The sequence below is a fragment of the Vibrio sp. HS-50-1 genome (genome assembly GCF_024747315.1).
GTDB classification, from domain to species: Bacteria; Pseudomonadota; Gammaproteobacteria; order Enterobacterales; family Vibrionaceae; genus Vibrio; species Vibrio diabolicus.
This window is the reverse complement of record NZ_JAMPZF010000004.1, coordinates 401,417-441,934: the sequence shown is the minus strand read 5'-3', so window position 1 is coordinate 441,934 and position 40,518 is coordinate 401,417. Positions and strand designations below refer to the sequence as shown.

Below are 40,518 nucleotides of genomic sequence, written 5' to 3'. Positions count from 1 at the left end.
GCCTTGGTGAGCCCTTACCTCACCAACTAGCTAATCCCACCTAGGCATATCCTGACGCGAGAGGCCCGAAGGTCCCCCTCTTTGGCCCGTAGGCATCATGCGGTATTAGCCATCGTTTCCAATGGTTATCCCCCACACCAGGGCAATTTCCTAGGCATTACTCACCCGTCCGCCGCTCGACGCCGTTATCGTTCCCCGAAGGTTCAGATAACTCGTTTCCGCTCGACTTGCATGTGTTAGGCCTGCCGCCAGCGTTCAATCTGAGCCATGATCAAACTCTTCAATTTAAGATTTTGTTCGGCTCAATGAATACTGAACATTACATAAGTAATGTTTGAATTGACTGTGCTGAATCTTTCGATTCAATGGTCACTTCGTTTCATTGAAACCTAATTTGATACCTAAGTATCTAATTGGATTATCATCAACGAGTGCCCACACAGATTGATAGGTCTATATTGTTAAAGAGCTTGCTTCGTAAGCTTTGCTATCGAAGCGGAGGCGTATTCTAAGGAATTAATTCTTAGTGTCAAACACTTTTTAAAATTAATTTTTAGAAGCTTTCTTTCGCCTTATTGCCAATTGCTTTTGCGTTTCCGCTTTGCCCTGACAACGGAGGCGCATTATAGGGAGATGATTTTTCTTGGCAACCCCTTTTTAGAAAAAAAACTAAAAAAAAGCGTCGAGTGATTAAATCTCACTCAAACGCTTATTTTTAGCACTCAGTTGTTAACTTCAAGTAGCAAATAGGCAATCAGTATGTGTCTACCCAGCTCTCTTTAAAGCTGGTGATATCAAGATCCAGTGATTGCGCCGCTTCGATTTGCTCAATTGCCTCTAATTCTTTATTTACACTATTCATCGTCAATGTGTTGTTGTCTAACTCAAACACTTGTTGTTGCGTTGTGTAATAGAACTTAAGCGTAGTGAGCGCTTTTACATCGTCATTGCTCGCGGCTGCTTTAATGCTTTTTAGTTTACGAAATATTTTGTTGTGCAGTTGCTTGAGCTTCCAAACGTACAGCACCTCTTCCATGTATGGTCGAGTTTTAATTTGATTCAATAAAGAGAGGGAAGTTGCGACTGCGAGAACGACACCAATCAAATTCCAATGAAAGTTTCCCGTTGATTGTTCAGGTACGACTTCAGTGTTGCCAAACAAAACAATAAGCAAGGTACTAAAGGCAAGAGATGAGATAGCGAGCAACGCAACAAAACCGCCAATCACTAGGTTTACTTTCTTTTTATAAATGTCTTTATTTATCTTTTTGATTTCCATATACCGCTCCTAACAGGGTTGCCTCCTATTCTAACCAGCACACTCCGCACGACAATCGAAGCTTTGTAAGTAAGTTCACATTTACTATTAAACTCGCATCCGTTCCCTGCTTGGGTATATACTTCCGCGCATTCACTCTTCCTATATAGAGGCTAAATTCATGCGCTCTTTTGTTTTACGAGCTCGCGCGGCGCCAACCACCAGCAAAGCACTATTAGAAGGTGTTGGTAACGAGGCGCATACCGAGATCCTTGCTCATACCATGATGAACACCATGTTCGTTGCACAATCTCACCGTGAAGATGTGGTTGTCCACTTAGTATTAGAGAGCACGAAGGATTACTCGCGCACGATTACCATTCGTTCAAACGACATTACCAATATTGGCGGTTTTCACGAGTCAACGTTGATTGCAGCAGTGGCTCGCGCTTTGGATGCTTCGGTTGGTATGGGTAAAGAGCAACTTCGTGAAGTCGAACCTGGTATTACCGTTCGTACAGTGAGCTTTGAACGCCTAGTACAAGAGCTGGCAGAAGATCACCAACTATATATGCTGGATAAGAAAGGCGAATTTGTTCGTGATGCAGAAATTGGTGAAAATCCATGTTTCTTGCTAACTGACCATATACCGATGCCGAAAAAGTCTTTTAACAGCTTAAAGCGCCTTGGCACAGAGAAGATCAGCTTAGGTCCTAAGATGCTTTTCGCTTCTCAGTGTGTAGTATTGATCCACAATGAGTTGGACATCCGCGAATTTTAGTTATTCGCGTACACGTTGCTAGATGATGAAAGAGGACTCGATTGAGTCCTCTTTTTTTGTTTCTGACTTTCTATGCAACGCTTATTTACCACCAATGCTCAAACGAGCAAAGCGAACGTCTGGCGAGAAGAAAGTGCGGCTATCGTTGATTAGCTGAGTATCACCTACTGCCTCAACTTCTTGCAGCATCTTGTAGAAGTTACCCGCTACCGTGATCCCACGAACTGGTTGAACGCGCTCTCCATCACGGCACAAGAAACCACTCGCACCAAATGAGAAATCACCACTGACAGCATCTGCACCAGAGTGAACCCCTTGCAGTTCCACTAATTCTAGGTATTCACCTGCATTGACTTCTGACGCATTGCTGTTGCCTGTCGCAATCACTTTGTGATTCGCTGACACGTCTAAGCTCGATTTTGCACCGCGAGCAGCACTTGCCGTCGACACTGCACCCAAATAACTCGCTGTTTGGCTATTGTGCAATAGCGTATTCAGTTGGCCATTGGCGATCAACACATTGTCTTGGGTGGCAAAACCTTCACTATCAAACCCTGCGATAGCCATACCATTCGGCATGTATGCCGCATCGGTAAAGGTAATCAAGTCACTCGCAACACGTTGACCAAGCTTATCACCCAGTGGCGTAATGCCTTTCATCGCGCTTACACCAGAGAAAGCACTGCCGAAAGCACCGAATAAACTTGCCAGCGCATTGATGTGGAAAATAGCGGGGTAGTTACCCGTCGCAACCGGTACACCTTCAAGAAGATCACGAGCAAGGTTGTAACCGCCTTCTATACAATAAGCTGGATCCAACTCATCAAAACGGCGACCTAGCGACATTCTTCCCGCCATCGACTGTTTGCCGTCTTTTTCAAACAGGGTATACGCGTAACAAGTGAACGATCGCTCGAAATGTTGACATAACGTACCTTGAGTATTCGCGATGATGAGCTGAGTTTCACCGTCACTGTAACCATTGTATGGTGAGCTTGAAGCGTGAGGCAGAGCCACAACACCTTGCTCAAGCGCAAGGGACAGTTCAATTTTCTCATCGACCGATGTGGTATCGTCTTGCGCAATTTCTGCAATATCAGTGGTTATTTTACTGTTTACGCAGCTGATGGTTTGATGTTCATCTTGCTTGGAAAAGCGAGCACTTTGCAGCGCGTTTGTGAGCATCAAATCTAAACTTGGTTGCTCTAGTGATTCAGAATAACTGGTCGCGACACGGGCATCTTTAATGACTCGAACACCCAGCACTTGGCTTGAGCTAACTTTGTACTCATCCAGCTTGCCTTGGTTTGCTTTCAGAGAAAAGCTGCTGTTGCGGTTTACAATGACGTCCGCTTCTGCGCCTTGACGCTTTGCTTCTGATAGGACGTAATCAACCGCATTAAGAAGTTGTTGTTCTTGGCTCATTAGTTACCGCCTCCTACCAGAATGTTATCGACTTTCAGCGTTGGCTGACCGACTGTTGTTGGTACTGAACCACTTACTGAACCACACATGCCCGGCGCAAGCGCCATGTCTTTGCCGACCATGCTGATTTCTTTCAACACTTTTGGACCCGTGCTGATCAGCGTTGCTGTTTTCAGAGGTTTGGTGATTTTGCCATTTTCAATGAGGTAAGCTTCACGAACGGCAAAGTTAAACTCACCTGTTCCCGGTTGAACCGAGCCACCACCCATCTTCTTCGCATAGATACCACGTTCGATACCTGCCAGCATGTCATCAAGTGAATGCTCGCCTTCTTCAATAAAGGTGTTACGCATTCGCGAGGTTGGTGCGAACTTGTAGTTCTGACGACGACCAGAACCCGTAGGCTCATAACCTGTCTTCATACCACCCATTTTATCGACCATAAAGCTGGTTAGCTTACCGTCTTTGATCAATTGAGTGCGCTGAGTCTTCATGCCTTCGTCATCAACATGAATCGAGCCCCATTCGTTGGTCATGGTGCCATCATCAACTGCATTCACTGCGGTGTGAGCAACCATTTCGCCCATCTTGTCGTGGAATACGGACGCTTTCTTCGCAACCGAAGTGGTTTCGAGTAAGTGGCCACACGCTTCATGGAAGATAACGCCGCCAAAGCCGTTACCAATCACCACTGGCATTTCACCTGATGGACAAGCATCAGCGCCAAGTTTCACTAACGCTTGCTGCGCGATAGTTTGACCCAGCTCTTTCGCATCAAGCTGTTCGCTGAACTCCCAACCAGCAAGAGCGCCAGGACCTTCCATACCAGAAGACTGCTCATTACCTTTTTGAGCAACGGTATTACCAGCAACTCGGATGTAGTGACGAGTATCGTCAACGTGTAGACCTTCTGAGTTGAAGATAGACACTTGCTGCTCGCGCTGAAGCACACTACCAATGAACTGGCTGATGTACTCACTTTCTGCACGCGCAGCTTGGTCAACTTTCAATAGAAACGCGATTTTTGAATCTAAGTTGGCATCCTGACTTAACGGCATGCGGCAACCGTGTTGGATTGGGTAGCGGTTCAAATTCAAAGAACCTGCTGACGCGATTTGTTCACGCTTGTCTTTTGCCGCAAGCAATGACGTTACGCGTTTTAGCTCGGCTTCGTCCGTGCTATTGGTGTATCCATAAAGCACTTTGTGACCGAAGAAGAGGCGAATGCCGATACCAAAATCAATCCCCGAATTGATCTTGTCCACCTCACCAGATGCGATCTGGACGGTGTTAGTTTGATGATGTTCAACGAATAGTTCAGCGAAATCAGCCCCCAAAAAGAGTGCATGATCGATCACTGACTTCGCTGTTGCAGAATTAAGCATGAAGTCTCCTTGCTCGATGATCGTCTTAGCCTTCCTAATTAACTGTCGAAAAGTTCAACAAAGTTAAATTGGCAACGCGTTAAATTTTAACAGTTTTTTAACCTTGTTTTGTGCTAATCCTTGCTTAACGAGACCACGATTATTTATTAAATATTCCAGGTTCAGCTCTTTCACCAGAGCGTTGCACTAGTAAATTCCACACGACGAACCATTTAGATGCTTACTCTATCACTCACCTCGCATAATTGAATACTCAATAATAATTACTCTCAAAAAACGTATCCCTTCTACAAGGGTCCTGCTATCATCCGAGCGAAATAGTCGGGGGGCCACGCGATAAGCGTTGGCTGAGATCGAGATTCGAGACCCGTTGAACCTGATTCAGTTAGCACTGACGTAGGGAACTATGCACACTTTGCCTTTCGCCGCTCCTCTTCGGCGAGCGAAACGATCGAACAATCGATCTATCCACAACGGTCAAAGTCAGTTCCTATACGTCTTGTAGTAGGAGCGACCATGACGCAGCAATCACAGCCATCTTTACACCAGGCACAATCACCTATAACCACCCCAGTTGTCTTAACCATCGCAGGCTCCGACAGCGGCGGCGGCGCAGGCATCCAAGCCGATATCAAAGCGATGTCCGCCACTGGCAGCTTTGCCTGCTCAGTGATTACCGCCATCACGTCACAAAACACGCAAGGCGTTTCTGCGATTTTCCCTATTCCTCTTGATCACGTTGAAAGCCAACTCGATGCAGTGTTTACCGATCTCAATATTGTGGCGGTAAAAGTCGGCATGCTGGCGGATTCGAACATCATTAAAGTCGTTGCTAACAAGATTAAGCAATACCAACCTAAACATCTTGTGATTGATCCCGTCATGGTCGCCACCAGCGGCGATTTGCTACTTGAGCAATCAGCAATCAGCACATTAAAAGAAGAACTAATTCCACTGGCAGACATCATCACTCCTAACCTGCCAGAAGGTGCAGCATTGACGGGTAAGCCAGTGCCTCAATCAGAATCTGAAATGAACGATATGATTACCGACCTTCGTGCACTTGGTGCCAAAGCTATTCTGCTCAAAGGCGGTCATCTTGAAGAAAATGAAAACAGCAACGATCTGCTGATCATGCAAAACAGTGCGGAGTCAATCAGCGCCAAGCGTTTTCCGACCAAAAACACCCACGGTACGGGCTGTACACTGTCTTCCGCCATTGCGTCTTACCTTAGTCAAGGCAACAACCTGCACAAAGCGGTGCACCTTGGTAAGCAGTACATCAGCCAAGCTATCGCACACGCGGATGAATTGGAAGTGGGGAAAGGTCACGGACCAGTACATCACTTCTTTGCGGGTCATACCTATGTTCGCTAACGCGATTGGCATTCAGCTTTCCGACGCCAGTCTGCAATACAAAGACAGCCAAACACCGACTTTAGCGAAAGTGAACATGACCATTCCTATCGGTCAATGGACGGTATTACTTGGGCGAAGTGGCTGCGGAAAAACCACGATATTGCGTTACTTAGCTGGCCTACTGGATGACCAAGTTGACTGGCATGGCGAACTCATCACAACCGATGGCGCCGCACTGCATGACCGTATCGCTTACATGGCTCAGCAGGATTTATTGCTACCGTGGCTTAACGTGCTGGATAACGTCTGCCTCAGCTCGCGCTTTTCTCACGCCAATTCAAATCCAGCGGATGAGAAACAACGCGCTCTCAACTTATTAGAGCACGTTGGGTTGGCAGATTACGCTTACGCCAAACCCGCTCAACTCTCCGGAGGTATGCGACAGCGCGTAGCCCTTGCTCGTACTCTGATGCAAGACAAACCTTTGGTTTTGATGGATGAACCTTTCTCGGCATTAGACGCCGTGACTCGCCACAAATTGCAAACTCTCTCTGCCGAGCTACTAAAGGACAAAACCGTTGTCTTGATTACGCACGATCCGCAAGAAGCGGTGCGATTGGCGCACCAACTCTATGTGTTGCAAGGCATGCCTGCTCAAGCACAGCACCTTGATGTACCTTATTCGCCACCACCTCGCCTACTTGATGGAGAATGCGCAACATTGCAGCAAGCGATTTTGGGTCAATTGGAGAAAGACTATGAGTGAGATGACTCAGTACAACTCCGTTTCGGCGCGTATTAGTGAAAAGGAACGCGTGACTCATCCGGCGTTGCGTCTGCTGATCAGCGCAGCCGTGATCTTAGGTTTGTGGCAACTCATTGTAGTGGTGTTTGACATGCCAAGCTTCATCTTGCCTTCGCCGATTGAAGTATTGGATAGATTAGTCACTCGATACGACGTGCTACTCAAACACACTTGGGTAACGGCACAAGAGATCCTACTTGGCCTCGCACTCGGCTTATCGATGGGTTTGCTATTCGCTTTGCAAATGCTGATGTTCGAGCCGCTCAAACGCTGGCTATTGCCGATTCTTATCGCTAGCCAAGCAATTCCAGTATTTGCTATCGCGCCCGTGTTGATGCTTTGGCTGGGTTACGGCATTGCATCGAAAGTAGTTATGGCGGCCATCATCATCTTTTTCCCTGTAACAACTTGTTGTTACGACGGACTGCGCAACACCCCCACCGGCTATCTCGATCTTGCCAAAACCATGGGCGCATCGAAATGGCAATTACTGCGCCATATTCAACTACCTGCCGCCCTACCAACGTTAGCGTCTGGTATTCGTGTTGCCGTGGTTATTGCGCCGATTGGTGCTGTGATAGGTGAATGGGTCGGCTCAAGTGAGGGCCTAGGCTATCTGATGCTGCAAGCCAATGCACGCATGATCATCGATGAGATGTTCGCGGCGCTATTTATTCTCGCCGCGCTGTCTATCGCACTCTATTTCACCACTGACAAATTACTGAAAAAAGCTATTCCCTGGGAAAACAAATAGGGAAAGAAAAAGGAAGAACCCCGTGAATAAAAACAAACTCATGAGCGCTGCTGCTCTGCTCGCATCAATGGTTTCAACTAACGTACTTGCTGCCGAAAAAGAGATGACACTGATGTTGGATTGGTTCGTCAATCCAAATCATGGTCCTATCGTGATTGCCAAAGAGCGTGGTTACTTTAAACAGCAAGGTTTGAAGGTAAACATTCAAGAGCCGGCAGATCCAAGCACACCACCTAAGTTGGTCGCTGCTGGCAAGGTCGACATGGCGATTTCTTACCAACCAAGCCTAACTATCGATGTCGCGGCTGGTTTGCCACTAATCCGCTCTGCGACTTTGATTGCTACGCCACTCAACACGTTGATGGTGTTGGACAACGGTAAGAATGAAAACCTTGGCGACTTGAAAGGCAAGAAAATTGGTATTGCGATCGCCGGTAACGAAGAAGCGACAATCGGCACTATGCTTGCGCAAGAGAACGTGAAGTTTTCTGACGTACAAATCATCAACGTAGGTTGGGCGCTGTCTTCCTCTCTTGCTTCTGGCAAGGTGGATGCGATTTGGGGCGGCCTACGTAACTTCGAAACCAACCAACTTGTGCTAGAAGGCTACAAAGCCAAAGCCTTCTTCCCAGAAGAACACGGCGTACCAGCGTATGACGAACTGGTGTTTGTGGCGAATGCAAAAACCTACGACAAAGCGGCTATTAAAGCGTTCAACAAAGCGCTGGAGCAAGCGACCACTTACATCGTCAACCATCCTAAAGAGTCTTGGAAAGAGTTTGTCACTTACTCGCCAGACACGCTAAACAACGAGCTCAACCAACGCGCTTGGAATGACACGTTAACTCGTTTCGCGCTTCGCCCATCAGCAGTCGATCTAAAACGCTACGACGATTACGCAGAGTTCATGTACTCACAACAAATCATCGAAACGCTACCAAAAGCGAAAGATTACGTACCGAGCTTTGACTAATTACGAGGCAGCCCCATTATGAAATACCAAGATTTGATCGACGCTTGCCGCCAAGATTGGCAAGAATACACTGAGCATGCCTTCGTGCAGCAATTAGCCAAAGGCACACTGGCTCAACCTTGTTTTCTGCATTACTTGAAACAAGATTTCTTATTCCTAAAACAGTACGCGCGAGCTTATGCGCTGGCAATCTACAAAGCGCGTACGTTAGACGACATGCGCCGCGCACTACCAAGCGTACATGCACTTTTAGATTCAGAGATTGCCCACCATGTTACCTACTGCGGGCAGTGGGGATTGACGGAATCTGATCTCGAAAACGAGCCGGAAGATTTTGGCACGGTGGCTTACACGCGCTACGTATTGGATGCGGGAATGACGGGCGACTTAGTTGACTTGTATGCCGCGCTCGCCCCTTGCTCCATCGGCTACGCCGTCATTGGTAAAATGCTGATTGAAGATGAAAACACGGTATTCGAAGGCAATCCTTATGCAAGTTGGATTAACTTGTACGGCGGTGAAGAGTTCCAATCAGGCGTGGCAAGTGGGGCCGAACACTTTAACCAGTTGCTGGCTGAAATCGACATCCACAGCCAGCGCGGTCAAAACCTCATTCAGGTCTTCAAAACCGCAACGCGTATGGAAGTGGCGTTTTGGCAACAAGGTCTAAACGCGCAATAAGGTTAATTGGAGAATCTCATGTTAATAGAACAAATCACTCAAGCATTAACCGTAGTGCGTCAGCAAAAGCCTTTAGTCGTGAACATTACCAACTACGTAGTGATGAACAACACGGCGAACGCTTTGTTGGCTATCGGTGCTTCGCCTATCATGGCGCATTCAAAGCAAGAAATGGCAGAAATGATGTCGTTTGCTGGCGCTTTGGTGATCAACATCGGCACCCTAGACAGCGTTTGGACGCCACGCATGAGCTATGCCGTCGAGCAAGCCAACTCGAACGGTAAAATCGTTGTGCTCGACCCTGTCGGTTGCGGTGCAAGTTCACTGCGCACAGAAACCTCGCGCGAAATCGCCCGCCTTGCAAACAAGTTAATCATTCGTGGTAATGCGTCCGAAATCATTGCTCTCGCTGCTGAGCAAGCGCAAAGCAAAGGTGTAGATGCACTCGACAGTAGTGATGCAGCCCTTGGGGCGGCTCACTTCTTAGTTGAAGAATACGGAGCGAGCGTGGTGATCTCCGGCGAAACTGACTACATCGTGACAAAAGAGCAAACCGTCCAGCTGAATAATGGTCACGAGATGATGCCATACGTAACGGGCATGGGCTGCACACTGACGGCACTGACTGGCGCTTTCGCAGCAATCGGCGACGAAACAGGCCTTGCTGCGGCAGCGGTGCTTGGCGTTGTGGGTGAAATTGCGGCTGAGCAAGCGCTAGGGCCAGGTAGCTTGCAAATGCATCTTTTGGATGAGCTTTACCAACTGGATGAAGAAACACTGGCAACACGTCTTAAATTACAAGTGAGATAAATCGCTTCTCAATGCTTTAAACGCCTCTCACTCCTAGGTGAGTGAGAGGTAAAAGGAAACACAATGAACGCCTATCGTTTGTATTTGGTCACCGACGACCAACAAGATTTATCCACTCTCAAACACGTTGTAAGAAAGGCGGTAGAAGGTGGGGTCACCATGGTGCAGGTGCGTGAAAAACATGGTGACGTTCGTGCATTTATTGAACGTGCTCAAGCCGTCAAGACGATCCTTGAAGGCACTGGCGTCCCTTTAATCATCAATGATCGTGTTGATGTTGCCCTTGCTGTTGATGCTGATGGTGTCCACTTGGGGCAATCAGATATTCCCGCAACTATCGCTCGCGAGTTGATTGGACCAAACAAACTTCTCGGTTTATCCATCGAAAATGAAGAGCAGCTTGCAGAAGCGGACTCTCTTCCGATTGATTACATCGGTTTGAGTGCTATCTTCGCTACACCAACCAAAACCAACACCAAAAAACACTGGGGTATTGAAGGTTTGAAAATGGCGCTGAACACCACATCCTTACCAATCGTCGCTATTGGTGGCATCAACGAAACCAACATTCCTGCCCTGAGTGCGACAGGTGTGCATGGTTTGGCTTTGGTTTCTGCCATTTGTCATGCAGAAAACCCAACCAAAGCAGCAGAATACTTACGTTCTCTGATGGATTAAGACCCCAACGCTTAAGGATGAGCGCCTTTACCCTCCGGATAAATGTCATCAATTCATCACTCAGCCTTCATTCTCTCGTCAAATTGACAAAGCGTTGATAAGTTTTTCACGCCAGATAACGTAAGATAAGCCCCTTATTTTCACGTGGTTGAATAACCCTCAATAAAAACAAAACGCTCTCAATGAAAACCAAAAAATATGGATTGATGATGCTCGCCTTGTTTGTTCTTGGCATCATCCCAATGTCGCTGTTTGGCTCTTATCACTATCTCACCTCACAGGTGCCAGAAAGTCTGGGTATTACTTTTACTTTGCTCACAGATTCTGCTGGCAGCAAAGGCTTTTTAATTACCTTAACGCTGCTACTGCTTTCTTTATTTCGCTTTAAACCAAGTCGCACTGAGTGGATGCAAAAACTCTCAATGTTAGGGCTGTTACTTGTGATTGGCTTTGCCAGCAAAACGGGGCTAAAACTGATGACAGAAAGCCCGCGCCCATACACGGAATTGCTCGCAGCAGAACAATTGATTGAAACACCAGAAACTTTTTATCAGTTAGATACGAAGCAACAAGTCAACGTAATTAACCAGGTTACTGAACAAGTCAGTGATTGGCGAACACGCCATTGGCAAGGCGAGAAAGACTATTCTTTCCCATCCGGCCATACGATTTTCGTTTCGATTTGTTTGGCTTTCTTTGGTGGGTTGTTCTTACAGAACAAGTGCTATATCTCTGCACTGTCATTATGGATGTGGGGAATGAGCGTCGCATATAGCCGCTTATGGCTGGGCATGCATCGCCCTGAAGATTTAATAGGTTCGGTCTTGTTTGTCGCGATTGTATTTACTTTACTCCCGACATTTCAAATTAAGAAACAGATGCCGTTTGTTTCTCTTGCTTCGCACTAATGTGAACGATTACTAGATAAAAAAGAAGCCAGCGATTCGCTGGCTTCTTGCTTTCAAGCGCTACTTTTTTTAGCCATTTTTTGGTGGTTCAAAGGCTGTTAGTTCTAATTCTGGGCCAGTGTATTTTTCAATACGAACCAGTGCCGAGTTCGCCGCACAGCCGTTTGCAAGTCGAGAGGTCGGAATATCCAACGTTAACACGTTACAACCGCCGTTCTTACAAATGCCGGTTTTCGGATCCAAATCCGGCCAACCGCCTTCATGAATACACACTGAACCTTGCTTGATTCGGTCAGTCACTTCTGCACCAACCAATACTTGGCCACGGTTGTTAAACGCACGAACTAGATCGCCCGTTTTAATACCACGCGCTTTCGCATCTTCAGGGTGAATCCAAATAGGTTCACGGTTTGCAATTGCGTACTCTTCGCGAATCTTCGCGTAGTTAAACTGGCTGTGTAGACGATGCGCTGCGTGCGCGGTCATTAGCTGCAACTCGCCATCTTTTGCATTGCCGGTGTACTCGGTTGGTGCCATCCACGTTGGGTGTGGAGGACAGTCTTCCAACTGGTAACCTTCAATGGTTTTCGAGAAGATTTCGATCTTACCACTTGGTGTACCGAGTGGATTCATGATCGGGTCTTCACGGAAATCTGCGTAACGAACAAACTGTGCGTTCTTCTCGTTCCACTTCATCTCGATCAGTTGGTTATCTTCCCAGAACTTGCTGAAGTTCGGCATTGCTACGCGAGAGCCACGGCCACCTTGTTGCGCCGCCTTGTAGAAGCCGTACAGCCATTCCATTTCAGTCTTGCCTTCGGTGTACACATCACGTCCACCCGGAGCTAGCATCTCTGCCATGTCCGCGAATACATCGAAGTCATTACGCGCTTCACCTTGCGGCTCAACCACTTTCTTCATTGGCACCAAGTGTTGGTTACTGTAGTCACCCGTCATCGTTAAGTCGTTACGCTCGAACGATGTGGTGATTGGCAGAACGATGTCCGCGTGCTTCGCAGCCGCCGTCCAGTAAGGCTCTGAAATCACGATCAGCTCAGGCTTTTGCCATGCTTTAATCAAGCGGTTGGTGTCTTGGTGGTGAGTAAAGTTCGCACCACCTGCCCACCAAATCATCTTGATATCTGGGAACGTCAGTTCATGACCGTTGTGATGGTAGGATTGACCTGGGTTTTCCAACGCCTCGACAATACGCGCCACAGGGAAGCTTTGCACCGCGCCAGACACCGCCCAGTCGTTACCCGCAGAAGAGCCACCACCCAGTGATGCCGAAATCGCAGGAAGTACACCAGCATCACGAGCAGGGTTACCACCGTTTGAGTAGTGGTAAGAGAAACCAAAACCACCGCCCGGTAAACCGATTTGACCCAACATCGTTGCCAGTGTAACCAGCATCCAGTGACGCTGCTCACCGTATTGTTGGCGCTGCATACCCCAACCCGCCATCAACATGGTGCGGTTTTTACTGAAGATGTCCGCCAGTAGCTCAAGTTGCTTCGCAGGTACGCCACAGATTTGTGATGCCCATTCTGCTGATTTTTCTACGCCGTCTTCTTCGCCCATCAGGTACGCTTCAAACTTATCGTAGCCTGCGGTGTATTTATCGAGGAAGGCTTTATCGTGCTTACCTTGTTTCACCAAGGTGTGTGCGATACCCATCATCATTGCTACGTCGGTCATTGGGTGAGGAGCAATCCACTCCGCATTCTCACCAAAGAACTCGATGGTTTCAGAACGAATAGGGTCAATCGCAATAACCGTCTTGCCTGATTTTTTCAATTGATGGAAGAATTCAAGACCAGCACAGTCTGTTGAGCTCCACGCGATTTTTAGAGTGTTGATTGGGTTTAAGCCCCAAAGCACAACCACATCGCTGTGCTCTAGTACCACTGGGTATGTAGTTTGTTGCTCGTACACTTCGATAGAGCCCACAACGTGCGGCATGATGATCTGCGCAGCACCCGTTGAGTAGTCACCCAAGTGGCCTGAATAGCCGCCCGCCATGCTCATGTAACGTTGCAGCAAGGTTTGTGCTTTGTGCAGCACGCCACTTGAACGCCAGCCGTAAGAGCCAGCAAACACAGAAGCCGGGCCATATTCTTTACGAATGCGCATGTGCTGTTCGTGGATCAGCTTGTAAGCCTCATCCCAAGACACACGCACAAACTCATCACTACCGCGCACACCTTCTGGCGACGATGGGTTTGCCAAGTAGCCTTTACGTACCATTGGGTACTTCACACGCGCCTTGGTATGCACTTGGTCAGGCCCAGTAGTTTGTAGACTATTTGGTACAGTTTGTGGAAGAGCATTAGTAGTCGATACTAGCTTGCCATCTTTCACTTTACATAACATTGGGCCCATGCGGCCCGCTGTCAAAATGCCCTTGCCACGCTGGTTTGAAGACGCAACAGACATAGGTGCAAAAGAAGTAAATGCCATGGCGCCAGCCGCCATACCTGTGCCTTTTAGAAATCCACGACGGGTTAAATTAGTCATAATCTTATCCTTCTATTTATCGTTAGTGACCAACCACATCTTTCGCGTGGTGCTGGAAGAACTTAGTAAGAATTTCTAGGTTTTCGGCAGTGATGTCTGTTCGATCACCCATACTCTTCGCCACTGGTCCCCATGCGTTCACCGTGAAGTGATTTGAAGGAATTTTCGCGTGACAAGTTGCACAATAAACGTTGTCTAGCTCTTCTGCGTATGACCAAACTGGGTCAAGCGTATCCACAACAGGAGAATCGATCGTGCCTGTTAGTGACACTGCGCGCCATTCGTTGCCGTAAACGTCGGCCTTAAACTCACCGCCCTCAAGAGCTTGCTGACCTTGCTCGGTTAGCGTTGCTACGATGGCACGTTGACCTTCACCCATGTACAGCACTTGCTCTGCGCCTTTCATTTGGAATGCGTCCAACTTAACAGTACGCTCATCACCTTCAGAGCTGATTACTTCTAACTTCGTCGTTGGGTTAATTTTACCCATCTCACCCATTGCGATTTCAGTCACAGGGTAAACGACTTTGGCACTAGGTGATGTTTTTGTGGTGAAGCTCATCAACGTTTCAAATGCCTTGCTGTCTAGCTCAGCTTCTGGTGCAAAGTGAGCAACGCCTTTGTGACAATCGATACACGTTTGATCGTTCGCTTTTGCGTACTCGTGCATTTTCGCTGCATCGCGAGATTGCTCAAATTCTTCCATCGCGTCAAAGTCGTGGCAAGAACGGCACGTTGCAGAGTCGTTTTCACGGAACTGCTCCCACACCATCTCCGCAAGCTCTTTGCGGTGCGCTTCGTATTTTTCTGGCGTGTCGATCTTGCCAGTCACGAACTCATGGTAGATGTCTTTCGATGCACGAATCTTCGTGATCAGGTAGTCCATCGGTTCTTGTGGGATGTGGCAATCAGAACACTCGGCACGAATGCCTTTCGCATTACTGAAGTGCACTGAGCCTTGGTACTCTTTGTAAGGGATTTCCATAGAGTGGCACGAGAGACAGAACTCAGTATCAGAGGTGTAATGCATCACCGCTGCAGTACCACCTAATGTTAACCAGCCCACACCAATGCCGGCAGCAACCAGCAGTGCAACATATCGTTTTTTTATTGACATAATTAGCAACACTTCCAAATAAAATGTAATTATAGATCGCAAAATACTACTTTATGGGTAGCTCTCTCTTGATCCACATCATTTCCGTGTTGCTCTATGTGTCTCAAGTATGAAATTTCGTTATTTTCATCCCACAAATGAATATTCAGTAAGAATTCATTCCCCAACTAGACATTCACCACACAAATCACTTTTGCAAGTGCAACCGTTTGATTAAAGAGATAAGAGGATGAGAAACTGGCTCTCTACATAAATGCTGTAAGGACACGCATGTCAGTTTATATTGAGACTCACCGAAGCCGATTAAGACCTATCGAAGCCAGCGATTGGGAACTATTTCAGCGATTACATTCCGAACCAGAGATCATTGAGCTCTGTTTTGATCGCCCGAGCGAAAAACAAATAAAAGAAAAATTTGCTTCGCGATTATTACCATGGACACCAGACAGTCCACACTGGCTTTGCCTCGTCATACTCGAGAAGCAATCTGAACAACCGATTGGCGTCACTGGCCTTGCCATTGAAGAAGGTAACGCAGAGGTGGGTTACTTACTTTTGCCTGAATTTCATGGCCGACAGTTTGGAACAGAAACCCTTCAAGCGCTTCTAAATTGGGCGAGAGCAACACATGACATCGACCGCTTTTCCGCTACGGTCACTGAAGGGAATATTGCTTCAGAGCGTGTTCTCATGAAGTGCGGATTCGAGCTATCTGAAGTCATTCCTGACGCATACCAAATTGGCGACAAGCGTTACGCCGACAAAATCTACTCACTACAAAAATAAGGATGTATTTTGAATAAAGTAGTCATCGTTACTGGCGCAAGCCGAGGCATTGGAGCCGCAACGGCGAAAAAACTGGCCGAGCAAGGCTATGCCGTGTGTGTTAATTACCGTGCGCAAAGTGAAGCAGCTCACCAAGTGGTCAGAGACATACAAGCAAATGGCGGAAAAGCGATCGCCGTTCAAGCAGATGTATCTGACGAGCAACAAGTGCTCAACCTTTTCGATGCAACAGAAAACGCACTAGGCTCAGTCACCCATTTGGTCAACAACGTTGGCATTCTATTTACTCAGTCACCGTTGGCGGAAATCAGCTTAGAACGCTTTCAGAAAGTAATGAACACTAATGTGAATAGCTGCTTTCTCTGTTGTAGAGAAGCGGCGAAGCGATTCAGTACTGGTGGCGCAATTGTGAACGTTTCTTCCGGGGCATCACGCTCAGGCGCGCCATTTGAATATGTCGATTACGCCACATCAAAAGGCGCAATGGATACCTTAACCAAAGGGCTATCGCTTGAATTGGCAGACCGAAATATTCGCGTCAATGGCGTTCGACCTGGTTTCATTTACACCGATATGCACGCCGATGGTGGAGAACCAAACCGAGTGGATAGGCTCAGCCCTCAAATTCCACTAAAACGGGGCGGTACGGTAGAAGAAGTGGCGAATGCGATCGCTTGGCTACTCAGTGATGAAGCTTCTTATGTTACAGGCTCTTTTATCGATCTTTCGGGCGGTAAGTAAAATGGAAGTCAACATTCGACAAGCAACTCCTGACGATTTGGATGCAATTTTTGAATTAAACCTACAAATTAACGCACTGCATTTTGCCAACGCGCCTGAAGCTTTTGTAGCGCCTTCGGAAGACGACCGAGCGTTCCTCACTCAGGCTCTCGAGAATGATGAACGCTTGTTTTTAGTCGCAGAACATGAAAAGGAGGTAGTCGGCTTTTTAACCGCGATGATCACTCAGAATGAAACCGTCAGCTTTCTGATCAAAGATCCAATTTGTCGAGTAGGAACGATTGTTGTCGATGAGGAGCAGAAGCTGCAGGGCATCGGTCGCCAACTGCTTGAGGTCTGTGAGCAATGGGCGCGCGATGCCAATGCTACACAAGTTCGATTAGAAGTGATGGAATTCAATCAACCAGCACAGCGGTTTTACGACAAGCAAGGTTTTAAAACTAACTCACGCATTATGCTGAAACATTTGTAACGATAACGACAATTAAGCGCTTTTCACGACTAAAGCCACCTAAATCGCATTTATCGATGCAATTTATCCCCTGATTTTAGAAAAGACGATATGATGTGCGGATAAAGGAGATTCGAACATGATTTATCTTTTCGATTGGGGGAACACCTTAATGGTGGATTTCCCTCACGCACAAGGAAAAATGTGCGATTGGGAACACGTAGAAACGATTCCTCTAGCCAAAGAAACACTGGCAACACTTTCCCAAAATCATGCTATTTACATCGCGACCAGTGCATCTGATTCCAACATGGAAGAGGTTCAGCGTGCATTCGTCCGCGTCGACTTAGACCAGTACTTAAATGGCTACTTTTGTTTTGCCAATCTCAGCATCGCTAAAAACCAATCTGAGTTTTATCTTGCTATCGCAAAACAGCTAAGGGTTAACGTGAGTGAGTTAACCATGGTTGGCGACTTGCCTCATAAAGACATTTACCCTGCAATGCAAGCTGGCGTAAATACGATTTGGTTTAATCCAACAGGAGCCAGTGCGCCAGCCGATCCCATTCCGAACCAAATTCGCTGTTTATCTGAACTCGTACCTTAACCATAACCTGCACTAATCAAGGAAGATGAATGCAAATCAGACCCATCCAGGTAAGCGATATCGAGCGCTTTACCGAACTGTGGAACCGAGTCTATGCCGAAGGTAAATACCTGCGCAGTCCGGCTCCAGATAAAGACACCCTGACCAATATTTTACGTCGCGTAGAACTTGAATCGATTCCTCAATTTGTTGCTTTGGACAATCACGTTCTGATTGGTAGTGTAGAGATTTTTCCTGCCGAACTGTGCGGTTATGAAGGCGGTCAACTCACTAGCACAGGCATTTTAGGTATTCATATCGATAGAACATTCAGAGGAAAAGGGCTAGGTAAGCAGCTATTGTCTGTCGCACTTAAAAGTGCCTGGGAATATGGTTACGACACCATTGTACTTAATGTTTATAAGGACAACCTTGCCGCGATAGCGTTGTATGAACGATTTGGATTTGAGCACCGTGGTGAACTAGGAGAAGTCACTCTCCCCAATGGCGAAGTGTTGATGAGTCAGAAGATGATGTTAAGCGCGCCTAACAACCCTCAGTAACGTGCCCTCGGACGATAGACTCTGTGGATGCTTGATTTACATAATAGAAATAGCATGCCTCTTCTGCCAAGGTATACCCTTGCGGCCAAATGTACACCACCCGATCAAGACCTGACTGGTCGACAAATTGATAATCGGGAATAGACACAAAGTGGGTACTATTTGGGTGTTGCTGACCAATAATACAAAAGTCACTGCCTTTGCAGGGAACATCAATTTTGGACACGCCACTCTGCGGCAAATCGATTTCTAATAACGCGCCAATGCTATTGGCGCTCGCTTCTGGCATACCGCTTAAGGTTTTTACGTTCCTATCAATATAGTGGACTTGGTTTTGCTCGGCGGTATTGTCTATCGCCACTCGGGCGTTAAAAAATTTAAGCGCGGTACCCAATGACGAATTGGAACTGTGTAACATCGACGCATAGGCTTGGCGATGAATGTGGAGTAGTGTTGGCAACGCAGCCAAAGCGATGAAAGCCAAAGTGGCGAGCACTATGGTGATTTCCATCAGCGTAAATCCCTTTAATCTCACTTTTTTATCTCAGCAGAATGAATGGTCGTTTGCCTCACATCCATGTGAGACCTTGCCAATATATCGCTGATTTAAAACGTTTAAAGCCCTAGTAGATGACAAACAAGAGTCATGGGCCAAAGTTGAGACCGCTCGCCAAGTTACTATGCAAACGCACACATTTATGTGTCAATTTTAGGACTTTATTTATCAATCACTTATTTACTGAAGTAGATTACCCGAGTAGTGGAACGTTATTACGAACAAGTCCGCGACGTACGTTAGTGCACATCTTCCCGAAACGACGGATCTCATCAAACTGCGGAATCACACCCCGCTCCATTGCCGACTCCCAATAAGTAACCTCTGAATCGACCATTTCTAATAATTTCTTTGGACAACCGATGCACTGCCCCTCCGGCCCACACACAAAGGTTTCCGGTTCGTAAATCGGTAGCTCAGCTTTTACTTGCTCGATGATATTACGCATCGCGGTCATTCGATCTGGCTTTAACGTCATCACTCTGCTCCACGGATTAAGATGAAGCAGAATTGTACTCACTGGCACGTGAATGTCCCTACCCAATTTAGGTATATTCTGTTTGAACCGATTTTTTTATCGTCAGCTCTGGCTTTTTAACCACTAGATAGACCGCCGTGGCCGCTAATACAAAACCAGAAATGCCCATCCAATCAAACGACTCACCAAACGCGAGCCAAGCTTGAATCGCGGTTGTTGGCGGCACGAGGTAAAACACAGACGCCACACTCGAAGACGCGCCATTTCTCACCATGTACAGCAGCAGCAGGATGGCCACACAAGAGAGCACGACGACCAACCACAGCACGGTCAAAATAAACTCCAGTTCCCACTGAACTTGCATGGTTTCAAACTGCATCGCAACAGGCAGAAACATGATGAGTGCGGCCAAATATTGCACCGTCGCACCACCAACCATATCCACCTGTTGGCAATGTTTTTTCTGATACAGCGTCCCTAACGTTATACCAACCAAAGACAGTAAACAGACTCCAATGGCTAAGAACTTATGTTGCTCAGACTGCCACTCCATGTTTCCCATCAGCACCATAGCGATGCCGACAAAGCCTAGAGCCAAACCCAGCCATTGCGAGGGTTTAAATTCCTCACGAACAAACACCACCAGCAAAGCCGCGGTTAAAATCGGCTGAATGCCCACCAACAACGAACTCAGCCCGGCAGGCATACCCAAATCAATAGCGAAATAAGTGCCGCCTAAATAGAAGCCATGGATCAACACACCCACCACACAGCTGTGCCAGAAATCGCTTCCTGTCGGCAACCTTCTACGCAATACCGCCACAAGAACCAAAAACAGTAAGACATTGAATGCCATACGGATAGAAAGTAGTGTCGCTGGCTCGGCATACTGCAAACCAAAACGCGCACCAACAAATCCAGAAGCCCAAAGGATGACAAATACAAAAGGGATGGCTCGGATTAACATGATCGCCTCACTCACGCTTGTTTTATGTTTTGAGATACTGTTAATGTAATTAGGTACAGTGTTTTCAAAAAGTGACAGATGGAAGTGTTTTTATGGGTACAGATTTATTGGAAAGCGGTGAAGGGAATAAGTACCTCGTGGTGGAAAAGCACCTTAAACAAGCCATCAATGGTGGCGTTTACCAAGTGGATGATCGACTGCCCTCCATTCGCTCATTGAGCCAAGAATTAAGCGTCAGCAAAAACACCGTGATTCGTGCGTATCAAGAGCTGGAAGCGCAAAACTTGGTGTACTCGGTTCCCAAGTCGGGTTATCGAGTAAAAATCGCCTTGCCGACCTCTCGCTCAATTCCGGATCCGACTCGCGTGGATTTGCTCTCGATCTGCAAAGAAATCCTCACGTACCCTGAATACCAAGAGCGTTTGCCCGCAGGCTCTGCCCACCCAAACATTGACTCCCCCGCGATCAAAAGCTTGTACGCCGAGATTGGCCGCCACAGCCGCCAGCAAACGCATGTACCGAGCCATTACCAATTGCCACCCGGTGATCACCTCTTAATCAAACAACTGGCGAAAATCACACAAGATTTGGGCACGCCAACCAAGTTGGATGAGATCATGGTGACGCACGGCGCGCAGCAAGCAATTAGCCTAGCGCTGCGCGCAACGACACAAAAAGGCGATATTGTCGCGGTGGAGTCCCCTTGCTATTTTGGCAACTTATTGATGCTCGAATCACTCGGCCTCAAAGCGGTGGAAATTCCGAGTTGCCCGCGCGACGGTATGTGCCCCGAAGCCTTAGCAAAAGCAATAGCGACATGGGACATAAAAGCGATCATCGTAACGCCAAACTTCACCAACCCAACTGGTGCCATGATGCCGCTAGAAAAGCGCCGGCAATTGCTATTGGCGTCTGGCAATATTCCTATTATCGAAGACGATGTGTTTGGCGGGTTAAGTTATAACAAGCCTTTGCCAAGCTTGAGGTTGCTCGATGACAAGCAACGCGTAATTTACGTGAATTCGTTATCCAAAACGCTCGATTCGCGTTTGAGAATTGGTTGGATGTTAGCGGGGCGATATCGAGATCAAATTGAGCAATATCTACTGTGTGAAAACATGGGCAGTTTGAACCTAATGCAATCAGCCGTGGCAACGTTTCTAACGTCCGGTAAGTATCGAACGCATACTGCGCGAATGGGTCGGGTTTATCAAAACAACATGCGCCGATTTATCCAGATGCTTCATCAATACTTGGATGAATACGAATCTCTAAAAAATCGATACCAGATCAACGCCGTGCAAGGTTCGTTCTTGCTTTGGTTGCGCCTGCCCAAAGAAACGGACAGCTATGCGTTGTATCAAGCGTGTAATCAACACAGAATCAGCCTACTTCCCGGTACCGTATTTGGCACTCAAGGGCAATATCGACATTGCGTGCGCCTCAGCGTGGCAAACTTTGGTAGTGAAACCGATTGGAGTCACGCGATGCAAACACTGGCAAAGTTGATAGCAAAGCATGTTCGTTAACTCGCTCTTGCTAAATGAACTTATGCCCGCATACGCAGACTGGTAACAACAAAAAACTCCACGCAAAGGTGGAGTTTTCTCGTATCGTTATCGCCCTCACTGCGACTTAATTTGCCACATTCTCGCGACGTTTTCGGCTAAATTGGCAACGTTGACGTCGGCCTCTTTCATGGCCTCAGATAAGCTCATCGCCCTTGGTACACAAGCAAACACCGCATCAATACCGCACTCATAGACCGCCTGATAGTTGTCGCCCACACAACCAGCCAATGCAACAACTGGTAAATCAAACTGCTTGGCCACCTGAGCAACTCCCATCGGCGTTTTGCCATGTGCGGTTTGATGATCGATTCGACCCTCGCCTGTGAATACGATATCCGCATCCGCAACATACTGAGCAAGCTTAACCGTTTCTAGCACAATCTGAATTCCCGGTTGCAAACGTGCTGGCGTGTACCCGAGCAAGGCCGCTCCCATACCACCAGCAGCACCCGCCCCTTCACGAGTCAGTACGTGCTTACCCGTCGCTTGTTCCGTCAACTCGCCAAACTTGCGCAATGCGTTATCGAGCAGAGTGACGTCTGACGCTGTCGCTCCCTTTTGCGGGCCAAAGATAGCCGACGCGCCTTTGTCGCCACAGAGTGGGTTATCAACATCGCACGCTACCAACACTTCGCAAGCAGCTAAGCGCGGGTCAAGACCAGAAATATCGATGGATGCAAGCGCCGCTAACTCGCCTCCATTTGGGGTAATTGCATGACCAGATTCATCAAGAAACGCTACCCCCAACGCGGTCAACATACCCACGCCACCATCATTGGTAGCGCTGCCGCCCAAACCAATGATTAAGCGTTGAATACCTCTGTCTAGCGCGTGTTTGATCAGCTGTCCGGTACCAATGCTGCTGGTCAGTTTTGGGTCGCGAGCGTCACTCGGCACAAGGTGTAGCCCACTGGCCTCCGCCATTTCAATAACCGCGGTTTCGCCGTCGCCGAGGATGCCATAAAACGCTTCAACATCATTCCCTAATGGCGCGGTCACCGTTGTGAAGACTTGTTCGCCTTGAGTTGCATCTATCAAAGATTGAACCGTGCCTTCGCCTCCGTCTGCGACCGGAACCGTAACAAACTCGGCATCATGCCATACGCGAGCAAGACCCGTTTTGATCGCCTCGCTCACTTGTTTGGCGGTTAAGCTTTCTTTAAATGAATCAGGTGCAATTACCACTTTCATACGTATTTCCAGAGACTTATAAGAGAACGAGACTCAAAATGTACACCAATGCCATTGCCGTGACACCTTGAACGAGCGTAGCCATGGTTTGCGCGCGGTAAGCTAAGCCCACCGACATGCGGCTAAACTGCGAAACTACCCAGAAGAAGCTGTCGTTTGCATGAGAAACCGTCATCGCACCTGCACCGATCGCCATCACCGTTAATACGCGGCCCATTTCTGAATCTAGACCCAATTGCGTAAGCATAGGCGCAACCAAAGCCGATGTGGTCACCAGCGCAACCGTTGACGAACCTTGCGCCGATTTTAGCGCAGCCGCAACGATAAATGGCATGAAAATACCCACGCCCAGCGCCGATAACGTCGTACCCAAGTATTCACCTAGCGGCGTTGCTTTTAATACCGCGCCAAATGCACCACCCGCACCGGTAATCAAAAGAATAGGCGCAGCCGCCGTAATACCTTGGCTGATTCGCTCGCCAAATTCTTCAATCTTGTTGTCTGATTTGAGTAGGAGAACAGAAAGGAACAGGCCAATCACCAACGCCGTTAGTGGCTGTCCTAAGAAAGTCAGAACATCAAACACAAAACCTTCGCCTAGCGGTAAGCTTGGGAATTTCGCGATAGAGCCAAAACAGATCAATAAGATTGGAACAAAAATAGGAGCGAATGCTTGGCTCGCCGTTGGCAGTTGGCCGTAAGACGCTTTGAGTGCTTGCCAGTCATGCTGAATTTCATCTGCGGCTTCAATGCCATCTGGTTCTACATGTTGGAATCGGTTCGCCCACAACATACCCGCTAACGCCGCTACCGCTGCAACAAACACACCCACACCAATCACTAAACCAAGGTTAGATTCCAGGCCTAAGTTACCCGCAGCGGCAATCGGGCCAGGAGTTGGCGGCACAAACGTGTGCGTCGCGTATAGGCCAGTAGCCAACGCCACACTCATCGCAACGCTTGAGGTTTTTAAACGCTTCGCGAGTGATTCTTTGAGCGAGTTCAGAATGACAAAGCCTGAATCACAAAATACCGGAACAGAAACGATGTAGCCGATGATGCTCATGGTCAATGTTGGGAAACGCTCACCCAACACTTTGATGACCGTATCGGCCATGGTGATCGCCGCACCACTTTTTTCCAAAATAACACCGATGATGGTACCTAAAACGATAACCAAGCCAATGTAACCAAGGATGCCGCCAAAGCCAGAAACAATGGTTTTGGCAATGCTATCTGCCGGTAAGCCGTAAGCAAATGCCGCAAGGAACGCCGCGATGATCAGCGCTAAAAAGGGATGTAATTTGAATTTGGTGGTCGTGAGCACAATAAATGCGATCACCCCGAGCAGGATTAATATAAGGTTCATGATAACTCCATTTATTCTTATTTTGCTGAGCGAGTCCGTGTTGGCTCACTCAACATGTAGGGACGCATGAATTATTAATCGTTTGCTTTCGAATTCCTTTAGGCGGAGTGACAAATGATGTGGTCAAAAAATGACTCGTATTGTGCAAATGCACAATATCACGCCATTTTTGAGAGCCGAGTCGCAATATAAAGCTCCGCTAACCCCACAAAATTGGTGGTTGGCAACCCTGTTATCTCGGTGATTTTTTCTAATCGATAGCGCAGTGTGTTCCGGTGAATAAACAGCATTTTAGAGCACTCCGTCACATTGCCATTGCATTCAAACAATGCATCTAGAGTTTTCAGTAATTGCCCGGATTTGTCTTTCTCTTTCAACCGTTTCACGCCATCAATAATTTGTTCACCTTGCCAAATATCCGCCAACGGCGCCAACAGCACAGGCAAACGAAGTTCATCGAACAGGTACTTACGTTTCTCTGGGTAGAACTGCTTGCCAATAGCTAATACCTGCTTCGCGCTTTGGTATGACAACGCGACATCTTTAGGCTCATTAAACAGCTGCCCTAGCGCAATGTGAAACGTATGCGAATCGTGATCGCTTAAACGCGACATCAACTTATCAATGCGCTCACTTTCAACTTGGCTATCCCACTGCTTGGCGGAATGACACGGTTTCAACACCACAATTTCATTCACCGAGACAATCGCAACTAGGTTGTTACGCTCTGGGTATTCAAGCAACTCAACAATATTGCGCACGCTCTTCATGCTTTTTGAAGCGGACGGCGTCGAGACTTCAATCACCGTTGCCACCCGTGGTTGAGTCACATCGATAGAAAGACGCATCGCCCAATCTTTCAGCTCTTCATCAGTCAATTTGCCATTGATCCAAGCCAGAATAAATTCTTCGCGATGACGTCTGTCCCACTGAAATTTTTCCACCAGCGCGGCTTGCTCGATTGTCAGTTCAGCAGTCATTTTGACAAGCTTGGCGAAATCTCGGATTTTCTCAGGCTCGCCTGTGACACCAACAATACCGACCACGTCTCCATGCAATTTCAACAGCATATTGATTCCGGGTTTGACACCCTGCAACGTCAAACATTGCTGCTCATTCAGCTCTAGCGAATCGCCGTGATTCAACGCCAATACCGCGCCATCATGCACTTGCCCAACGCGTTTTGGATCGCCACTGCCAATGATGATGCCTGCTGAGTTCATCACATTTACGTTGTGACCAATGATGGACATGGTTCGATCGACAATTTGCTGTGCTAGGGAGTGGTCGAGAATAACCATTTCGATTTTCCAGATTGACAATTTAATCATTCAATAAATCACAAATAGCCAACTGTCGCGATGATGCAGTTAAAAATAACTGAAGCAGCTCAAAGCATTACTCAATTAACCACACGATAAAAATGGATTAAACCCTCATTTTGAGCTGAGAGTTATATACTTAGAACAAAGGTCACCGATGCATTCGTCACTGTGCATCGATACCGCTCGTCTACCTACAGAGGAGGAAACAACATGGAATTACGTAATAAATCGGGTGAAGTCGCAAAAATTGCAGATAATCTCACTTTGAAGGAAATCACAGAAATGGGCTACACCGTAGATTTATGCGATGAAGCATTTGACCCCGGTGAGCATTGGAAAGCGGAAGGTAAAACGCAAGGTATGGGCGAGTACCCAGAGGAGTAAACGTCCTGACGGGCCAGCGCACAAAGCGCTCCATAAACAGAAAAACCGAGCGACTTAACGCTCGGTTTTTTACTTTTGAACTTCTTGAATAAACAAGCCCATCTCTTCAAGATAATTGCCGTTTGAGCATCCCCAATCGGTGACTTCAATCAGCTCGGTAACTAACTGTCCAGATTCATCATTTTGTACTCGCTGCACAAACGCTTCAAAGCGTTCTAACTGCGCCTGAGTTTTAATGCCATGCACAGCATATTCTACAAGCAAGCCGTTGTATGTCTGCCAGCGCTGTTCACCTGAAACATCACTGCTTAAAATTACGGAGCACTTTTGTTGAATGTTCTCAACCGCATCATTTCTTGGCGGCGTGACTGAAGAGCATCCAACCAAAATCGTACCTAGCGCCAATAGCGTAACTTTTGTCTTATTTATCATATCGTTTCCATATGTACTGCCGCGATATAGAAATATTATTACACATGACAAAGATCATCGAGAGCGCCTCGCAGATTAATTACCTGATGAACTGTAAAATCCGTGCCAGTCTTAACACTGCGCACTCCGAACTCATAACAACTCTTGCTAACTCATTAAAATGTAAACAAATAGTAAAATCACGTTTACGCAGTACACTACCAGCAAATTAATTTGTCCCTCCTTTATTATCAACAAGCGTGCAATAATTAGGGGTCTACTCCCAACCATTTGAAGGATCAAAATGACCGCAACGGATTATCTCAACGACCTCAATCAACGTTACCTCGCGATTCACCGCACCAAAGAAGATTTCTTTTGGGAAACTTACATGGGGATCAGCGATGACCATGATGGCTCGACGCAAGCACAAACCGCATGGACAAGCTTTTTGAGCAACGCCGAGCAAATTACTGCCATCAAACAACAGCTTGAAGCCGCGGACTCAATAACCGACCCACAAGAGAAACAGCAAACCATTACGGGTCTTTCTGGTTGGCTGGCAATGTTTGAATCTCACGCAATCGAGGGCGAAAAAGCACAAGCGTTGAAAAATCAGCTCATTGCCTTTGAAGCTGAGCTCTTCGAGAAAAAACAGAACCACGTACAAACGTTTACCGATGAAAACGGCGAGCAAGTGGAAGGTTCACTGCCAGTATTGAGCTCAACCATTCGCACCAACAATCATGAAGAAGTTCGCCAATCGGCTCACCAAGCGTTGCTGAACCTTGAACAATGGCTACTGCAAAACGGCTTTATAGAACTGATCAAACTGCGCAACCAGTTCGCTCGCTCACTTGGTTATGCGACCTTCTTTGATTACTCCGTGCAAAAAACGGAAAAGATGAGCTCTGAGCAGCTATTCGAGATTTTGGAAGATTTCGAACAACGCACGCGAGATGCGCACCTAAACAGCTTAGAAAACTTGGCGAAAGAGAAAGGCGCAAGCGCGCTAACAGGCTTCAACTTTGTTTACTCGTTCGCGGGTGACGTCATGCGTGACCTTGACCCATACGTGCCGTTCTCAAAATCTCTGAGACGCTGGGTAGAATCGTTTGGTCGTCTGAATATTGATTACTCTGGCGCGACGCTAACGCTGGATTTGTTAGACCGCAAAGGTAAATACCCGAACGGGTTCTGCCACGGCCCTATCCCTTCTTTCTACAATCAAGGCGAATGGGTCGCAGCACAGGTGAACTTCACCAGCAATGCCAAACCAGACCAAGTGGGCAGCGGCTACGATGGTATCAACACGCTGTTCCACGAAGGTGGCCACGCAGCACACTTTGCGAACGTAAAAATGAACGCGCCTTGTTTCTCGCAGGAGTTTGCGCCGACTTCAATGGCTTATGCAGAAACTCAGTCGATGTTCTGTGACAGCCTATTAACCGATGCCGATTGGCTAAAACAATACGCACTGGATGATGAAGGGAATTCGGTTCCTGATGAGATCATTCAAGCGATGATCAACAGTCGTCAACCATTCAAAGCCTACGAAGAACGTAGCATCTTGGTTGTGCCATATTTTGAGCGCGCGTTATATCAACTTAGCGATGACGAGTTAACGCCAGAGCGCATCACTAAGCTGGCTCGCGATTGTGAAAAACAGATCCTTGGTTTGGAATGCAGCCCTCGCCCACTGATGGCGATTCCACATTTGCTATCCGACGAAGCGGCTTGTGCGTATCAAGGTTACCTACTCGCGCACATGGCGGTGTACCAGACCCGTGCATACTTCCATGAGAAGTTTGGTTACCTGACGGATAACCCAGAAATTGGCCCACTGCTGGCAAAACACTACTGGCACGCAGGCAATCATTTGTCACACAACGAAACTATTTTCAGCCTGACTGGCGAGGGGTTCAATGCTAAGTACCTAGCGGACGTGTGTAATCTATCCCCAGAACAGGCGTGGGAAGTGCAGCAGAAAAAAATCGACTCACTTGCAACACGAGAACGAGCACCAGTTGCTTCACTGAACGCGACGATTAAAGTCGTCGACGGCAGTAAAGAACTGGCAAGCAACGTCATCTCTGACGAACAAATGTGTGACGATTTTGAACGTTACATCGTAGAGACTTACGGTCGATAACACGCCAAGAGCCAGAAGCCACGCTTCTGGCTTTTTACTATTAAGGCACAACAAAAGGAAGCGTTATGCATCAACAAATCATCAAGTTCTGGTTCGAAGAGCTGACACCTCAAAACTGGTTTGAAAGCAACCCTGAACTGGACAAACATATTACATCGCGATTTACCTCTGTATTAGAGCAAGCCGCTCGTTGTGAACTGTTTAATTGGCGTGACAGCGCACAAGGACGATTGGCCGAAATCATCGTCCTCGACCAGTTTTCACGTAATGTGTATCGCAACACCCCAAAAGCGTTTGCGCAAGACCCGCTCGCATTAGCATTGGCTCAAGAAGCAATTCGGTTAGGACACGATCAAGAATTAGTGCCTGAGCAGCTAAGCTTTTTGTACATGCCGTTTATGCACAGCGAATCTCGACGTATTCATGTCGAAGCTGAGAAATTGTTTCGCGCATCAGGGCTTGAAAATAACTACGATTTTGAGCTAAAACACAAAGCCATCATCGACCAGTTTGGACGTTACCCACATCGCAACGCCATCTTGGGTAGAGAAAGCACACCTGAAGAGTTAGCATTTTTGCAGCAACCCGGTTCCAGTTTTTAACCATCAATAACAACGAGAACGTTGAATGAAATTAGACGCCATATTGTGGGATTACGATGGGACACTCGTAAACTCTGTACCGAAAAACATCGACATCACCAAAGCGATCTTATCCATCGTTGCCCCGCATTTAACTGGCGATAATTTACCGAAATATCTCCATTCAGAAGCCAACTATCACTACGCAAACCACGCGGCGAAAAACTGGCAAGAGCTCTACGTGGATTGCTACGGCATGTCCCATGATGAAATGCTGCAAGCTGGCGGTTTATGGGCAGAGCATCAAGAGAAAAACCAAACACCAGTAACCCTGTTTGAAGGCATTGATGGCGTTATTAAAGAGTTTGCGCAGCTGCCTCACGGCATTTGTTCTCAAAACTCACAAAGCAATATTCGTCGAGTGCTGTCCAACAACGGCATCAGCGCGCCGTTTAAATCCATCGTCGGGTATGATGACGTCTCGAATGGGCACCAAAAGCCCGATGCGTACAGTGGCATCAAATGCGTTGAGTCGATTTTTGGTCACGCAGAAAATCGACAGCTGATGTACATCGGTGACCATGAAGCCGACACGCAATTCGCACGCAACATCGAACAGCAGTTGGGTGGCCAAAGTAAGGTGATTGCCGTTGCAGCAGCGTACAGTGGCGCGATGCCAGAGAATTGGAGCGTGCAACCAGACTACGTGGCAAGAACGGTTGACGAGCTGTTTTCGATTATTGCTCAACACACGTAATTTTTGACTGCGGTTTAAGGCCAACACCTTGAAAGTCAGCGATCACCTTGCCCTTTTAGACATTGAAACAATTTTAGCCACTACACTGGAGGCCCCATGGTTACATGGCCATGTTTATTGAAACTCGATGGCGACGATGAACTTATCTATTTGCGTTCTCATGCCGATCTTGATTCCGAATGCGAAGCGCTCATTTGGGGGCCAGATGATTACGTAATTGACTCAAATGGCAACACGTTCGGGTTGCAATACAACGATTCGAACACCACCGTTTTACAACCGGAAAAACGCACTCTGTCCGTCGAGGAAGTTACGTCGCTCATCCAGTCGCATGAGTTTAGTCTCGCACAAAGGTGCATCATCAAAATTCACTTCACCTCGGTACAGCAAGCTGTTGAGGCATTAGCCAATTAACTCGAACTTTGCCCATGTTGATTACATAAAATTATTATCTTTATAATTTATGATAATTTCATGTAATTAAAACCACACCATATACTCTCCCACATCGAAACAAAACAACGTTTAAGCACACATGTTGGGAGCAAACAAATGAAAATGAATCATGTCGGTATTATGGTCGGAGATATGGATAAAGCGGTTGAGTTTTACACGCAAGCGCTTGGTCTAAAAGTCGTTATGGGCAACACGAAAGTGATTGAAGAACGCGAAACCGCAATTGGCAGAATGTGTATTGCGGTCTTTGGTGAGGGCTTTAAAGGCTTCAACATTGCGCATCTAGTGACAAGCGATGGCATCGGACTTGAGTTATTTGAAATGAAAGAGCGTCAAGAACGCCATGAAGTGGATTTTTCTCGCATCGGAATCTTCCATTTCTGTTTGCAGACGGACGACTTTGAAGGTGCAATCAAGCGCACTGAAGCGTTGGGTGGTAAAGTTCGTATGGACATCATGCGTTACCACCCAGAAGACGATAACAAGCCTGCGAAAATGGTCTACCTAGAAGACCCATTCGGCAACCTGTTCGAGCTTTACTCACACACTTATGAAGAAACTTACGCTTCTGAATACGAGTAATTGCATCAAGCAACACAACCGGGATCAGTACGTTATCGAACCCGGTTGTTCAAACCGTTTCACCAACTATTGTTACGACTCAATGCCTAACGACTTCATCAACGATTCAACGGTATTGTTAACCCACAATATCAACGGATCATTGCGGCGCTTTACGCTGTAAACGTAACCGAAGTTACCTTCTAATTTCGGCAGCGCGTCATCAAATTCGATAAAAGAAAAACGCTTATCTAACTGATTGATCAAGTGACGCGAACAAGGAAACAGAACATCGCTATCCGCAACCAAATTCAAAATGGTGTTGATGTGCGTGGTACGCAGTTGAATTCTTGGGACAACTGAAAAAGGCTGTAATAGGCGCGAGATATGATCTTCTTTTTCATTCCAATGTTGGATGATGTGAACCGCGTACGCGTACTCTGAAATGTCATCCAAGTACATGCGTTTACCACCATGCGGATGCGTCGCGCTGCAGGCCAGAGCAAAGTCGTCCCGCCCGCCTTTTTTCTGAACCAGATGCTTCGGCAATTCCATAGGGAAATAGTTGATGCCAAAAGCGATTTCACCCGCATCGATTTTGTCTGGCGTGGTTTCCGTCCAGTCTTCGATCACCAAGTTCATAAACGGCGCTTCTTTGGCTAGCAGCTGAGTAAACGCGGCAGAAAACCATTGCGCAATGGACGAGTTAATCGCAACACGCAGAACACTGCTTTCGGTCGCGGGATCAAAACTATGAGAAACATTCACTAGCTTGTCGATGTCATTGATGATCCCAGAAAGCTGCGCTTTGATCTCTTCGGCTTTCGGCGTGAGCTCCATATTGGTGCCCTTACGCACTAAAATGTCGTCGTTAAACAAATCCCGAATTTTACGCAAGCTTCGGCTCACAGCAGGCTGGCTGGTGCACAAACGCTCCGCAGCCGTTGTGGTGTTGCGTGTTTCAAGAATCACCGCAAGCACCTTGAGCAAATTGTAATCAAAGTTCATCAACGTTATCTCTTTAGCTTTTCTCAAAGCATATCACTTTTGATATAGACTAAATACTCACAATTCATTTCTGTAATAAACGGGGGAACGACTAAGCTTAGCTGGAAACATATCCTCACAAACAAATGGATGAAACCAGCCATGAAACAAAAATTACTCGTTACTCTATTGGGATTATCAGCGCTAGGAGCCAGCTCTGTATTTGCGGCTAACACCAATGTTGATCTTGCAGAAGATGCTTATATCTACGGCTACTCTATCGATGAAGCGTACAAGTTTTTCTATCACACGGCGGTAGAAAACAACTATCCACTGAACCGCTTTCAGAATATTCGTGCTCTAGCTGATGACTCTTACACCGCTCACCCAACCATTAATAACGATACGCTTCACCTTATGGGCTGGTTAGATGTTGCTGCAGAACCTGTCATTGTGAGCGTGCCTGATATGGATGAAGGCCGTTACTGGATCTTGCACACAATGGACATGGGCCACTACACCAACGCAGCGTTCAGTTCTCGTACTCGCGGCACAAAAGGCGGCCAGTTCATGTTTGCAGCACAAGATTGGCAAGGTGAAGTGCCAGCGTCTGTCGACGAAGTGGTTCGCGTAGACAGCAATCTTGTGAAGCTGATGGGTCGCATCATGGCAGTGAATGACGAAGACGCAAAAGTCGCGCTTAACTACATGGACCAATGGAACATTCGTACCCTATCGGAATATTTAGGTAAGAACGGGCCAAAACCAGTACAAAGAACGTATCCAGATCCAAAAAATTCAACATGGCTTGAACGCGTGAACTTCGTGCTATGTGATGGCTCGATGGGCAATGCAGACAAACAGTGGTTGGACAAATACCAATCTATCGGCGTTGAACCATGCAAAACTGACTTCACACCTGAGCAGCTAAAACTGGCAAAAGTTGGTGAGAAGAAAGGCATGGAACACCTCGTCGAACTTGCACCTAAAATGACAGATGCTCGTACGTTGCTTGGTACACGCGATACCTTGGGTGATGCGCCACGCGATATTTTTGCAGAAGGTACTTACCTTGGTCAGTGGGGTTTACCACCTATCGAAGCGTCTTACCGTAAATCAGATTTCGACAGCACTGGTCAAAAACTGGATGGTTCGAAGCATGATTACGTGATGCGCTTTAAAGCGCCGAACGTCAGCGAATTCTGGTCTGTTACTATTTACGGCAACGACAACCGTTTGATGGTGAAAAACGACCTAAACCGTCACAGCCGTGGCGACCGAACCATGAAAGCGGACAAAGACGGTTACTACACCATTTACATGAGTGCGAACGAGAAAGGCCGAGCAGACGATCCAAACTTCTTGCCAGTACCTGAAAAACCGTTCTACGCCATCATGCGTTTTTACGGCGCAGACGATGCAATCCAAAGTGGTGAGTATCAAATGCCTGAAATCAAAGTAGTTAAATAATTCGTTTTAACGAACCACTACTCTGTCGCCTCCTTAGCTCGTAAGTGCGTTAAGGAGGCTTATTTCAAGGTGGGTGCCTAGGGCGAACATCTAGCCCAAAAATCAAAGAGACGCCCACTGAATCTAGTGATTATTTTTATTTAGGTATCGTATGGATTTTAATCTAATCCAAACCTTTTTAATTGTTGCTGAATATCAATGTTTGCGAGCTTGGGCGCGTGACCAATTTGCTACAAGCCTAAACGCCTGACTCGGTCGCACATCAAGGCGTTTCGCCAAAAACTCTTTCTCTCTTCTTAAACGCACTCTTTATGACTAAATGCGCATATGTTAAAAATGGCTTAACGATCAATATGGACGTTCAGGTCGTATACTTTTCCATAACCGCACAAAAGGAGTGAAGCATGCCCACCAACAACCCAATCGCAATCCAAGCCCTTGATCATGTCGTGTTAAGAACGTGCAACCTCGACGCCATGTTGCATTTCTATCGAGATATTTTGGGCTGCCCTGTCGAGCGCGAAGTAATGGAGCTTGGTTTAACCCAGCTCAGGGCTGGTAACGCATTGATTGATGTGGTGACGGTGGACAGCGAGTTAGGGCAACTTGGCGGAAAGCCACCAGTTCAAAATGGTCGTAATATTGACCATTTTTGCCTGCAACTAGCGCCTTTTTGCGAAAATGAAATACTGGAATATCTGCGTTCGAACGGCATTGAAACCGAAGAGTTTGCGAAGCGCTACGGCGCACAGGGGTTCGGTCGCTCACTCTATATTCATGATCCGGAAGGAAATGTCGTCGAGTTAAAACCTCAAGTGATTGATGAGTAAGCTACACTTAACTGTGTTACTGACCATTTGTTTCTCATCATTGTAGAAGGCTCAAAAAAATGAACGCGATCTCGTTAGTCCAAGGCGACATTACCACCGCACATGTCGATGCCATCGTGAATGCAGCAAACCCGAGAATGCTCGGCGGAGGTGGCGTCGATGGTGCCATTCATCGCGCAGCAGGGCCTGCGCTTATCAATGCGTGTTATGCCGTTGATGATGTCGACGGTATTCGATGCCCGTTTGGTGACGCACGCATTACTGAGGCTGGCAATTTAAACGCGCGTTACGTCATTCATGCCGTTGGCCCGATTTACGATAAATTCGCCGATCCAAAAGCGGTGTTGGAATCTGCATATCAACGTTCGCTGGATCTCGCGCTCGACAAGCATTGCCAAAGTGTGGCACTGCCTGCGATTTCTTGCGGAGTGTATGGTTACCCGCCCCAAGAAGCAGCAGAAGTCGCGATGGCCGTTTGCCAAAGACCGGAATACGCGGCACTCGACATGCGCTTTTACTTGTTTAGTGAAGAGATGCTTTCGATATGGCAACACGCCCTGACCCAGCACTAAAATCTGTGTGACAAGAGGCATAAAAAAACCGGACTGCCAACACAGTCCGGTTTGTCTTATTTGTCACTGAATTATCGTTCGTTAAGCGCTACGAATGCTAGGGGGGTCATCCAAAGCGCTTAATGTGTGCGATCTAGTTTTTGAAGAATCCGTTGTACATCATGTACAAATGCGCCGCAGACCAAGAGAAGTTCGACGCACCTTGTACCGCGCCCGTCTCTGGGTTGTAGTTTTCACGGATTGGCATGTCACCCGTCATACCTTCTGCGTTGTTAAACAACTCATTCGCCATTGCAATCGCTTCTTCTTTGTAGCCGTAGTTTTCCATCGCACGGAAGCCAAAGTACACTTGGTCTAGCCATACACGACCACGCCAGTACACATCTTTACCGTAAGCAGGGTTGGTCTGCGATGCGGTCGGCAAAGGCACACCCGTTCCTTGGAATTTATCTGGCGTGTTGAACTCGTCTTGATCACGCATCACCGCGATCACTTTATCGGCATGCTCTTGCGTTGCTGCACCATTAAACAGCGGCGACCAACCTTCAGGGCCACGTCCACGCTCTACAATCGGCAAACCCGCACAACCATTTGCAAGAGGCGCAGGAGTAGTGCCATCTTTAGCCACATTTAAGTGAATGTCGTAGAAGAATCCTGTGCTTTCATCAAACATACATTGGTTAATGTACGTCTTGATTTTTTCTGCGCCGTTAAGGAATTCTTGCGCACGATCTTTACCTTCTACGCCATCGGACACCAACTTCGCCATTTCCGCTAAGTATTTGTTGTCTGAGTACATGTAAGAGGCTTGATCCACCGATTCTTGCAGCATAGAGAAGCCAAGCAGCTCGCCGTCCGCAGCGTTATTGTTGGTGCGGTTTTCTGCAAAACGAACTTCCCAATCTTTCTTCGCAAGATCGAGTTTCGCTAAGTTTTCCGCTGACGTATTACTGTACACCCACTCTTCGCCTTCCAGCTTGATGCTGTTATCAAAGCCGTACGCACTTGCCGCGTAGCGACCAAGTTGATCCACATTTCTGTCTGGATTGCTGATGTCTTCAGCTTGCGAATTCATATTGTGGATGTTGTAGATAAAGCCAAAACGAGCCGCGTTATCCATGCCCGATTCCCAGCCCGCCGCTTCTTGTGCGCCGACGTGAATCGTCATGTAATCCACTTTATCGAGAATCTTATTGTAAGACGCCATGCCTTTTACTTTATAAGAATTGTCGTTTTGCTCGATGATGTCTTCTGCAGGAATAATGGTCGTGAAGTTAGGATCGCGCGTTTCTACCCAAACGTACATCACGCCTTCTTTTGTATTGTGTGCTGGGTCCACTGCCGCGCCGTATTCAGGCACACCATTTTGGTTGTGGTCGCGGTTGGATAGCCACCAATCGTGGTATGCCACCAACTTCGGATACATTTCATCAATGAATTTTTGCGCGTCTTCTGGGCGATCAAACTGGTTCACGAGAGCGTGATACACCTCCATCACAGACCATGCCGCCAACGAAGGTTTCGTATTGCGTTCGTTCCAGTTTTCAGAGCCAGCACCACCACGACTAACAGGTTTGGTGTACGTCAACACATCCAGCAAGTAGCCTTTGTCTTGCGGACGAATCTTGTCATCAGCTTGAACTTGCTCTTGGAATACCGTGCGAATGTTGTCCATCGCAACATCTGGGTTGAAATGCGCCATCGCGTACGCTTGTTTCCACGAATCCCACGGCCACGTTAAGTTACCAGAGAACCAACGCGCAGTGACCGATGGCGTGACTGTCGCTTGTTCAATATCGCCCGCCGCAGAGCGCCAGTTACCGTTTAGGGTCTCCATCGCTTTTACCGCTACGCGAGCTTGGTCTGCTGTCGCTTCTTTGTTGATAAGACCATTCGCTAAATAGCCGTCCCAACGCGCTTTCGACGCTTCCATGTATTGAGTTGGATTCGCCAATACATCTTGCAATTTCAACGATTCTGACTGCACTTCTTTCGCATTGTGCAGGTTAGAATACGCCGTATAAACCGCCGATGTTTGCTCAGCTGGTAGGCTCATCTCCGCGGTAGAACTGAATGAGGTTTCGTTGGTGAACGTCTTCGTCGGTAGAGAACGAGTAATGCGGAACTCGGCATCGCGGTCATTACGAATCGCCCAGTTGTCTTTCATCTCGCTAAAGTTAATTTTAATGCCGTTCTCGATGGTCGAAATCTGGCGCTTGTAATCTGGGTAGTACTGCGCCACGGTTTGGTCTTTGCGCGTCGACAGCGCGTATTTCACCAACTCGCCGTCCCACTCCAACGCCAAGTTCATATCACGATCAGTTTTGTTAGTGATGAGCGTTTCCACCAGCGAAGAACGATCAGTCACGAAGCGCAGTACCATTTGCACGTGAATATCGTCCAAGTCCAACACCTGCACTAACGCACCTGGAATGGAATAGACTTTCGCTTCTGCGTTCGATAAATCGTAAGTTTGGCCACTCACTTTGTCGGTCAACGTGAGCTTGTCGAACGTTTGGCCAGACATAAAATGCGCGTACTCTTGCGTTACTTGCATAATACCGCCAAAAGCGCCATAACCCGCCGCATCTTCAGGTAGCAAATGGCCATGCCACGCGCCGTTGTCCGTGAGTGCGTTGTACTTCAGGTTCGAATAACTGTCGTAATCACGCAGGTAAGTTGGATTACCAGTACGATCAATCACGTTAGTAAATTCTGAAGTTGGCGCCTGTGGTAAACGGATTTCAGTTTTATCATTGGAACCACATCCAACAAGCGAAATAGTAGCCCCGATCAGAATGGCAAGTGTGCTCTTTTTAAACATACTTTTTCCCTATTATTTACGTTATTTTTATATTCTCATTTATATAAATGAGTGTTTTTAGTGTGCAGAAGCCCGGCTCGCACTAAATAAGCACAAGCTTCCGATAATTATTCTTTTATTTTTCTTTAGCGACAGTGATGACTTTTAATAAATCGCCATTAATATTCGGAATTGTGTCAGCCAAAAATATCTGATTACCAGGTGTAAAAGTGAGTAAAACGTTTTTTAGGCGTTGACTGTTTTCACTGGTTTTATTTTGAACATCAAACTCAATTAATTTGTTGTACACTTCATTTGCCAGTTTTTCTTCTTGTTCTTCGGTAATCGCAATGCGTCCAACACAAATTGGAGGTCGAATATCGTGGCTAAACACTTCTTCACGAAAGCGCTGTGCAAATAGCGTGTCTAAATTTGAACCTTCTTCAAAAATAAAGCGGCCTGTATCTTTAAATTGATAGTGTTTATCCCCTTTCAGTTCAATGTAATCCATCATTTCTAGTGCACGTAAATAGAGCGCAACGGAAGTATCACTCAGCTGGTATCTCCGAGCGATCTCTTCTAAAGACCACTCAGGTCGACGCAAAAGATAAAGAAAATCAAATAAGTGAGGATATTGATGAAAAATCTCACTGTTGGTGTCGGTGATAAACTGTTCACTCTCTTGCTGCAGCTGCTTACCTCGCATGGATAACTCAACCAAATCCGTATCAAGGTGCGTGGCGTACAACAAGATTTTATCTAAACCAAGAGACGTATTGTGAAGCTGCCTTTTTATAGTGGAAAGCGGGATTCCAAGTCCAATAGAAAGCTCGGAATATCCAATGCCTTTTTCTTTTATTTTTTCTCGTAAAGCAGCAAGTAAATACGTTGCAGAATTATTCATCTAACAATGCCTGTATTTTATTTATTCAGCATCCATGATGATAAATTCAAGAGAGTCCTACTCTTGTGATTTTGGTCTCAATATTCTATCTTGTTGGCGTAAAACATATCTTATCCATTAAATTCTTTTACTTTTCTTTAACTGGATGCATTTTACCCACCCCGAACAAGTTATGGCCATTGCTCTATGGGCTTATCAAGATAATAGTCAGTATAATTGTTTTGAAGAGTAAAATTAAGATGGCAAAGATTTTTACTAAAACTTTTCTGATAAGAACGCAAATTTTCAGATGAAAAGTATCAAAAAATGACACCAATCGATTTATAAAAGCGTGAGATCACAATTGGAAAGTGAACCTATGGAAATTTTGAATTTCAATGACCAGTAAAAACCTTGTTATATTCTGAAAATAACAAGGTTAATTTATAAAATAATTATTGAAGTAAGATCATGTTATTAAGTCAAAATTATATCTGGCTCACATATTTCTTTTTCTCGCCACCATTGTTTATTTATATGTTCTTGATGAACGTAAAAACTCTCCCCCGGCATTGGCGTCAGCAGCGTTATATGTTCTTTTTGACAATGGGTAAGCAAATCTAAAATCGGTTCGTCCCAGCGGTGAGTAAACAGTTCGTATGTAGCCCAATGTACTGGCAACAGTTTTTTCGCATTTAAATCGCGAAACGCTTGCACGGTATGATGAGCCTGCATGTGCCCCCAGTTTTCGACCGGATAACCTTGGCCTTTCACATCGGCAGCCACTTCCAAACAGGCAATGTCGATTGGCCCACATCGCTGTGCGATCTTGGAAAAGTGCGAATCGTAAGCTGAATCACCACTAAAATAGAGCGTCTCTTCTTTGCCTTTGATGACCCAAGAAACCCACAAGGTCGAGTTTTTATCGAAATAAGTACGACCCGAATTATGGTTAGCGGGCGTACAAATCAGTTCGATTCCGGCATAGTGCACGCTATCCCACCAATCGAATTCCACGATGTTGTCTGCGCAAACGCCCCACTTTATCAGATGCTTGCCAACCCCTAAGGGTACATAAAACGTCACGGGTTTATCGGCGTAGAAACGTATGGTCGATGCTTCTAAATGGTCGTAATGATCGTGCGAAATCACGATAATTTCAGGAATCGGCAAACAATCTCTGGCATGGGTATTGGGAATATTGCGTTCAAACCACGCTTTTGCGATGAACGGAGAAGCGTAATCAAATACCGGATCGGTCAGAATTCGAATGCCATCGACCTCCACCAGCATACTAGAGTGGCCCAGCCAAGTAAGGCGCATCGATTCACTTCGCTGCGCAAACTGCGTGGGTTGAATTGGGGAATGTGGCAGATGTTCGTTAGGACTCAACGGCGTTCTACCACCAAGATAACTCCAACACACCTGCCAGAATGATTGCGGACTAGGGACGTTTGGCATCTCGTTTTTAACGCGGCCGTTTTCAAATTGAGGCGAGTGGTGAACACGGTGCGCCAACTGCGCATGGTAGGTTTGAGGCGGAATCAGTGAACTTGGCTTTTGTGTCTTTTGTTCACTCGTTAGGTATGTGCGCTTAAGTATCGTCTCAGACATATCGTAGTTTTGTCTCGCTTGC

40 protein-coding genes, 1 rRNA gene and 1 riboswitch are annotated in these 40,518 nt (G+C 46.9%); of the genes, 24 read left to right on the top strand and 17 right to left on the bottom strand.

The features are described from left to right. Together NDJ01_RS05160 and NDJ01_RS05155 are read right to left on the bottom strand one after the other, a co-directional pair. A 16S ribosomal RNA gene (locus NDJ01_RS05160) occupies positions 1–287 on the bottom strand; the annotation flags it as partial. A 467-nt stretch (positions 288–754) separates the two neighbouring features. After that, complete coding sequence (locus tag NDJ01_RS05155; RefSeq protein ID WP_053809661.1) at positions 755–1,279, bottom strand: DUF3087 domain-containing protein; 525 nt, start codon at positions 1,277–1,279, stop codon at positions 755–757. Positions 1,280–1,439: 160 nt separating this feature from the next. On the opposite strand from NDJ01_RS05155, the gene trmY reads away from it, so the two are divergent. Next, complete coding sequence (gene trmY, locus NDJ01_RS05150; RefSeq protein ID WP_005459965.1) at positions 1,440–2,039, top strand: tRNA (pseudouridine(54)-N(1))-methyltransferase TrmY; 600 nt, start codon at positions 1,440–1,442, stop codon at positions 2,037–2,039. 81 nt (positions 2,040–2,120) lie between these two features. On the opposite strand, the gene NDJ01_RS05145 is transcribed toward trmY, so the two are convergent. Next, positions 2,121–3,464 carry a TldD/PmbA family protein gene (locus tag NDJ01_RS05145; protein WP_243327362.1) on the bottom strand — a complete coding sequence of 448 codons (1,344 nt, stop codon included), beginning with the start codon at positions 3,462–3,464 and terminating at the stop codon, positions 2,121–2,123. Next, the gene (locus tag NDJ01_RS05140; protein ID WP_048625558.1) at positions 3,464–4,849 is read right to left on the bottom strand and encodes a TldD/PmbA family protein; all 1,386 of its coding nucleotides are present in this window, start codon (positions 4,847–4,849) and stop codon (positions 3,464–3,466) included. The genes NDJ01_RS05145 and NDJ01_RS05140 overlap by 1 nt, the downstream gene beginning before the upstream one ends. A 312-nt stretch (positions 4,850–5,161) precedes the next feature. Then, positions 5,162–5,269, top strand: a riboswitch (TPP riboswitch). A 96-nt stretch (positions 5,270–5,365) separates the two neighbouring features. Between NDJ01_RS05140 and thiD the strand changes: the two genes are divergently transcribed. The 8 genes from thiD to NDJ01_RS05100 all read left to right on the top strand — a co-directional run bounded on the left by thiD (position 5,366) and on the right by NDJ01_RS05100 (position 11,817). After that, positions 5,366–6,226, top strand: coding sequence for a bifunctional hydroxymethylpyrimidine kinase/phosphomethylpyrimidine kinase (thiD, locus tag NDJ01_RS05135; RefSeq protein ID WP_085344572.1), 861 nt, complete (start codon positions 5,366–5,368; stop codon positions 6,224–6,226). After that, positions 6,216–6,974 (top strand): ABC transporter ATP-binding protein, encoded by a 759-nt coding sequence (locus NDJ01_RS05130; RefSeq protein WP_258586386.1) that lies wholly within the window; start codon positions 6,216–6,218, stop codon positions 6,972–6,974. The genes thiD and NDJ01_RS05130 overlap by 11 nt, the downstream gene beginning before the upstream one ends. Continuing rightward, complete coding sequence (locus NDJ01_RS05125; protein ID WP_258586385.1) at positions 6,967–7,767, top strand: ABC transporter permease; 801 nt, start codon at positions 6,967–6,969, stop codon at positions 7,765–7,767. The genes NDJ01_RS05130 and NDJ01_RS05125 overlap by 8 nt, the downstream gene beginning before the upstream one ends. Positions 7,768–7,789: 22 nt before the next feature. Next, on the top strand, positions 7,790–8,740 hold the full coding sequence (locus NDJ01_RS05120; RefSeq protein WP_258586384.1) for an ABC transporter substrate-binding protein: 951 nt from the start codon (positions 7,790–7,792) through the stop codon (positions 8,738–8,740). Between the two features lie 18 nt (positions 8,741–8,758). Further along, the gene (gene tenA, locus NDJ01_RS05115; protein WP_006740999.1) at positions 8,759–9,421 is read left to right on the top strand and encodes a thiaminase II; all 663 of its coding nucleotides are present in this window, start codon (positions 8,759–8,761) and stop codon (positions 9,419–9,421) included. Positions 9,422–9,439: 18 nt separating this feature from the next. Continuing rightward, on the top strand, positions 9,440–10,231 hold the full coding sequence (gene thiM, locus NDJ01_RS05110; RefSeq protein ID WP_258586383.1) for a hydroxyethylthiazole kinase: 792 nt from the start codon (positions 9,440–9,442) through the stop codon (positions 10,229–10,231). A gap of 63 nt (positions 10,232–10,294) precedes the next feature. Further along, the gene (gene thiE / locus NDJ01_RS05105) at positions 10,295–10,909 is read left to right on the top strand and encodes a thiamine phosphate synthase (RefSeq protein ID WP_258586382.1); all 615 of its coding nucleotides are present in this window, start codon (positions 10,295–10,297) and stop codon (positions 10,907–10,909) included. A gap of 182 nt (positions 10,910–11,091) precedes the next feature. Continuing rightward, positions 11,092–11,817, top strand: coding sequence for a phosphatase PAP2 family protein (locus tag NDJ01_RS05100; protein WP_258586381.1), 726 nt, complete (start codon positions 11,092–11,094; stop codon positions 11,815–11,817). A gap of 69 nt (positions 11,818–11,886) precedes the next feature. Here NDJ01_RS05100 and NDJ01_RS05095 read toward each other — a convergent pair whose 3' ends face one another. Together NDJ01_RS05095 and NDJ01_RS05090 are read right to left on the bottom strand one after the other, a co-directional pair. Further along, entirely contained in the window at positions 11,887–14,334 is a 2,448-nt protein-coding gene (locus tag NDJ01_RS05095; RefSeq protein ID WP_258586380.1) for a trimethylamine-N-oxide reductase 2, read from the bottom strand. Between the two features lie 22 nt (positions 14,335–14,356). Beyond that, complete coding sequence (locus tag NDJ01_RS05090) at positions 14,357–15,451, bottom strand: NapC/NirT family cytochrome c (RefSeq protein ID WP_258586379.1); 1,095 nt, start codon at positions 15,449–15,451, stop codon at positions 14,357–14,359. A gap of 270 nt (positions 15,452–15,721) precedes the next feature. Between NDJ01_RS05090 and NDJ01_RS05085 the strand changes: the two genes are divergently transcribed. The 5 genes from NDJ01_RS05085 (at position 15,722) to NDJ01_RS05065 (ending at position 18,578) form a co-directional block, all read left to right on the top strand. Next, positions 15,722–16,237 (top strand): GNAT family N-acetyltransferase, encoded by a 516-nt coding sequence (locus tag NDJ01_RS05085; protein WP_258586378.1) that lies wholly within the window; start codon positions 15,722–15,724, stop codon positions 16,235–16,237. 9 nt (positions 16,238–16,246) lie between these two features. Next, positions 16,247–16,978, top strand: a complete 732-nt coding sequence (locus NDJ01_RS05080) for a glucose 1-dehydrogenase (protein ID WP_006740993.1) — start codon at positions 16,247–16,249, stop codon at positions 16,976–16,978. A 1-nt stretch (position 16,979) separates the two neighbouring features. After that, entirely contained in the window at positions 16,980–17,450 is a 471-nt protein-coding gene (locus tag NDJ01_RS05075; RefSeq protein ID WP_258586377.1) for a GNAT family N-acetyltransferase, read from the top strand. Between the two features lie 118 nt (positions 17,451–17,568). Further along, positions 17,569–18,036, top strand: a complete 468-nt coding sequence (locus tag NDJ01_RS05070; protein WP_258586376.1) for an HAD family hydrolase — start codon at positions 17,569–17,571, stop codon at positions 18,034–18,036. Between the two features lie 29 nt (positions 18,037–18,065). Further along, complete coding sequence (locus NDJ01_RS05065) at positions 18,066–18,578, top strand: GNAT family N-acetyltransferase (protein WP_258586375.1); 513 nt, start codon at positions 18,066–18,068, stop codon at positions 18,576–18,578. On the opposite strand, the gene NDJ01_RS05060 is transcribed toward NDJ01_RS05065, so the two are convergent. The 3 genes from NDJ01_RS05060 to NDJ01_RS05050 form a co-directional block, all read right to left on the bottom strand. Beyond that, entirely contained in the window at positions 18,562–19,089 is a 528-nt protein-coding gene (locus NDJ01_RS05060; protein ID WP_258586374.1) for a hypothetical protein, read from the bottom strand. The genes NDJ01_RS05065 and NDJ01_RS05060 overlap by 17 nt on opposite strands. 238 nt (positions 19,090–19,327) lie before the next feature. Beyond that, a complete protein-coding gene (locus NDJ01_RS05055; RefSeq protein WP_047009765.1) occupies positions 19,328–19,612 on the bottom strand; it encodes a hypothetical protein in 285 nt (94 codons plus the stop codon). 67 nt (positions 19,613–19,679) lie between these two features. Continuing rightward, entirely contained in the window at positions 19,680–20,579 is a 900-nt protein-coding gene (locus NDJ01_RS05050; protein WP_248380509.1) for a DMT family transporter, read from the bottom strand. 92 nt (positions 20,580–20,671) lie between these two features. On the opposite strand from NDJ01_RS05050, the gene NDJ01_RS05045 reads away from it, so the two are divergent. Further along, positions 20,672–22,108 carry a PLP-dependent aminotransferase family protein gene (locus NDJ01_RS05045; protein ID WP_258586373.1) on the top strand — a complete coding sequence of 479 codons (1,437 nt, stop codon included), beginning with the start codon at positions 20,672–20,674 and terminating at the stop codon, positions 22,106–22,108. A 96-nt stretch (positions 22,109–22,204) separates the two neighbouring features. On the opposite strand, the gene NDJ01_RS05040 is transcribed toward NDJ01_RS05045, so the two are convergent. From NDJ01_RS05040 to NDJ01_RS05030, 3 genes are all read right to left on the bottom strand, one after another. Continuing rightward, the gene (locus tag NDJ01_RS05040; RefSeq protein WP_258586372.1) at positions 22,205–23,341 is read right to left on the bottom strand and encodes a glycerate kinase; all 1,137 of its coding nucleotides are present in this window, start codon (positions 23,339–23,341) and stop codon (positions 22,205–22,207) included. A gap of 16 nt (positions 23,342–23,357) precedes the next feature. After that, positions 23,358–24,710, bottom strand: coding sequence for a GntP family permease (locus NDJ01_RS05035; RefSeq protein ID WP_258586371.1), 1,353 nt, complete (start codon positions 24,708–24,710; stop codon positions 23,358–23,360). Between the two features lie 158 nt (positions 24,711–24,868). Beyond that, a complete protein-coding gene (locus NDJ01_RS05030) occupies positions 24,869–26,011 on the bottom strand; it encodes a sugar diacid recognition domain-containing protein (RefSeq protein ID WP_017447025.1) in 1,143 nt (380 codons plus the stop codon). Between the two features lie 234 nt (positions 26,012–26,245). Here NDJ01_RS05030 and NDJ01_RS05025 point away from each other — a divergent pair, with 234 nt between their 5' ends. Beyond that, positions 26,246–26,419: a hypothetical protein gene (locus NDJ01_RS05025; protein WP_005391896.1), complete on the top strand. Its 174-nt coding sequence runs from the start codon at positions 26,246–26,248 to the stop codon at positions 26,417–26,419. A gap of 69 nt (positions 26,420–26,488) precedes the next feature. Here the strand turns inward: NDJ01_RS05025 and NDJ01_RS05020 are convergent, their stop codons facing one another. Continuing rightward, positions 26,489–26,851 (bottom strand): hypothetical protein, encoded by a 363-nt coding sequence (locus NDJ01_RS05020; RefSeq protein WP_047009761.1) that lies wholly within the window; start codon positions 26,849–26,851, stop codon positions 26,489–26,491. A 283-nt stretch (positions 26,852–27,134) separates the two neighbouring features. On the opposite strand from NDJ01_RS05020, the gene NDJ01_RS05015 reads away from it, so the two are divergent. The 5 genes from NDJ01_RS05015 to NDJ01_RS04995 all read left to right on the top strand — a co-directional run bounded on the left by NDJ01_RS05015 (position 27,135) and on the right by NDJ01_RS04995 (position 31,358). Then, complete coding sequence (locus tag NDJ01_RS05015) at positions 27,135–28,982, top strand: M3 family metallopeptidase (RefSeq protein WP_145534121.1); 1,848 nt, start codon at positions 27,135–27,137, stop codon at positions 28,980–28,982. Between the two features lie 65 nt (positions 28,983–29,047). Then, on the top strand, positions 29,048–29,584 hold the full coding sequence (locus NDJ01_RS05010; RefSeq protein WP_258586370.1) for a DUF924 family protein: 537 nt from the start codon (positions 29,048–29,050) through the stop codon (positions 29,582–29,584). A gap of 25 nt (positions 29,585–29,609) precedes the next feature. Continuing rightward, positions 29,610–30,320, top strand: a complete 711-nt coding sequence (locus tag NDJ01_RS05005; protein WP_258586369.1) for an HAD family hydrolase — start codon at positions 29,610–29,612, stop codon at positions 30,318–30,320. Between the two features lie 96 nt (positions 30,321–30,416). After that, the gene (locus tag NDJ01_RS05000; protein ID WP_031381607.1) at positions 30,417–30,734 is read left to right on the top strand and encodes a DUF4144 domain-containing protein; all 318 of its coding nucleotides are present in this window, start codon (positions 30,417–30,419) and stop codon (positions 30,732–30,734) included. 138 nt (positions 30,735–30,872) lie between these two features. Continuing rightward, positions 30,873–31,358, top strand: a complete 486-nt coding sequence (locus NDJ01_RS04995) for a VOC family protein (RefSeq protein ID WP_005391929.1) — start codon at positions 30,873–30,875, stop codon at positions 31,356–31,358. A gap of 72 nt (positions 31,359–31,430) precedes the next feature. On the opposite strand, the gene NDJ01_RS04990 is transcribed toward NDJ01_RS04995, so the two are convergent. Beyond that, positions 31,431–32,345, bottom strand: a complete 915-nt coding sequence (locus tag NDJ01_RS04990; protein WP_180765796.1) for a LysR family transcriptional regulator — start codon at positions 32,343–32,345, stop codon at positions 31,431–31,433. A 141-nt stretch (positions 32,346–32,486) separates the two neighbouring features. Here NDJ01_RS04990 and NDJ01_RS04985 point away from each other — a divergent pair, with 141 nt between their 5' ends. The 3 genes from NDJ01_RS04985 (at position 32,487) to NDJ01_RS04975 (ending at position 35,196) form a co-directional block, all read left to right on the top strand. Further along, positions 32,487–33,794, top strand: coding sequence for a DUF1254 domain-containing protein (locus NDJ01_RS04985; protein ID WP_258586368.1), 1,308 nt, complete (start codon positions 32,487–32,489; stop codon positions 33,792–33,794). Between the two features lie 404 nt (positions 33,795–34,198). Continuing rightward, positions 34,199–34,624 (top strand): VOC family protein, encoded by a 426-nt coding sequence (locus NDJ01_RS04980; protein ID WP_005497761.1) that lies wholly within the window; start codon positions 34,199–34,201, stop codon positions 34,622–34,624. A 59-nt stretch (positions 34,625–34,683) separates the two neighbouring features. After that, complete coding sequence (locus tag NDJ01_RS04975; RefSeq protein ID WP_199804139.1) at positions 34,684–35,196, top strand: O-acetyl-ADP-ribose deacetylase; 513 nt, start codon at positions 34,684–34,686, stop codon at positions 35,194–35,196. Positions 35,197–35,329: 133 nt separating this feature from the next. On the opposite strand, the gene ygjK is transcribed toward NDJ01_RS04975, so the two are convergent. From ygjK to NDJ01_RS04960, 3 genes are all read right to left on the bottom strand, one after another. Further along, positions 35,330–38,020, bottom strand: a complete 2,691-nt coding sequence (ygjK, locus tag NDJ01_RS04970; protein ID WP_258586367.1) for an alpha-glucosidase — start codon at positions 38,018–38,020, stop codon at positions 35,330–35,332. Positions 38,021–38,135: 115 nt separating this feature from the next. Further along, positions 38,136–38,903, bottom strand: coding sequence for a transcriptional regulator (locus tag NDJ01_RS04965; RefSeq protein ID WP_258586366.1), 768 nt, complete (start codon positions 38,901–38,903; stop codon positions 38,136–38,138). Positions 38,904–39,359: 456 nt separating this feature from the next. Next, on the bottom strand, positions 39,360–40,496 hold the full coding sequence (locus NDJ01_RS04960; protein WP_258586365.1) for an MBL fold metallo-hydrolase: 1,137 nt from the start codon (positions 40,494–40,496) through the stop codon (positions 39,360–39,362). Between the last annotated feature and the right edge of the window lie 22 nt (positions 40,497–40,518).

What these genes read in the sequence shown, in the direction of transcription:
- NDJ01_RS05155 (WP_053809661.1), bottom strand. Translation starts at nt 1,279, where the DNA reads ATGGAAATCAAAAAGATAAATAAAGACATTTATAAAAAGAAAGTAAAC.
- trmY (WP_005459965.1), top strand. Translation starts at nt 1,440, where the DNA reads ATGCGCTCTTTTGTTTTACGAGCTCGCGCGGCGCCAACCACCAGCAAA.
- NDJ01_RS05145 (WP_243327362.1), bottom strand. Translation starts at nt 3,464, where the DNA reads ATGAGCCAAGAACAACAACTTCTTAATGCGGTTGATTACGTCCTATCA.
- NDJ01_RS05140 (WP_048625558.1), bottom strand. Translation starts at nt 4,849, where the DNA reads ATGCTTAATTCTGCAACAGCGAAGTCAGTGATCGATCATGCACTCTTT.
- thiD (WP_085344572.1), top strand. Translation starts at nt 5,366, where the DNA reads ATGACGCAGCAATCACAGCCATCTTTACACCAGGCACAATCACCTATA.
- NDJ01_RS05130 (WP_258586386.1), top strand. Translation starts at nt 6,216, where the DNA reads ATGTTCGCTAACGCGATTGGCATTCAGCTTTCCGACGCCAGTCTGCAA.
- NDJ01_RS05125 (WP_258586385.1), top strand. Translation starts at nt 6,967, where the DNA reads ATGAGTGAGATGACTCAGTACAACTCCGTTTCGGCGCGTATTAGTGAA.
- tenA (WP_006740999.1), top strand. Translation starts at nt 8,759, where the DNA reads ATGAAATACCAAGATTTGATCGACGCTTGCCGCCAAGATTGGCAAGAA.
- thiM (WP_258586383.1), top strand. Translation starts at nt 9,440, where the DNA reads ATGTTAATAGAACAAATCACTCAAGCATTAACCGTAGTGCGTCAGCAA.
- thiE (WP_258586382.1), top strand. Translation starts at nt 10,295, where the DNA reads ATGAACGCCTATCGTTTGTATTTGGTCACCGACGACCAACAAGATTTA.
- NDJ01_RS05100 (WP_258586381.1), top strand. Translation starts at nt 11,092, where the DNA reads ATGAAAACCAAAAAATATGGATTGATGATGCTCGCCTTGTTTGTTCTT.
- NDJ01_RS05095 (WP_258586380.1), bottom strand. Translation starts at nt 14,334, where the DNA reads ATGACTAATTTAACCCGTCGTGGATTTCTAAAAGGCACAGGTATGGCG.
- NDJ01_RS05090 (WP_258586379.1), bottom strand. Translation starts at nt 15,451, where the DNA reads ATGTCAATAAAAAAACGATATGTTGCACTGCTGGTTGCTGCCGGCATT.
- NDJ01_RS05085 (WP_258586378.1), top strand. Translation starts at nt 15,722, where the DNA reads ATGTCAGTTTATATTGAGACTCACCGAAGCCGATTAAGACCTATCGAA.
- NDJ01_RS05075 (WP_258586377.1), top strand. Translation starts at nt 16,980, where the DNA reads ATGGAAGTCAACATTCGACAAGCAACTCCTGACGATTTGGATGCAATT.
- NDJ01_RS05070 (WP_258586376.1), top strand. Translation starts at nt 17,569, where the DNA reads ATGATTTATCTTTTCGATTGGGGGAACACCTTAATGGTGGATTTCCCT.
- NDJ01_RS05065 (WP_258586375.1), top strand. Translation starts at nt 18,066, where the DNA reads ATGCAAATCAGACCCATCCAGGTAAGCGATATCGAGCGCTTTACCGAA.
- NDJ01_RS05060 (WP_258586374.1), bottom strand. Translation starts at nt 19,089, where the DNA reads ATGGAAATCACCATAGTGCTCGCCACTTTGGCTTTCATCGCTTTGGCT.
- NDJ01_RS05055 (WP_047009765.1), bottom strand. Translation starts at nt 19,612, where the DNA reads ATGACGTTAAAGCCAGATCGAATGACCGCGATGCGTAATATCATCGAG.
- NDJ01_RS05050 (WP_248380509.1), bottom strand. Translation starts at nt 20,579, where the DNA reads ATGTTAATCCGAGCCATCCCTTTTGTATTTGTCATCCTTTGGGCTTCT.
- NDJ01_RS05045 (WP_258586373.1), top strand. Translation starts at nt 20,672, where the DNA reads ATGGGTACAGATTTATTGGAAAGCGGTGAAGGGAATAAGTACCTCGTG.
- NDJ01_RS05040 (WP_258586372.1), bottom strand. Translation starts at nt 23,341, where the DNA reads ATGAAAGTGGTAATTGCACCTGATTCATTTAAAGAAAGCTTAACCGCC.
- NDJ01_RS05035 (WP_258586371.1), bottom strand. Translation starts at nt 24,710, where the DNA reads ATGAACCTTATATTAATCCTGCTCGGGGTGATCGCATTTATTGTGCTC.
- NDJ01_RS05030 (WP_017447025.1), bottom strand. Translation starts at nt 26,011, where the DNA reads ATGGTTATTCTCGACCACTCCCTAGCACAGCAAATTGTCGATCGAACC.
- NDJ01_RS05025 (WP_005391896.1), top strand. Translation starts at nt 26,246, where the DNA reads ATGGAATTACGTAATAAATCGGGTGAAGTCGCAAAAATTGCAGATAAT.
- NDJ01_RS05020 (WP_047009761.1), bottom strand. Translation starts at nt 26,851, where the DNA reads ATGATAAATAAGACAAAAGTTACGCTATTGGCGCTAGGTACGATTTTG.
- NDJ01_RS05015 (WP_145534121.1), top strand. Translation starts at nt 27,135, where the DNA reads ATGACCGCAACGGATTATCTCAACGACCTCAATCAACGTTACCTCGCG.
- NDJ01_RS05010 (WP_258586370.1), top strand. Translation starts at nt 29,048, where the DNA reads ATGCATCAACAAATCATCAAGTTCTGGTTCGAAGAGCTGACACCTCAA.
- NDJ01_RS05005 (WP_258586369.1), top strand. Translation starts at nt 29,610, where the DNA reads ATGAAATTAGACGCCATATTGTGGGATTACGATGGGACACTCGTAAAC.
- NDJ01_RS05000 (WP_031381607.1), top strand. Translation starts at nt 30,417, where the DNA reads ATGGTTACATGGCCATGTTTATTGAAACTCGATGGCGACGATGAACTT.
- NDJ01_RS04995 (WP_005391929.1), top strand. Translation starts at nt 30,873, where the DNA reads ATGAAAATGAATCATGTCGGTATTATGGTCGGAGATATGGATAAAGCG.
- NDJ01_RS04990 (WP_180765796.1), bottom strand. Translation starts at nt 32,345, where the DNA reads ATGAACTTTGATTACAATTTGCTCAAGGTGCTTGCGGTGATTCTTGAA.
- NDJ01_RS04985 (WP_258586368.1), top strand. Translation starts at nt 32,487, where the DNA reads ATGAAACAAAAATTACTCGTTACTCTATTGGGATTATCAGCGCTAGGA.
- NDJ01_RS04980 (WP_005497761.1), top strand. Translation starts at nt 34,199, where the DNA reads ATGCCCACCAACAACCCAATCGCAATCCAAGCCCTTGATCATGTCGTG.
- NDJ01_RS04975 (WP_199804139.1), top strand. Translation starts at nt 34,684, where the DNA reads ATGAACGCGATCTCGTTAGTCCAAGGCGACATTACCACCGCACATGTC.
- ygjK (WP_258586367.1), bottom strand. Translation starts at nt 38,020, where the DNA reads ATGTTTAAAAAGAGCACACTTGCCATTCTGATCGGGGCTACTATTTCG.
- NDJ01_RS04965 (WP_258586366.1), bottom strand. Translation starts at nt 38,903, where the DNA reads ATGAATAATTCTGCAACGTATTTACTTGCTGCTTTACGAGAAAAAATA.
- NDJ01_RS04960 (WP_258586365.1), bottom strand. Translation starts at nt 40,496, where the DNA reads ATGTCTGAGACGATACTTAAGCGCACATACCTAACGAGTGAACAAAAG.